Below are 56,461 nucleotides of genomic sequence, written 5' to 3'. Positions count from 1 at the left end.
CACGACCCAAGGCCAACTGCTCGGCAACATTACGGGCCGCACGGCTGCTGGCGCCCGCGTCGGCCAGAACGACCATCACATCCGTCAGACGCTGCAAACGGTCCTGTTCAGGGGGCAGCAACAGCAATTCATATGCTTGGCCGGCGCCGCCAGCGTCGGTCCTTGATTGCGCGGCCTGCACGGTCGCCCGCAATCCGGCGGCTGTCCTTGATTTCAATCCATCCGACATCCAGCGCCTCCATCACCACATCGGCCAATTCGCGCAACAACATGCCGTTCATCCTGCCGCCCCAGATGGCAAACTGGCGGATGGTGATCATGTCGTCGCCCCAGATAACGTCGCCGAAAATCTCGAAATCACCCTGGGGCGTTTCCGCCACAACCACCAACATGGTCGTGTCTGTGAGACGAAGGTCAAGATGAACCGCAAAACGTGCCGTCCGTATCAATGTATCATACGCTGGAAGCGTATATTTGTAAATCGGAGTCAAGCCAGACCCCCGAGGTAAATTTGGCGTTTGAGAGGATCAACCCAAATGTTTTCCACAGGCTCAATTGCCCAGCAGAATGTTGATTCGCAGTGTCGGGCTTATTCCAGCAATAAGATCCCTGGGAGATTAAATCTCGCTCACTTTGAATTCGGCGATCAGGAAATCGACCGTTTCTCGGTCTCGCAGCTTGCAGACAATATTCTGATTAGCGAAGGCGCCTTTGAACCATTTGGCTTCTGTTGGTTCGACAGTTTTGCGCCATTCTACACCCACGACATATTCCGCGCGGTCGGCTGGTTCTCCAATCCGCTTTATCCTGGGCTCGGCAAGAGGTTGCTCGAAGAGAGGACCGTTCGGTGTCATGAAATCTGAGGCAGGCTGCGCTTCAATTGTTACGATACCAAAACCAACATAGCCGTTGCCCTTGTCATAAACAAAAATCTTATCCCCAACGGCGAGTTGGTTTAGCCGCTTGGTGTAGAATTCACCGCCTCCCGCACTGATGAAACCGTAGCGCTTCATATCCGTCCATGAACGGTGATCACCGAGGCCTGCATTAACGAAATAGTAGCCGGACCACGGCATGCGAACTTTATGCTCGGATCTTTCGATTACTTCCTCTTGGTCGAGTAAAAAATCAGTTGTAAGCCATTGCTTGCCATCAGCTTCAAATACGTTGAAGAATATGGTGTTGATAGCAACACCATATTCTTCCGAGAGGTACTCTACGATCCGTCGAGATGCTGCATCCAGTTCACTTGCGACGATCAGCATCGAGTGGGTACCGTTCAGTTGTTCCGGAATCCTCTCGCCAAATTTTTCACGAAATGCTGTGGCCAAGTTAGTCTTGAGATATTTTTCAGCAAGACTGTAGATTTCCGGTGTTTCCAGCGTCCGTGCCCAAGAGGCATAGTCCAGCACCTGAGCAACGATCTCACGGCTTGTAAAATCCCTCTTTAATTCGACAATGATCAGAGAGCCTTCTGCGTTCATTGCCAAAAGATCGATAAATTTGCCGTGGTCTGTGCGCACCTGACGTCCGATGATCAGGGCGTCCAAGCCGAGAAGTGAAGGGTCGGAGGCAACCCAATCCTCGATTAGACTCTCCTTTACCAAGGTGCTGCGGGTCGCTGGCCCGAGTTTACCATTAGTGATCGAATAAAGTGACGTCATGTCGAACCTTTCATATCATAAAGAGGGTAATATCTGGGTAGTCTTTCGCGCAATAGTCACTTAGTTCAATCGCATTTAAAAGTCGCAGCGTATCTGAATAGGCAAGCCCTGTGAGGAGCGCAAATGTCGGTTGGAAATTGTTTGGAGGAAATGGTGGGCCCGGAGGGACTTGAACCCCCAACCAGACCGTTATGAGCGGCCGGCTCTAACCAATTGAGCTACAGGCCCGGATATCCTGAATGGCGGCTGCCAATCGGGCTATCAAGGATGGAGGCGCAATTTACGCGAGCGGCGGCTCTGCTTCAATGTTCGGCGCGGCCGCTTGTCATCGGGCTAATCGCGGCGCCAGGGCGGCCACAGCCGCTGCGGGTCCACACCAAACGGATAGCGCATCGCTAGCAGCAGGCCAAAGCCCAATGCCGGCCAGTAAAACCACAGCCGGGTCGGGCTGGTGATCAGATTGAGGATCAGCAGAAAGCCGGCCAGGATGCCGAAACGGCAGGCCATTTTGCGCCATTTGCGGATCTGCTCGGCTTCGTCGGGCGCGGCCTTGCCCTGCTGCGGTGCCGATGATGCGGTTGGCACCGGCTGCGCCTGCTGCGCCGTCGCACCATCCAGCAGGATGCGATAGGCCGGCACCGGCTCGGCGATATTCTTGATATCGCGCGGGCCGATAAAATCGAAGCCAAAATCCAGCTTCTTGCGCACCTGCTCGAATACCGTGCCGGAAATGCAGATGCCGCCCGGCTCGGCCAGGCTTTCCAGCCGCGCGGCGATATTCACGCCGTCGCCATAGAGGTCGCTGCCATCCACCATCACATCGCCGAGATTGATGCCGATGCGGAACAGCAGCGGCGGCGTGCCAGGTGTTTCGGCATGTTCGGCGGCATTGCGCGTGGCGCTGCGGCGCTGCGCCGCCACGGCGGCGAACACCGCTTCCACCGGCGAGGAGAATTCGGCCAGCAGGCCATCGCCCCAGGTATTCACCACGCGGCCATGATGCCGCTCGATCTCGGCGGTCATCTCGGCGCGATGGCGTTTCAGCCGCGTCACGGTGCCAACCTCGTCGGCCTCCACCAGCGTGGAATAGCCCTTCATGTCGGCGCAGAAGATAGTGGTGAGTTTACGCGGCAGGGCGGCGCCGGCGGCGGCTGGCTGGTCGGGGGAGGGGCCGGATGTGGTCATGAACAGCCTCTGATGCGGCGCTGGCAGCAGCCGAGTATAGCCCGATCCGCGCTTTTGCCAGCAGCCGGACAGGGCGACTTTCTGTGATGGTGGTACGGAAAATCGCCGATTTAGACAAAAAAAGGGGGCGAAACCGCCCCCTTTTCAACATTTCTGCTCAGGATTTCTGCTTTGGCAGGATCAGGTATCCAGGAACGAGCGCAGTTTGCGCGAGCGGCTGGGATGCTTCAGCTTGCGCAGCGCCTTGGCTTCGATCTGGCGGATACGCTCGCGGGTGACGTTGAACTGTTGGCCAACTTCCTCCAGCGTATGGTCGGTATTCATGCCGATGCCGAAGCGCATGCGCAGCACACGTTCCTCACGCGGGGTGAGGGTGGCAAGCACGCGGGTGGTGGTTTCGCGCAGGTTGGAATTGATCGCGGCATCGAGCGGCAGAACCGCGTTCTTGTCCTCGATGAAATCGCCGAGATGGCTGTCTTCCTCGTCGCCGATCGGGGTTTCGAGCGAGATCGGCTCCTTGGCGATTTTCAGCACCTTGCGCACCTTCTCCAGCGGCATGCCGAGCTTGGTGGCCAGTTCCTCCGGCGTCGGCTCGCGGCCGATTTCGTGCAGCATCTGGCGGCTGGTGCGCACCAGCTTGTTGATCGTCTCGATCATATGCACCGGGATGCGGATGGTGCGGGCCTGATCGGCGATCGAGCGCGTGATGGCCTGCCGGATCCACCAGGTGGCATAGGTGGAGAATTTGTAGCCGCGGCGATATTCGAATTTATCCACGGCTTTCATCAGGCCGATATTGCCTTCCTGGATCAGATCAAGGAATTGCAGGCCGCGATTGGTGTATTTCTTGGCGATGGAGATCACCAGGCGGAGATTGGCTTCCACCATCTCCTTCTTCGCCATGCTGGCTTCGCGCTCGCCCTCGCGCACCTGCTTGTAGATACGCTTGAACTCGGTCACCGGCAGGCCGACCTGGGTTGCCACGATGGCGATATCGTCGCGGATCGGCTTGATGCTGGTGCCGGCATTCTCGGCAAACTTGATCCAGCCCTTGTGGCTCTTGAGCTTGCCCACCTTGCCGAGCCATTGCGGGTCAAGCTCGTTATTCTCGTATTGCTTGAGGAATTCCTCACGCGGAATCTTGTAGCCCTCGGCCAGCCGCAGCAGGCGGCCTTCCAGCATCATCAGCTTCTTGTTGTGGCTATAGAGGCTTTCCACCAGGCTTTCGATGCGGTTGTTGTTGAGATGCACCGACTCCATCAGCCGCACCATCTCATGCTTCAGCTTGGCGTAGGACTTGTCTTTCTTGGCATCGGCATCGGCATGCACCAGGGCGGCTTGCAGGCGCTCTTCCTGGGTTTTTTGCAGCTTCTTGTAATGCTTGGCGATGGCGTCAAAGGCTTCCAGCACCTGCGGCTTGAGCTGCGCTTCCATGGCGGCGAGCGACAGGTTGGCCTCGTCGTCCTCGTCCATTTCCTCAGGCCCGGTGACCACGCCATCGGCCAGCACGGTGCCCGGCGCCACGGCCACGGCAGCCGGCTTGGTGCCGTCGCCCTTCACCATGACGCCCTTGACCGGGCCGCCCGGCTGGGCCGGCTCGCCCTTGGCCGGGGCCTTGAACTCGGCCTTCATCTCCGCCTTCACCGTGGCCGGCGCGGCGGCTTCCTCATCTTCTTCTTCCATTGCCGGATCGGGGCCAGCGCCGCCGCCCATGGTGGCTTCCAGATCCACCACATCGCGCAGCAGCAGGCGGCCTTCCACCAGTTCGTCGCGCCAATGCACAATCGCCTGGATGGTCAGCGGGCTTTCGCAGATCGCGCCGATCATTTTCTCGCGGCCGGCCTCAATGCGCTTGGCGATGGCGATTTCGCCTTCGCGCGACAGCAGCTCCACCGAACCCATTTCGCGCAGATACATGCGCACCGGATCGTCGGTGCGGTCGGCTTCGGCCTTCGGGCCGGCGGTTTCGCCGGCTTCGGCCTCGCCCTCGGCTTCGGCTTCTTCCTTTTCCGGCGCGGCGTCTTCCTGCTCTTCCGATTCAACGATGGTCACGCCCATCTCGGACAGCATGGCCATGGTGTCCTCGATCTGCTCGGAGGAAACCTGCTCGGGCGGCAGCACCGCGTTAATCTCGTCATAGGTGACGTAGCCGCGCTCCTTGGCGCGGGTCAGCATGCGCTTGATGGCCGCCACCGATGCGTCGATCAACGGCGTATCGGCCGTGTCTTCCTTTTCAGGAGCTTCGTTGGCATCCGGTGCCGCTGCTTGTTTCGCCATGCCGCTTCCTAACGCATCGCCCGGCTCGTGTGAGCGGGTCGTTCAAAAACACACAGAGCCGCCCCGCGAGGAACGGCTCCCATTTGATCACTCATTCCTCGTCCGAGGCCGATACCAGGCTTCGGGCGGCGCCCACTTCCGCCTGCAAGGCCGAAAAACGGCGCCAGGCATCCGGGCTCATATCATCGGCGAGTTCCGCCTGTGCGGCCGCCAGTTCCTTCTCCAGCTCGGTCAACCGATAACGCTGCACGGCCTGGAACCAGCCTCTCTCTACCTTGTCGCGCGGGGTCTCGGTGCGCGTGAACGGCTCAAAGACCCGGTATTCCTCACCGAATACGAGGTCGAGCTGGTCAGCGAGGCCCTGGCCCAACAAATGGGATGCCAGCCCCTCGCCGTCAAGACCAGGATGGCGGGACGCTTCTTCTAGAATCCGGGTCTTGAGGCTGTCAAGTACAGGATTCGGGAATGTCAACCGCGCCGCCGTCTCGGCATGGTCGTCAACCAGCCAGGGATGGCGCAACAGACCCAGCAGAATGGCTTTTTCCCGGCGATCCGGGGCTTCTGTGGGTGGGGCAGTCTCTCCGATCAGGCGGCCGAAACCGGGCCGGCCGCCGGTCCAGCGTTCTCCCGGCCGCCCGCCCCAGGCGCCGGGTTTGAACTGTCCGGGGCCAAATTGACCCAAGCCGGATGCCCGATTCGACCGCGCCGGAGCAAAAAGGCCCCGCAGCCGCTCGCGCAGGTGGTCGCGATAGTGGCTCTGCACGCCAGGGTGTTTAATGCGGAAGGCAGCTTCCTTGAGGCTGTTTTCCAGGGCAGCCCGGCGTTCCGGGGTATCAATCGGCTGGCCCTCGGTTTCCTTGCGCCACAGCATTTCCGCCAGCGGCAGCGCCTGGGCCAGCACAGCTTCCATTGCCGCCGCACCCTGGCCGCGGACCAGATCGTCCGGGTCCTGTCCGGCCGGCAGCAGGGCAAAACGCAGGGATTTGCCCGGCTCCAGCAGCGGCAAGGCGCGGTCCACGGCGCGCAGGGCGGCTTTCAGGCCGGCCTTGTCGCCGTCGAAACACAGGATCGGCTCGGCGGCCAGGCGCCAGAGCAGGCCGATCTGCTCCTCGGTCAGCGCCGTGCCCAGCGGCGCTACGGCATGATTGAAGCCAGCCTGGGCCAGCGCAATCACGTCCATGTAGCCTTCCACCACCAGCACCGTGCCGGCCTCGCGTGCCGCCTCGCGGGCGATGGCAATGTTGTACAGCGTGTGGCTCTTGTGGAAGAGGGGGGTCTCGGGCGAGTTGAGATACTTGGCCGGCGCATCCGGATCGAGCGCCCGGCCGCCAAAGGCGATGGTGCGGCCGCGCCGGTCGGCGATTGGAAACATCACCCGGTTGCGGAAACGGTCATAGCTCGGGCCGCCATCATCCGGCTTGATCAGCATGCCGGCTTCAACCAGCAAGGCTTCCGGGATATTACGCGCCAGCATGGCTTCCTTCAGCGCGGTGCGGCTGGACGGCGCATAACCCAGGCGGAACCGCTCGATGGTGGCCGCAGTCAGGCCGCGCCGCTCAATATAGGCTTTCGCCTCGCGGCCCACGGCGGCCTGGAATTGCGCCTGGAACCATTTGGCGCATTCCTCCAGCGCGCTCGACAGCGATGCCGCCTGCTGGTCGCGCTGGCGATCCTCGGGCCTTTGCTGCGGCACTGCCAGCCCAGCCTCGCCGGCCAGTTGCTCAATCGCCTCGGGAAAGGACAGCCCGCTTTTGGCCTTGAGAAATTCGATGGCATCGCCATGCGCGCCACAGCCGAAGCAATGGTAATGGTCGTCATAGACGTGAAACGATGGCGTCTTTTCATTATGGAACGGGCAGAGGCCCAGATAATCGCGGCCGCGCTTGGTCAGCCGCACATGGCGGCCGATCAGCGCCGGCAGCGAGAGCCGGTTGCGCAGTTCTTCAAGAAACGACTCGGGGAATTGGGCCATGGCCTGCCCATTCTACACCCTTATGAGAGCAGGCCCTTGAGCACGGCCGAGGCTTTGCCAAAATCCATCTGGCCAACATATTTGGCCTTCAGCACACCCATGGCTTTGCCCATATCCTTGATGCCGGTGGCGCCCACTTCGGCGATGGCGGCGCGGGCGGCGGCCTCGATCTCTTCCGGCTCCATCTGCTTGGGCAGGAACGATTCGATGATGGCGATTTCCTGTTTTTCCTGGTCCACCAGGTCCGGGCGGCCACCCTGCTCATAGGCGGTGATCGATTCGCGCCGCTGCCGCACCATGGTTTGCAGCATCGCCAGAATGTCCTGTTCAGGGATGCCGGTGCGGTCGGCGCCATCGGTGCGGGCGTTGATATCGCGGTCCTTCAGCGCGGCCAGGATCAGCCGCAAGGTGCTGGTGCGGCGGGCATCTTTGGCTTTCATCGCTTCTTTCAGCGCAGAGTTCAGCGCATCGCGCAGCATGGTACGTCCCCCGGGAATCCGTAATCGTGAAAGGGGCGAGCATACTCGAAGCGTCGATTTGACGCAAAAACAATAAGCTGTTGATAAGTCTAATTGTTTCGATACAAGTTGCGACTTGACGGAATGGCCGGATTTGCTATGGTCCGGCCCCGGTCGGCGGGGCTGGTGCCAGTCCGCAGCCGCTCATCCACAACACGGGCCCGAAACTCCCGGAGGCGCGGTACTGATTACCCGCTCCGGCAGCTTCCTGCGGCCCAAAAGTCATGCTCGCCGGCATGGCGCAGCACCAGATGGAGTACCGGACATGTCGCCCCAGCCGAACGATCCGTCGATGCCGCAACCAGGGCTGACGGGAATCGTCGTTCTGGCCGATGGCAGTGTTTTCCACGGCCATGGCCTCGGCGCCGAAGGCGTGGCCGAAGGTGAAATCTGCTTCAACACTTCTATGACCGGCTATCAGGAAATCCTTACCGATCCTTCCTATGCCGGCCAGATCATCACTTTCACCTTTCCGCATATCGGCAATACCGGCACCAATCCGGAAGATATCGAAACCCAGGGCATCGCCGCACGCGGCCTGATCCTGCGCGCGCCGATCACCGGGCCGTCGAATTTTCGCAGCGACCACCATCTCGACACCTGGCTCAAGGCGCGCAACCTGGTGGGTATTTCCGGCATTGACACGCGGGCGATGACGCGGCGCATCCGCGACCTTGGCGCGCCCAATGGCGTGATTGCCTTCCGTCGCGACGGCAAGTTCGATATCGCCGCCCTGACCGCGCAGGCCAAGGCCTGGCCGGGCCTGGAGGGCATGGACCTGGCCAAGGAAGTGAGCTGCCGCCAGACCTATGGCTGGGATGAAACGCTGTGGACGCTGGGCAAGGGCTACGGCAAGCTGGAAAATCCGAAATTCCACGTTGTCGCGCTGGATTTCGGCATCAAGCGTAACATCCTGCGTAATCTGGCCAATCTGGGCTGCCGCGTCACCGTGCTGCCGGGCGATGCCACGGCCGATGACGTGTTGCGGCACCAGCCCGATGGCGTGTTCCTGTCCAACGGCCCGGGCGATCCGGCCGCCACCGGCGAATATGCCGTGCCGACGATCCGCAAGCTGGTGGAGAGCGGCAAGCCGGTTTTCGGCATCTGCCTCGGCCACCAGATGCTGGCGCTGGCGCTAGGCGGCCGCACCGCCAAGATGGAGCGGGGCCATCGCGGCGCCAACCATCCGGTGAAGGACCTGGAAACCGGCAAGGTGGAAATCACTAGCCAGAATCACGGTTTCTGCGTGGTGGAGGAAAGCCTGCCGGCGAATGTGGTGCGCACCCATGTGTCGCTGTTCGACGGCTCGAATGAAGGCATCAAGCTGACCGACAAGCCGGTCTTTTCGGTGCAATACCATCCCGAAGCCTCGCCCGGCCCGGAAGACAGCCACTACCTGTTCCAGCGCTTCGTTAACCTGATGGAGCTGGCAAAGTGAAGCGCAGCGCAGTCTCAGAGATTGCGCAGCAGCCGGTCGTATTCGGCATGACTGCCGATCCAAAACCAGTAAATGGTGTCGTCCCGGGCCAGCCCCAGGGCGCGGTAATGGACATCAATGCGAACCGACCAGACTGGGCGGTTTCGACCGACGCGCTTGAAATGCAGGCTGGGGTGCTCGGGGTTCGTTTGCCAAAGCCGGTAGGCCTTGATGGCGCGGCCCTGCACATCGGCGGGCAGGGCGTCAAAAGTCGCAATGAAGCCGGGCAGGCGGCGGCTTTGCATCAGCGCGGGCCGGATTTTGGCGTGGCTTCCTGGTTGGAGTTTTCGATGTCAAAAGCTTCGTCCAGCCCGGCCTCGATTTGTGCCAGCGCACGATCCGCCAGCTTGTCGAGCGCATCCTGGCTGGCGGCGAAGGTGGCATCCCAGCGCGCTTCGTCGTGGATTTCTTCCAGCAGCCATGAAGCCAGCCGGTCCTGGTCGGGCTGGGGCAGCTTCGCGGCCTCGGCGAAGGCTTTTTGCAGCAAGATGGTCATGGCAGTGAGCATAGCGCGCCACGCCGATGGCGCCAATACGCTAATTCAGCAGGTTTCCCATGCCTAAACGCACTGATATCAAAAGCATCCTCATCATCGGCGCCGGGCCGATTGTGATCGGCCAGGCCTGCGAATTCGACTATTCCGGCACCCAGGCCTGCAAGGCTTTGCGCGAGGAAGGCTACCGGGTCATCCTGATCAATTCCAACCCGGCCACGATTATGACCGATCCGGGCCTGGCTGATGCCACCTATGTCGAGCCGATCACGCCCGAGATTGTGGCCAAGATCATCGAGAAGGAGCGGCCCGACGCGCTGCTGCCGACCATGGGTGGCCAGACCGCGCTGAACACGGCGATGAAGCTGGCCGAGGAAGGCGTGCTGGAGAAATTCGGCGTCAAGCTGATCGGCGCCAGCCGCGAGGCCATCGCCATGGCCGAGGATCGTGAGCTGTTCCGCCAGGCGATGAACCGCATCGGCCTCGACATGCCGAAATCGGCCACTGCGCATACCTTGGACGAAGCCCGCGCCGTGCTGGCCGAAACCGGCCTGCCATCGGTGATCCGGCCCAGCTTCACACTCGCCGGCACCGGCGGCGGCATTGCCTATACGCGCGATGAATTTGACGAGATCGTGCTGCGCGGCCTGGATGCCTCGCCCACCACCGAAGTGCTGATTGATGAATCAGTGCTGGGCTGGAAAGAATACGAGATGGAGGTTGTCCGCGACCGCAAGGACAATTGCATCATCGTCTGCTCGATCGAGAATATAGACCCGATGGGCGTGCATACCGGCGACAGCGTGACCGTGGCCCCGGCACTGACCCTGACCGACAAGGAATACCAGATCATGCGCAACGCCTCGATGGCGGTTTTGCGCGAGATCGGGGTGGAGACCGGCGGCTCGAATGTGCAATTCGCGGTCAATCCGGCGGATGGCCGCATGGTGGTGATCGAGATGAATCCGCGCGTCTCGCGGTCCTCGGCGCTGGCTTCCAAGGCCACCGGATTCCCGATTGCCAAAGTGGCGGCCAAGCTGGCCATCGGCTACACGCTCGACGAGTTGATGAACGACATCACCGGGGTGACGCCGGCCTCGTTCGAGCCGACGATTGATTACATCGTCACCAAGATGCCGCGCTTCACCTTCGAGAAATTCCCCGGCACCGACAAGCTGCTCAACACTTCGATGAAGTCGGTGGGCGAGGCGATGTCGATGGGGCGCTGCTTCCAGGAAAGCCTGCAAAAAGCCCTGCGCTCGATGGAGACCGGTTTGACCGGCCTCAACGAAGTGGCGATCCCGAATTACGAGGAAGGCGACAAGGATATCATCAAGGCGGCTTTGGCGCGGCCGACCCCGGATCGCCTGCTGGTGATTGCGCAGGCTTTCCGCCATGGCCTGAGCGCCGAGGAAATCCACGCCGCCTGCAAATACGATCCCTGGTTCCTGGCCCAGATCGAGGAAATCGTGCGCGCCGAGCAGGGCGTGCGCAAGGCTGGCTTGCCGCAGGATGCCGAGGCTTTGCGCAAGCTGAAGCAGATGGGCTTTTCCGATGCGCGCCTGGCTGAGCTGGCCGGCCTGAAGGAAGCCGAGGTTTCCGCCACCCGGCGCGCCGCCAAGGTGCTGCCGGTGTTCAAGCGCGTGGATACCTGCGCCGCCGAGTTCGAGAGCCGCACGCCCTATATGTATTCGACCTACGAATTCGGCGCCGCAGCCGAATGCGAGGCGCAGCCGACCGACCGCAAGAAGGCGATCATCCTCGGCGGTGGCCCGAACCGCATCGGCCAGGGTATCGAATTCGACTATTGCTGTGTCCATGCCGCCTATGCGCTGAAAGAGGCCGGCTATGAGACCATCATGGTCAATTGCAATCCGGAAACCGTTTCGACCGACTACGACACTTCCGACCGGCTGTATTTTGAGCCGCTGACGGTGGAGGATGTGCTGGAGATCGTGCGGGTCGAGCAGTCCAATGGCACATTGCATGGTGTGATCGTGCAGTTGGGCGGCCAGACCCCGCTCAAGCTTGCTGCCGGCCTGGAAGCCGCCAATGTGCCGATCCTCGGCACTTCGCCGGATGCCATCGATCTGGCCGAAGACCGCGAGCGTTTCCAGCAATTGTTGCAGCAGCTTGGCCTGCGCCAGCCGACCAATGGCATCGCCCGCTCTGAAGCCGAGGCACGCGAGGTGGTGGCGCGCATCGGCTATCCGGTGGTGATCCGGCCGAGCTATGTGCTGGGTGGCCGCGCCATGGAGATCGTGCGCTCCAACGCCCAGCTCGAACGCTACATGACCGAGGCGGTGCGGGTTTCCGGCACCTCGCCGGTGCTGATCGACAGCTACCTGTCGGATGCAATCGAAGTGGATGTGGATTGCCTGGCCGATGGCGAGACGCAGTTTGTTGCCGGCGTGATGGAGCATATCGAGGAAGCCGGCATTCATTCCGGCGATAGCGCCTGTGCGCTGCCGCCCTACAGCCTGGCACCGGCGATCATCGACGAGATCGAGGCGCAGACCAAGGCGCTGGCCCGCGCGCTCAAGGTGGTGGGCCTGATGAATGTGCAATACGCGGTCAAGGACGGCGTGGTGTATATCCTGGAAGTCAATCCACGCGCCTCGCGCACGGTGCCGTTTGTCGCCAAGGCGATCGGCGAGCCTCTGGCCAAGATTGCCGCCCGCGTCATGGCCGGCGAGAAGCTGGCCAGCTTTGGCCTGGTGGCCAAGCGGCATGACCATATCGCGGTGAAGGAAGCGGTATTCCCGTTTGCCCGATTCCCCGGGGTGGACATCATTCTGGGGCCGGAAATGAAATCGACCGGCGAAGTGATGGGCATCGACCGCGATTTCGGCATGGCCTTTGCCAAGGCGCAGCTTGCCGCCGGCACCATCCTGCCGCGTGAGGGCAGCGTATTCATCTCGGTGCGTGATGGCGACAAGCCGGCCCTGGTGGAAGCAGCGCGCAGCCTGGTGGCGATGGGCTTGCAGATCGTTGCCACCACCGGCACCGCCAAATTTTTCCAGGAGCATGGCATTGCCGTGCGGGTGGTGAAGAAGGTGATGGAAGGCCGGCCGCACATTGTCGATTCGATGAAGAACGGCGAAATCCAGCTGGTTTTCAACACGTCGGAAGGTGCCGCTTCGATCCGCGACAGCTTTGACCTGCGCCGTACTGCGCTGATGAACAAGATCCCGTATTTCACCACCGTGGCCGGCGCCAAGGCGGCAGTACGGGCGATTGAGGCGTTGCGCGCCGGAAGCCTTGCCGTATCCCCGTTGCAGGCTTATTTTTAGGGTTTGCGAGGATAGAGCCATGCAACGCATTCCCATGACCGCATCCGGTTTCAATCGCCTGGAAGCGGAGTTGAAGCACCTGAAAAGCGTCGAGCGGCCGGAAGTGATCCGGGCGATCTCGGAGGCGCGCGAGCATGGTGATTTGTCGGAAAACGCCGAATATCATGCCGCCAAGGAAAAGCAGGGCTGGATCGAAACCCGCGTGATGGAGCTTGAGGACAAGCTGGCCCGCGCCGAGGTGATCGATGTGTCCAAGCTGTCGGGCGACAAGGTGAAATTCGGCGCCACCGTGGTGCTGGCCGACGAGGATACCGACGAAAAGACCACCTATCAGATCGTTGGTGCCGACGAATCCGACATCAAGTCGGGCCTACTGTCGATCACCGCACCGCTGGCCCGCGCCCTGGTGGGCAAGAGCGCCGGCGATAGCGTGGAAGTTTCCGCGCCGGGCGGCGCCAAGGGCTACGAGATCGTCTCGGTCGACTATAAATAAGCACTATCTTCTGGTGTGAAATGCAGCCCGGGCGCAGAAAACCGCCCGGGACAGCATAGTGACGACCATCACAGAGCCAAAACCACATACTTTCGGTATACTGTTTGCCTGCGGGTAATGGCAGCGCCCTTTGGCGTGGCCGGGAATTGCCCTGCTGCAAGGAGCGCCGAGCGCATGAGTGGTCCGAAGCGTGTTCTGTTGGTGGATGATGATCGCACCCTGCAATCGCTGTTGGCGGAGCAGTTGGAGGCGACCAGGGAATTCGCCACCCATTGCGTCAATGACGGCGCCGCCGCCATTGATGTGGCGCAGCGTGAATTGTTTGACCTGATCCTGCTGGATGTTGGCCTGCCCGATCTGGATGGCCGCGAGGTCTGCCGCGAAATGCGTCGCCTGGGTGTGCGCACGCCGGTGATCATGCTCACTGCCGCCGATAGCGACAGCGATACCATCCATGGCCTGGAAGCCGGCGCCAACGATTACGTATCAAAACCGTTCAAGATGGGCGTGCTGATTGCCCGCGCCCGCGCCCAGCTGCGCCAGTTCGAACAGAGCGAGGATGCGGTTTTTTCCATCGGCCCCTACAGTTTCCGGCCCGCCAACAAACTTTTGCTGGATAACGAGAAGGCCGGCAAGAAGGTGCGGCTGACCGAGAAGGAAACTGCGATCCTGAAATACCTGCTGCGTGCCGGCCAGAAGCCAGTGCCGCGGGATATCCTGCTCACCGAGGTGTGGGGCTACAATGCCGGCGTATCTACTCACACGCTGGAAACCCATGTCTATCGGCTGCGCCAGAAGATCGAGCGCAATCCTGCCGAGGCGCGGCTGCTGCTGACCGAACCCGGCGGCTACCGCTTGCAGCCATGAGCCGCGTTGCTGCCGTCTTGCGCCAGGGTGTTGCCTACCTGCCGGAAAAAAGCGGCGGCCGCTTCTCCGCCATGGCGCGGCGGCCTTCCTGGAAATCCTGCGTCTTGAAGCTGGCCGCGGCGCGGTCGCGGGCGGCGCGTTCGTCCAGCCGGCCATTGGCAATCTCGTTCAGGCTTTGCTTCATGCCGCGCAAGGCCAGCGGCGCCAGGCCGCTCAGCGTGCCGGCCAGGGCTTCGGCGCGGGCCGGCAACTCGGCCGCCGGCACCAGCCAGTCGAGGAAATGGCAGCGCAGCATCTCGGCGGCATCAAAGGTTTCGGTGGCCAGGAACAGCCTTTTGGCCGGCCCCAGCCCAAGCCGCGCCACCGCCCGGCGCAGGCCATGGGCGTGGTATTGGATGCCCAGCTTGGCCGGCGGGATGAAGCAGCGGATGCCTTCAGCGCCGAGCCTGAAATCGCAGGCCAGCGCAATATCGGTGCCGCCGCCATACACGCCACCCTGCAACACACAAAGTGTTGGGCAGGGGAAGGCTTCCAGCCGGTCGCTGACCCGTTCCAGCGGATTGTCGCGCCAGTCATGCCCGGCCACATCGCCAAGATCAACGCCGGCGCAAAAGCTCTTGCCCACCGCACGCAGCACCAGCAGGCGCAGCTTGGGCTGCTTGGCCAGATCCAGCAGGATGGCATCCAGCGCTTCCAGATCGGCCACTTCGAGCGCGTTATGCTTTTCCGGCCGATTCAGGGTCAGGGTTGCGCGCTCGGCTTCGGTCTCTACAATGAAAGCGTCAGACATGGTTTTTCGCGGCTCGCTGGGGGAGAGGATGCCGGTATTTCCGCATAGCCCGGCTTTGGCCGCAAGGCTTGCGTCATGAACGCCGAAGCCCGCATCAGCACGGATTTTTATGTGCGTTTCTGGGGCGTGCGCGGCTCCATCGCGGTCGGTTCGGCCGAGGTGATGCGCTATGGCGGCAACACATCCTGCCTGGAAATCCGCTGCGGCGATCATGTGCTGATCTTTGATAGCGGCACCGGCATTCGGGCGCTGGGCAACCTGCTGCAACGCACGGCGCCGCTGGATGCCGATCTTTTCCTTACTCATACCCATTACGACCATGTTTGCGGCCTGCCGCATTTCTGCCCGTTCTTCGATCCGCGCAACCGTTTCCGTGTCCATGCCGGCCATGTCACTGATGGCCCGGGCATCAAGGGCGTGCTGAAGCAGATGATGACTTCACCGCTCTTTCCGGTGCCGCTGGAGATTTTCCAGGCGCAATTGAGCTTCGAGGATTTCCAGCAAGGCGCCGTGCTGGAGCCGGCGCCGGGCATCCGCGTGCTGACCGCGCCGTTGAGCCATCCCGATCTGGCCACCGGCTATCGGGTTGAATTCCAGGGCAAGTCGATCTGCTATCTCACCGATACCGAACATCCCGCCGAAGGTATCTGCCAGCAATTGGTGGAATTTGTGCGCGGCGCCGATATCGTGATCTATGATTCCATGTATACGCCGGCGCAATACAAGACCCGCAAGGGCTGGGGCCATTCCACCTGGGAAGCCGGCGTGGCCTTGTGCAATGCCGGCGCGGTGAAAACCTATGTGGTGTTTCATCACGAGCCAGAGCATGACGATGCCGCCATGGATGCCATCGCCGTCGATGTGGATCAGGCGCGGCCCGGCTCTATAGTGGCGCGCGAAGGCATGCTACTCAGGCCCTGATGGATTCCAGACTCTACTGGCGCCGGCTCCGCATGGGGCTGCAAACCCTGCTTGGGATCAAGCGGCAGGGTTTTTTCATTCCCTATCGTTATGCCGATGGCATCGCTGAAACGCAGCCGCTTTATGCCGAGATGGCGGCGCTGATGCAGGCGCAGGAAGCGGCATTCCGCAGCCTGCTGGCGGTGATTCATGGCCATGCCGCTGATTTTGCCGCCTTTGGCCAGGGCAGGCAGGCCGGCAGCCCGCGTTTTGACCAGGATTGGTTTCCAACCCTGGATGCGGCGGCGGCTTATGCCCTGGTACGGCAATGGCGTCCGGCGCGTATTGTTGAAGTTGGTTCCGGCCATTCCACCCGCTTTCTGGCTCGCGCCGTGCTGGATGGCGGTTTTGCCTGCCGGATCACCGCGATTGATCCGGCGCCGCGCGCCAGCCTGCGCGGCCTGAATGTGGATTTCCGCCCCGGCATTGCCCAGAGCGCCGATCCGGCTGTATTTGCCGCGTTGCAGCCGGGCGATCTGCTGTTCATCGATTCAAGCCATATCCTGATGCCGGGCAGCGATGTGGACTGGCTGTTCAACCGCGTGCTGCCGCGCCTGCCGGTCGGCATCCGGCTGCATATCCACGATATCTTCCTGCCCGATGATTATCCGGCCGGCTGGGCCTGGCGCGGCTATAACGAACAGCAGGCAATCCCGGCGCTGCTGGCTGGCGGTGGCTGGAGGCTGGATTTCGCCAGCCATTATGCCGCCACACGGCTTGGTGCCGAGGTGGATGCGGCCTTGGCCGGCCTGCCGCGCGCCGCCAGTGGCCTGCCGGCCAGCCTGTGGCTGACCAAGCAGGCGTAAGTCTCAGCCGCGCAAAACCGCCGTCACCTTGGCTTCAAGCTGGCCTAGTACCACCGGCTTGATCAGGAAGGCATTCACGCCGGCATCGCGGGCCTGCAACACATAGTCGCGTTCGCCATGGCCGGTGATCATGATAACCGGCGTATCGCTCGGTGTGGCCCAGGGCAACGAACCAGAACGCAGCTTTTTCACCAGATCAGCACCGGTATTGCCGGTCATGCTGTAATCGGTCAGCAGCAGATGAAACGCCTGCTGGTTCAGCAGCCCTTCGGCTTCGCGGGCGCTGAAGGCGGTTTTGATATCGGCAAAGCCGATGCGGCGCAGCATGCGGGTCAGCAGGTCGATCATCTCTTCCTGGTCATCTACCACCAGCACACGATAGGCGGCGAAGGATTGGCGTGAGGCGCTCATGGTTGGCTCGGGCTTGGCAGCAGGGCATTGATCTTGGCCAGCAGGCGATCCAGGTCCACCGGCTTTGTGTCGTAATCGGCGCAGCCGGCGGCGATACATTTTTCGCGGTCGGTGGCCAGGGCATGGGCGGTGAGGGCGATCACCGGAATTGCCGCAGTACGCGGATCGGCTTTCAGCCGGCGTGTGGTTTCCAGCCCGTCGATGCCTTCACCCAGGCCGATATCCATCAGCACCAGATCGGGCATTTCGCGCGGCGCCACCTCCAGGCCCAATTCGCCGGTTTCGGCATAGCAGAGCACAAAGCCGCGTTTGCTCAAGCGCCGGCCCAGCATGTCGCGGTTCATCTCGTTGTCTTCCACGATCAGGATTTTCTGGCTCATTCGATAATCTCGCCGGCATATTTTGCGGGCATGGTGAAAACAAAGCTGGAGCCTTGGCCCGGCACGGAACTGACCGTGATATCGCCGCCAAGCAGGCGGGCGATCTTGCGGCTCAGCGCCAGGCCCAGGCCGGTGCCGCCAAAATGTCGCGCCGTGTTGCTGTCGCCGCGATTGAATTCGTCGAAGATGCTATCCAGCTTGTCGGGCGGAATGCCGATGCCGGTATCGCTGATGGTGAAGCGCAGCCATTCGGCGCCATCCTGCTCATAGGAGGCCACTTGCAGCACCACCTTGCCGCCGCGGGTGAATTTGGCCGCATTGGATAGCAGGTTGATCACCGTCTGGCGTGCCTTGGTCACATCGGTCCAGAGCGTGCCGCTGCTGGCGCTATTGTCGATGGTGAACGCGTTTTCGTTTTTCTCCATCAGGCGGCGGATCACCACCACCACATCGCCGATCAGATCGTTCAGCGCAATATGCTCCGGCGTGATTTCCATCTTGCCGGCTTCGATCTTGGTGATGTCAAGAATATCGTTGATCAGCGCCAGGATATGGCGGCCGGAAATGCGGATGCGGCGCAGGTCCTTGGCATAAACCTCCTGGCCGTCCTCCTCGGCTTCTTCCAGCAGGATTTCGGAATAGCCGATGATGGCGTTCAGCGGCGTGCGTAATTCATGGCTCATCGAGGCCAGGAAGTCGGTTTTGGCATAGCTGGCACGTTCTGCCTTTTCACGCGCCACCACCACTTCCTGCTCGGCCTTCTTGCGCTCATCAATCGGCAGGATGGCATTCATCCAGGCGCGCTGGCCGCCATAGGGCAGCGGGCGGCAGGAGATCAGCGCCCAGAACAGCCTGCCCTTGCCGTCGATCATGCGGGCTTCATAACCCTCCACCGGCTCGCCCTGCTGCTGCAATTCCGCCAGGCGCAGGAAATCCGCCTCCTGCTCGAAGAATTTGCGGGTTGAGAGCGTGCCGTTTTTCAGCGCCTGCGGCGTGAAGCCAAATACCTCGCTGGCATTCGGGCTGGCGAAAAGCGGCTTTTCGCCCAGGGTCAGCACCAGCGGGAACGGCACCGCCTCAATCAACTGGCGCTGCGCCCCGGCCGCCAGTTCCTGCGCCGTCAACTGATCCTGCAACTTGCGCCGGCCGGAATCGGCGCGCACATGCTCCACAAAGGACAGCCAGTTGAAGCGCAACACCAGCGAATAGGCCAGCAATGCCATCAGCACGCCCACGCTGACCACATGATTCTGCGTGCGGTCCATGGCAAAGCCGCAGACCAGTAGCACAATGCCCAGCGGCAGGCCGAAGCCAACGCCGCTCATTGGCAGGCGTGAGATCGCCGAAGCGGCGCCCACCATCATCACGCCGATCACGCCGACATAGAGCGACTGCTCCTGCGCATTGAGATGCGGAAAGGTCATGGCGCAGGCCATTGCCCAGGCCAAGCCAACCAGGATGGCATGCTGGCTGGCGCGGCGGATGCGCAGTGGACTGATCTTGTCGGGCCACGGCGCGTTGCGGAAGCGGCGCCAACTCAGCAGCATTGGCACTGTCAGCAGCATGATTATGGTGTAAGGCACATAGACATAATGCTCGCGCACCACGTCCGGCGTGTTGAGCACCGAGGCTAGAATGGCCAGCGCGTTGCCCGAAATCAGGAACGGTACCATCTGCACCAGATGCACCGCCTGATGCACCCGGATTTCGTCGGCGTATTCCTTGCGCGCAGGAAAGGTCAGCCTAGCCAATCAGTGGTTCCCCAGTTTGCGGTGACAAGCGGCATCATGATGCCTGCTGCACCGCAAAACGCCAAGGGAAAACAACCTCTGAGGGAGGCTTACCGGTAGGGATCGGCTGCGTCGCGCAAACCGTCGCCGAAGAAATTGAATGCCAGCACTACAACGATAACCGGGATTGCCGGCGCCATCAGCCAGGGGTAGAGCGCCACCACGTTGATATTCTGCGCTTCGTTGAGCAACACACCCCAGGAAGTGATCGGGGGCCGCAGGCCAAGGCCGAGGAATGACAGCGCGGTTTCGCCCAGGATCATCGACGGGATCGAGAGCGTGGCCGAGGCGATCAGATGGCTCATGAAGCTGGGCATCAGATGGCGCCCGATGATGCGGCTGGGGCTGGCGCCCATAAGCTGGGCGGCGGTGCAGAAATCCTCTTCGCGCAGACTGAGCAGCTTGGACCGCACGGCGCGGGCCAGGCCGGGCCAGTCGAGCAGGCCCAGGATGATGGTGATGCCGAAATAGACCAGGATCGGCGACCAGGTGACCGGCAGGGCGGCAGATAGCGCCATCCATAGCGGCAATTCCGGCAAACTTCGGATCAGTTCGATCAGCCGCTGGATCATGCTGTCGATCCAGCCGCCGTAATAACCCGAGATGCCGCCCAGCACGATGCCGATGATGAAACTGATGGCGATGCCGATCAGGCCCACGGTGAGCGAGATGCGCGTGCCATAGACAACGCGGGAAAAGATGTCGCGCCCCAATCGATCTGTGCCGAACAGGTAGAAATGGCCTTCCTCAGCCGGGCAGACGAAGTGGAACTTCATCGGCACCATGCCCCAGAAATGATAGCTGTCGCCCTGGCAGAAGAAACGCAGCGGCAGCACGCGCCTTGTATCCTCGCTGTATTCACGTTTCAGCGTATCGACATTCAGCTTGAAGCGCAGGCCATAGACAAACGGGCCAACAAATTCGCCCTCGTGGAACAGATGAATCTCGCTTGGCGGCGCATAGATGGCGCGCGCATTGCGGGTCTGCACATTATAGGGCGCGACAAATTCCGAGATCAGCGTGGAGGCATAGATCAGCAGCAGGATCACACCGCTCCACACGCCGAGGCGATGGCGCTTGAACTTCCACCACATCATCTGCCATTGCGACGCCTGGAAATAGCGCTCCTGCTCCGGCGACAGCTTTTCCACCGAATAGGGATCAAACGGTTCCTTGGAAACCCAGTGCTGCAAATTGTTGGATTGCAGGCGCGTGTCGTTGCTGGTGTCGGTCATGTCACTTCGCCTTGCCGCCGGTGAGCCGGATGCGCGGATCAAGCAAAGCCAGCAGGATATCGGAAACCAGCATGCCCAGCACGGTGAGCAGCGCCAGGAACATCAGGAACGAACCAGCCAGATACTGATCCAGCGATTGCAGTGCGCCGAGCAGCATCGGCCCGGCAGTGGGCAGGCTCATCACCACCGAAACGATCACCGAGCCAGACACCATCTGCGGCAGCAGGTTGCCGATATCGGCGATGAACGGATTGAGCGCCATGCGGATCGGGTATTTCACCAGCAGCTTCATCGGCGGCACACCCTTGGCCCGTGCCGTGGTGACATACTGTTTCTGCAATTCATCCAGCAGATTGGCGCGCAGGCGGCGGATCATCGCGGCGGTGCCCGATGTGCCGATCACGATCACCGGCACGATCATATGCGCCATCAGCGATTTGATCTTCTCCCAGTTCCACGGCGCATCGATCAGGTGTTCATCCACCAGGCCGCCGATGCTCATGCCGAACCACAGATTGAAGTAATACAGCATCACCAGCGCCAGCAGGAAATTTGGCGTGGCGAGGCCGAGATAACCAAACAGCGTGAAGCCGTAATCACCCCAGCTATATTGCCGCGTGGCGGAATAGACACCGATCGGGAATGACACGATATAAACAAACAGCACGGTGAAGAAATTGATCACCGCCGTCATCAGCAGGCGGTCGCCGATCAATTCGCCCACCGGCCGGTTATATTCAAATGACCAGCCCCAATCGCCTTGCAACAGGCCGGCAAAGCCGTTCGGCCCCGGGATGAAACCCATCCAGATGGCATATTGTTCAAGCAGGCTGCGGTCGAGCGCATATTGCTGGCGCAGGAATTCGGCGCGTTCCAGCGCCGAGGTTTCGCCCTGGGCGCGCAATTCGGCAATCTGGTTGGTCAGGAAGTCGCCGGGCGGCAGCTTGATGATGACAAAAACCAGCAGGCTGATCACCAGCAGGGTGGGGATCATCAGCAGGATGCGGCGGGCCAGATACATCAGCATGGGGCGTGGCTCACGGCTTGAGCCAGAAGGTTTCAGGCCGGTACATGCCGATCAGCGCGCCCGGGTCCCAGTTGTAGATGCCCTCGGCCGGCACATTGGTCAGGCGGCGGTTGATCACGATGGGCTGAAACACGCCGGTGATGACGCCCAAAGTATACATCTGCTCCATGTGAATAGTGAGCATGCGGTGCCAGATGCGCTCGCGGGTGTTGAGGTCGCCGGCATCATTCCATTGCTCGTTCAGTTGCAGCAATTCCCGCGCCTCGGGCATGTCGGGCGCTTCGCCGCTCTTGTTCTTGGTCTCGAAATACTGGCCCCATTTGGGCCATTGCAACTGGAATTGCGAGGTCGGCGCCAGTTCCCACGGGCTGGCGGCGGCATTGGGCACGCCATTCTCCAAGCCCGACCATACCGACATCAGCGCTTCGCCGGCAAAGATGCGATTACGCAGCACATCGCGCTGGCTCGGCTTGGGAAACATCTTGATGCCCAGCTTGGCCCAGCTTTCGGCAATCAGTTCCAGCACGTCGATCTGTTCCGAAACCTCGCCGGCGGTTTCGATGATGATTTCCATCGGCCGGCCATCGGGCAGCAGGCGGATGCCGTCGCTGCCGCGCTTGGTCAGGCCCAGTTCGTCGAGCAGCGCGTTGGCCTTGGCAAGGTCAAATTCGGTGTCGCGGCTTTGATAGGCCGGGCGGAATAGTGGGCTTTCCGGCAGGACCGTGTTGTTGGCTTCCTGCGCCAGACCATAGAACAGTGACTGGTTCACCGCCTCGCGGTCGATGCCATGCGACAAGGCGCGACGGAAACGCACATCGCGCAGCAATTCGCGCCAAACCTTGTCGTTGGCATTCAGGTTTGGATAGAGCGTGAAATGCGAACCCTTGGCGGTCTTCCACAGCAGGGTCTTGTAGCCGGCGCGCTTCTCGTTTTCCTTCAGGAAGGTGAAATTCGAGAAAGCGATGGTGCGGAACTGGATATCGGCCTCGCCGGCGCCGGCCTTGGCCGGGATCAGCTTGGGATCGGCCTGCGCCATCACCACGCGGTCAATGTAGGGCAATTGCACGCCATTGGCATCAACGCGGTGGTAATACGGATTGCGCACGGCAACAAAGCGGATTGCCGGCGGCCGCGTCTGCATCATCCAGGCATCCAGGGTGGGCAGATCGGGATTGTCGTTCTCCACCATGTTGTCGATCTTGTTATGCAGCGCGGCCCAGTTGGCGCGCTTCTCCGCCGCCGCCAGCCGCGCCAGATTCGACGGATCGGCATATTTTGCGTGGAACTGCTTCAGGTAATGCGACGGGCGATACAGGTAGAAGGCGCTGGTGCCGGCGATGCGCGGCAGGAATTTCGGATTACGCTGCTTCCAGCTATAGCGCACGGTTTGCGCATCGGGAAATTCCACCACCGGCTTCTCGCCGTCCACCAGCAAATCGACCGGCGGGCCGGAGGGGCTGATTTCCGGATTATTGGCCAGGTCTTCCCAGAAATAGCGGAAATCCTCGGTCGTGAACGGCGTGCCATCCGACCATTTATGGCCCTTGCGCAGCCGGAAGGTGAAGACGCGCTCATCCTCCACCTCGAAGCTTTCGGCCAAGTCGGGCACAAATTCGTATTTCTCGTTATACACCACCAGCCGGTTGTAGCTGATGGTGTTGAGCAGCCGCACTTCGCGGGCGCGGCCGATCAGGGTGCGCATCTCGCCGCCCTGCTGGCCGGCCTTGTTGGCGCCGCTGAATTTCACCACCAGCGGATTTTCCGGCAGCCTGTGCTCAATCTTGGGTAATTTGCCTGCCGCCACATCGGCGGCCAGCGACAGGGTTTCCTTGTAGGCGGCCTGCACATTGCCCAGGGGCAGGGCAGCGGCGAGCAGGGCAGCAGCAAATAGCGAACGGATCATGCCACAAGCTCCCGGGCATCGGCCGAAGCCGCAGCCCGAACAAAATGCCCGTCGCCAAGATCAATCAGCGCAGGGCGGGTGGTGCCATCGATGGTGAAGGGAGCGGGCCACAGCGCCGGGTTCGACGCCTTGCCTTCCATCAGCAGCTTAAGATCGAGGCGCGCATTCGGGTCCGGCTTCGGCACGGCGGAAAGCAGCGCCTTGGTGTAGGGATGCACCGGCTGCTTGAACAGCGCTTCGCGCGGCGCCAGTTCCACCAGCCGGCCGGCGCACATCACGGCAATGCGGTCGGCGATGTAATCCACCACCGCCAGGTTATGCGAGATGAACAGGTAGGTCAGGTTCAGTTCCTGCTTCAAATCCTTCAGCAGGTTCAGCACCTGGGCCTGGATCGACACATCAAGCGCCGAAACCGGCTCGTCGCAGATCAGCAGGTCGGGTTGCAGCGCCAGGGCGCGGGCGATGCCGATACGCTGGCGCTGGCCGCCGGAGAAGCTGTGCGGATAGCGCCGCAGATGGCGCACATCCAGCCCCACCAGGGTCATCAATTCCTTCACCCGCTGGAAACGCTCGGCCTCGTCGCCGATATTGTGGATCACCAGCGGTTCGGAAACGATGTCAAACACCGTCATGCGCGGATTGAGCGACGAGAACGGGTCCTGGAAAATGAACTGCACCTTGCGGCGATAATCAAACAAAGCCTGGCCATCCAGCTTCAGCACATCCACCGCCTCGCCGCCATCATGGAAGCGGATATCGCCTTCGTCGGGCGACACGGCGCGCATGATCATTTTGCTGGTGGTGGTTTTGCCGCAGCCGCTTTCGCCCACCAGGCCCAGGCATTCGCCGCGTTGCACGGTGAAGCTGACATCATCCACTGCCAGCGCCGAAGCCGTGGCCCTGGGCGAGAAGAAGCCGCTTTTGCGGATCGTGAAACGCTTGGTGAGATGGCTCACTTCCAGCAGGGTTTCGCCGCATTCGGTCTGCATGGCGGCGCGGCGCTTGAGCAGGCCGCCCACTTCGGCCTTGATCTCGCGGATCGGCACCAGCCGCTCGCCCGGCTTCATGTCAAAACGCGGCACGGCGTTGAGCAATGCCTTGAGATAGGGATGCTCGGGCTTGCGGAAAATATCATCCAGCGAGCCGCGCTCCATCACCTTGCCGTGGTACATCACCACGATCTCGTCGGCCATGTTGGCCACCACGCCGAGGTCATGCGTGATCATCAGCACGGCCATGCCCAGCTCGGCCTGCAGATCCTTGATCAGTTTCAGAATCTGCGCCTGGATAGTCACGTCCAGCGCCGTGGTCGGCTCGTCGGCGATCAGCAGGGCCGGGCGGCAGACCAGCGCCATGGCAATCATGGCGCGCTGGCGCAGGCCGCCGGAAAGCTCGAAGGCATAGGTGTTCATCGCCCGCGCCGGATCGGGAAAGCCCACCAGGCGCAGCATGTCGGTGGAAAGTTCGTCGGCCTCGGCCTGGCTGGATTTGCGATGCAGACGCAGCGCCTCGGTGATCTGGTTGCCGATGGTGTGGAGCGGACTGAGCGAGGTCATCGGCTCCTGGAAGATGATCGAGATGCGGCCGCCCTGAAGCTGGCGCATTTCCGGCCCGCCGCGTGGCAGCTTGGCGATATCGGTGATCTTGCCGCCATTGGCGGCATCATGGAAAAGGACTTCGCCGCCGGCGATATGCGCGGCGCGCGGCAGGATGCCCATGATGGCCTGGCTCACCACCGATTTGCCCGAGCCGGATTCGCCCACCAGCGACACGGTCTTGCCCTGTGGCACGCGGAAGCTGACGCCATCCACCGCGCGGATCAGACCTTCGGCAACCTTGAAATGCACTTTCAGGTCGCGGACATCAATGACATTCGCGTTCATGCTGACGGCAGTATCACTCATAGCAGGCCATTCCGGTTCAAGCCCTGCTGCAACAGGCGCGCATTTATTTCCGTGGCGGGATCCAGGGTCAGGCCCTGGCGCATCGCCTCGTTCAACGCCCGCAATACGAGCGGCTCAAAACCTTCTAGATCACTATCGGCGCGCACTTTTCCCCCGTGGCCCCTGATCGTCACTGTCATCCAGCCGGCACTGCCATCGCGCCGGGTGGAAAAATAGCGCAGCTTCACACTGCGTAGTTCCCCCCAGGCGATGCGTTTCGGCTTCGCCCAGCCCCAGCGGCTGATCTGCTGCACAGCATCGCCATCCAGGGCGAATTCGGTCTGCTGGCGCCACAAGGTGTGAACGCACAGCCAAGCCAGCAGCAGGCTTACACCGGCAAGGACAAAAAAGATGACAGATACCGGTGCGTTAAACAACATCAGAGCGACGCAAAAGACCAAGCCAAGCCCGGCACGCAGATGATCGGGCCACAACCGGGAGAGCGGGTAATACAGCCGGGTCATGACCGCTTCATGACGATGCGCGCGGGCTGGTTGCCGATTGCGGCGGCCCGGCGCCGAAAGCAGCATCCACATCCACCCACAGGGTGCCAGAATGGCCCGCCACATGATGCAGGAAACGGGCGATGAAAGCCCAGGTCGCACCATCATGGCGGGCATGATGGGTCAGCAGGCCCAAGGCTTCCGGTTCCGCCACATCGCGCATCAGCCGCAGATGCGTAATGGCAGCCGCCAGGCAGGCGGTTTCGCCAATAAAGGCGGCATCCCGGCGCCAATCGGCCGGGTCGAGATGGGTGTTCACCTGCATCAGCCCGGGCGCGGCCCAGGCATCATCGCGGCTTTTGAAGCCTGAAACTCCATGCAACCCGAGGCGCGGCAGATGGGGCAGCAAGCCTGCCGCAATGCGGTTCCAGGGCGGCACCAGGACCGGGCGCAGGCGCCGGCCAAACAGCGCCTGCATGCGGCTGCGGCCCTGGCGCAGATCGGCCAGGCTGTCCGTCACCGGCCGGCTGGCGGGGAATTCGCTTTTTTTCTCGCCTGCCGGGGCATGATTGGCATGGGCATGGCCATGTTGCAGCACAGCAATCGCGGCCAGGTCTTCCAGCCGCCGCGCCAATGCCGGCTCGGCGGCAGCCGGAATCACCGCCAGGGCCAGCGGTGCATTGCTTGCGGCCTGCAAGGTCAGCAGGCGTTCCAGGGCCGGGCTGGGCGCCGTGGCGTCATCATCGCGCCACCAGAACAAAGCCCGGCGGCCGGCCTGGCTCCAGGCATCCAGTTCAGCATCCAGTTCCTGCCAGCTGCTCATGATAGGAGGTTGCTCATGGCAGCAGACGGCGCAGCAAGGCGGCGGTATTGGCGGCGCCATTCAGGTCCAGCACCGGCTTTTCCGGCAGCGGCAGCGCCAGGGCGCGGTCCACCGCCTGGGCCAGATTGGCCGGGCTGAGATCGCTCTCGCGCAAAGCCTGCACCGCGCCGCGCTGTGCCAGCAAATCGGCGCGCAGCGCCTGCTCGGTTTCGTCGCCGCCGGAAAACGGCACCACCACGGCGCGGGCGCGGGCTGCCAGGGTTTCCATCACGGTGTTGTAGCCGGCCTTGCTGATCGAGAGCCGGCATTGCCGCAGCATGCCGGGGAAATCCGGCCGTGCCCAATCCACGATCACCCCCGGCTGACCGGCAGCCTCCGCCCGCAGCGCGGCCACATCGGCATCACTTTCGTTGCGGCTAACCAGCAGGCGCCAGGTCAGCCCGGCAGCCTGGCTCAGCGGCCGGGCGGCGATGGCGGCATTGAATAACGGCATGCCCACGGCGCCGCCGCCGGCCGAGACCAGCACTTCGTCGCGCCCGGCGCTGGTTGGCAGCAAATCCTCGTGCTCGACAATATAGCCGGTGTAATGCAGTGGCGTGCTGATACGATGCGCCAGCGGAAAGGTTTGCTCAAACGGGATGAAAGCCGGATCGCCATGCACCAGCGTGCCGTCGTAATAGCTGTCCAGCCAGTTCAGCACATCCAGGTCGCGCTCCGGCTTGGTGCGGTCCACCAGGATGTCGCGCACCGAACTCAGCACCAGCGGGCGCGGCTGGCTTGAACGGATATGCGCCAGCCAGGGCAGCAATTCATGCCGCATCGGCCGCCGCGCATAGGGAAACAGTTCAGTGATCACGATGGCCGGGCGCCAATCGTCAAACAGGCTGAACAGCGCGGCGCGGCGTTTGTCCCACCAGGCTTCATCCACTTGCTGGCCGGCTTCATCCAGCACGATGCGGAAACTGGCATCGGCGGCGCGGGCCGGCGGCAGTTGCGCAAAGCGGATACCGTCCAGCCGCCCCAGGGTGGGATCGGGATAGCCGCCGGAAACCAGCAGCACGGCAAAATCCTGCTTGGCCAGGGCGCGGGCGATGGCGGCGATGCGGTGCAGGTGGCCCACGCCCAGCAGATGCTGCACATAAATAAGAATGCGGGGCAGCGGGCTGTTGGGCTTCGTCATGCGGCTTCCAGCGCAATGTTGATCTGGCCGGGGCGTGGCCGGCCATCGGCCTCGATATGAAAAACCTGCAAGGCCGACCAGTCCAGCTTCGCCGGCGGCTTGCCCAGCATCGGCCAGTCATAGGCCCAGGCCAGCACGGCGCGCATCACGCCCTTGTGGCACACGGCGCCGCAATCCTGGCCGCTGGCGGCCAGCCGCGCCAGCAGCGGCGCCAGGCGTTGCTGCACCATGCGCGGGCTTTCGCCGCCGGGCGGCTGGAAATCCAGGCCCAGAGCCTCGTTGGCGCGGAAGGCCGGGTCGGTTTCCAGCTCGCGCAGCAGCCTGCCTTCATAGCCGCCCCAATCGGTCTCGATCAGCGCCGGCTCGGGGCTGGCCTGGATGCCCAAGGCGGCGGCGGTCTGCCCGGCGCGCAGCAACGGACTGGCCAGCCAGGGCCAGGCAGCATAGGGCAGCGGCAGGCGGCGCTGGCGCAAGGTCGCCAAAGCATCTTCCAGCACCGGGATGTCGGCGCGGCCCTGTAGGCGGCCTTCCAGATTCCAGGCGGTGCGGCCATGGCGCAGCAGGGCGAGGCGGATCATGCCGGCAGCCCCAATTCTGCAAACAGCCTGGCAAAGCGGCGCTGCGTGGCGGCTAGGTCATGTTCGGCAGCCACATTGGCCAAAGCCGCCTCGCTCATGTATTCCAGCCGGCCGGGCGCTTGCAGCAGATCGGCCAAAGCCGCCGCCATCGCGGCCCAGTCGCCCAGCGGCGTCAGCCAGCCGGTTTCGCCATGGCGCACAATATCCGGCACGCCGCGCGTATCGGCCGCCAGCACCGGCAGGCCGCAGGCCTGGGCTTCCAGCAGCGCCATGCCATAGGCCTCGTTCACCGAAGGCCAGATATAGAGATCACTCACCGCATAGGCGCCGGCAATTTCCTCGGCATTCATCAGGCCGGCAAAGCTGGCGCGCGAACCCAGCGGCGCCAGGGCCGCCTCCACCTCGGCGCGGGCCGGGCCATCGCCCACCACCAGCAGGCGCCAGGGCTTGTCGAGCGCGCGGCCCAGCACGTCGCCCAGGGCGCGGAACGAGGCCAGCTTGTCGCCTGTGCGCATCATGCCGACACTGAGCAGCCAGGGTTCATCCGGCGGTAGGCGGAAACGCTGCGCCCAGCTTGGCCGCAAGGCGGCGCGATGCGCCCGTACACGGGCATAGGGCGCCGCATCCAGGAAAGGCGGCAGGGCATGCACCTTGTCAGCCCCGGCCAGGGCTTCCACACAGGCGCGGTCCAGATTGGTCAGGCAGAACAGCGCGTCGGCGGCGCGAATCGCATTGGCCGCCTGCACATAGCCCTTGGCCCAGGCCGAAGCAGCGCGTTTCGGCGCCACAGACGGCTCGGCGATCACATAGGGTTTCTGGAAACGCTGCTTCAGCACGGGACCAAGGTAATCGGCAGCCTTGTGGTAGACATGATAGGTGAAGAACAGATCTGGCACCGCCACCGGCGGGCCGGCGAAAAGCCGCGTCAACCGCGTCACTTCCGCACTGGAAGCCGCCGCAATGGAAGCCTCGCGGGCGGCATCGCCGTCGCTGTTATAGGCGCGCAGGTCAGACAGTACCTGCACCTCGTGGCCCATGCCCTGCAAGGCGGCGATCAGCAGTCGCGCCATGCGGCGGTCGCCCGATGGCGCCGGATGGTCGGGTGGTTTCAGCGGGGCATAGAAGCCGATCAGCATGGTGCCGCACCCGGATCAGGCAGGCCGAAGCGGCGCGCCAGTTCGGCGATGCCGGCCTGCATGCTGAACTGGCTGCGCACCCGCTCGGCACCGGCCGCGCCCAAAGCCTGGCGCAAGGCCGGCTGCTCGATCAGGCGGCGCAGGGCAGCGGCCAGGGCGGCGGGGTCTTCCGGCGGCACCAGCAGGCCGGTGCGTTCCGGCTCGATCAATTCCGGGATGGCGGAGATATGGGTGGCCAGGCAGGCCAGGCCCTGGCTCTGGGCTTCCATCAGCACATTCGGCAGGCCATCCATATCGCCATCCTGGTCCTGCCGGCTGGCCAGCACAAACAGGTCGGCGGCGCGATAGGCCGCAATCACCGCATCCTGAGCCTGGGCGCCGCGCCAGGTGATCCGTTCGGCGAGGCCCAGTTTCTCGGCTTGCTGCCTGAGTTGCGGCAGCAAAGGCCCGCCGCCGATATGCTCCAGCCGCCAATGCAGCCCGGGCGGCAGCAAGGCCAGCGCATCCAGCAGCGTGTCGTAGCCCTTCTTGGCCACGGCGCGGCCCACCGATACCAGATGCAGCGGCGTTTCGGCCCGGCTGCCGTCATTATTGGCCTGTTCAATCCGCTCAGGCGGCGGTGGAAAGCGGCTGGTGTCGATGCCGTGATACACCAGGCTGACCTTGGCGGCGGCATGGATGCTGCGCAGATGCGTGATGTTATGCGCGTTGCAGGTTACCGCCCATTGGCAATCGGCGAACTTCTCCTGCTTCTCCCAGGCCGGCGTGGTCCACAGGTCGCGGGCATGGGCCGAGGCGGTCCAGGGCAGCCCAAGCAGATGTGCTGCATAGCGCGCCACCGAACCCGGCGTATGCACAAAATGCGCGTGGATATGGCGATAGCGTGGCGGCAATTCAGCGGCCAGCACCAGCGCCTGGCCGAGCCGGCGGCCGCGATTGGGCGAGGGATCACGCAGCAGGTCGCGCCACCACAGCCGCAGCGTCGCGCCATAGCCGGGCAGGCGCCGGGCATGCCACCAGCCGCGCAACACGCGCAAAGGTTCCTGGTAGAGATATTCCGGCAGATAGAGCAGCGGCGCCTTGATCCGGTCGTTCAGCGCATGGCGCTTCTTGTCGGTGGGATGGCGCAGCGAAACGATCAGGATATCCAGCCCCAGCGCTTCCAGTGCGGCAATTTCCTGGGCGATGAAGGTCTCTGAAAGGCGCGGATAGCCCTTCAGCACAAAAGCCACGGGCACAGCGGTCACGCGCGGAACTCAACCACCCGATTGGCATCGTCCTGGCCGGCCTCGGCATCGCGCGGCACCGGGCGCAGCCATGGCTGCACCAGGCGGTTGACATTCTCCAAGCCCTCCAGCAGGCCGGGGATCACCACTTCCGAAGGCAGGCGCTGGCGCGGCAGGGCGCGCAGGGCAGCCGCCATGACGGCGGCATCATAACTTTCGTCGTCTTCCAGCATGCGCACCAAGCCCAGCTCCTGCGCCCGGGCGGCGCGGATATACTGTTCCATGCGCGGCTTCTTGCGCGGCACGATGATGGCGCGTTTGTTCAGCGACAGGATTTCGCAGAAGGTGTTGTAGCCGCCCATGGCCACCACGCCCACGGCATTCTGCACCAGATGCTCCATATGGGCATCGAAGGTGATGGCCTCTATGCGCGGCAGCTTGGCGACGCGAGCGAGGAATTCGCTGCGCCGTTCGCGCTGCATGAACGGCCCCAGCACCAGCAAAGCCGGATAGGGCACGATCTCGCTGCTTTCATAGGCGCGCAACACCCATTCGATCAGGCCTTCGCCATCGCCGCCGCCGCCGGGTGTGACCAGCAGGAAGGGGCGCTGGGTGATTTCCGGCAATTGATGCTCGCTGGGCGGTTCCGATGAACTGCGCGGCAGATAGCCGGTATAAACGATCTTGCGCGCCACCTTGTCAGGCAGGTCGATGCCTTCCAGCGGATCGCAGAATTGCGGCAGGCCATAAACCCAGATCTGGTCGTAGAGATTACGCAAGGCCGGCATCACATTCTTGCGGCGCCATTCCGGCTCCAGCGCCTTCGGCTCGTCCATCACATCGCGCAGGCCGAGCACCAGCTTGGTGCCGCGCGCCTTCAACATACGCAGCGTATCGGCCACTTCGCCGCGCAGGCCAAGCGGCTCCTTGTCGACAATGAAGATATCCGGATCAAAAATCCGCGCGGTATGCTGGATGATCTCCGCGCGCAGCTTCAACGTCTCTTCGATATGGATCGGCAGGTTGAGTGAATTATACTGGCCGTCACGCAACTTGATGACGCCAGGAATGCGCACAAAATCCACCCGTGAGCGGAAGTCGAAACTGCCGATGATCGGTGAACCGGAGAGAATCAACACCGACATGTCCGGGTTGCTCTCCACCAGGGCATGCGCAATCGTGCGGCAACGGCGCAAATGGCCGAGGCCGAACGTGTCGTGGCTGTAGATCAGCACACGCGTACCGTCGCTGCGCGACACCATGCTGGAACCCCCCAGGGTGTGACTTGCCTTGCCGACTATTGCATGCCGGCCCGGCTCGGGCCAAGGGGTAGAGCGGCGCTACCGCTCTATACATTAATATAGGGTAACGGCGGTTATCTGCCCTTGACGGAGCGGTTGGCGGCTGCTTACGGCCTAGTATAAGCTGCGCCCGGGCCGCAGGGGGCATGGCGTGGAAAAGAACCTCTACAAATTCATTATCAGGCATAGCCTGAAGCAGCAGGTCATCATCACCCTGCTCTCGATTGCCTCATTCATCCCGTATTATTATTACCTGTCGATGCCCAAGACGATTATCAACGAGGGCATTGCCGGCAAGGGCGTGCAGTATCCGCTTGATCTGTTCGGCCTCGGCTGGCTGCAGCTTGATGCGGTGCAATATCTGCTGGTGCTGTGCTTCGGTTTCCTGGTGCTGGTGGTGATCCAGCAGGGCTTCAAATACGTTATCAACGTATTTCAGGGCATTGCCGGCGAGCGTATGCTGCGCCGCCTGCGCTATGATTTATACGCGCAGGTGCTGCGCTTTCCGCTGCCCACCTTCCGCAAGACCAGCCAGGGCGAAATCATCCCGATGATCATCGCCGAAGTGGAGCCGGTGGGCGGCTTCATCGGCGAAAGTTTTGCGCTGCCGATTTTCCAGGGCGGCATGCTGCTGGTGATTTTCGGATTCTTGATGATCCAGAATCCGGTGATGGCGCTGGCCGCCGTGGCGCTGTATCCGATCCAGTTCTACATCGTGCCGAAATTGCAGCGCCATGTGCGCGCGCTGGGCAAGGAGCGGATCAAGAACCAGCGCAAACTGTCAGATCGCATCGGCGAGACCGTGACCGGCGTGCTGGAAGTGCATACGCATGACAATTCCAACCGCATGCTGGCCGATTTCGCCAAGCGGCTGGGGGTGAGCTACTGGATACGGGTGGAGATTTTTCAGCGTAAATTTGTCATTAAATTCGTCAATAATTTCATCCAGCAGCTCGGGCCGTTCTTCTTCTATGCCATCGGCGGCTATTTCGTCATCAAGGGCCAGATGGATGTAGGCACCGTGATTGCGGCGGTGAACGCGCATAAGGAAATGGCGGCGCCGTGGAAGGAATTGCTCAACCATTACCAGACCCGCGAGGATGTGAAGCAGAAATACGAGCAGGTGGTGACGCAGTTCGAGCCGCCCGGCATGCGGCCGATTGACGATCTGCTGAGCGAGCCGGCCGAGCCGGTGGCCCTGACCGGGCCAATAACGCTCAACGCCGTGTCGATGCAGGACGATCAGGGTGTTGCGGTGCTGGACGGTATCAGCCTGACGCTGCCCTGGCCGGCCCGCGTGGCGGTGCTGGGCGGCGCCGGGCGCGAAGACTTGCTGCAAGTGCTGGCGCGTTTGCAGGAGCCGAGCCGCGGCAAGATCACGATCAACGGCCATGTTCTGGCCGACCTGCCGGAAACCGTCACCGGGCGGCAATTGGCCTATGTTGGCGCCGCATCGCACATCTTCAATGCCACTTTGGGCGACAATCTGCTGCTGGGCCTGCGCCAGCGGCCGGTGCGGCCGAAGCAGCGCGACGAGCGCCACAAGCGCCAATATGAGCGCGAGATGGTGGAATTGCGCGCCTCGGGCAATATCCTGCACGATATTGATGCCGACTGGACCAATTTCAGCCGTGCCGGTGCTGCCAGTCCGGAGGAATTGACCAAGCAGGCCATTGCCGCCTTGCATGTCGCCGCCTTCGATGAGGATGTGTATCAATATGGCATGCGCGGCACGATTGATCCAAAGCGCCAGGCCGCGCTGGCCGAGCAGGTGCTGGAAGCACGCAGGGCCTTCCGCTCGCGGCTGGCCGATGGCGATATCGCCGATCTGGTCGAAGGCTGGGACCCGGAACGCTACAACAGCAATGCCACGGTGGCGGAAAACCTGATCTTCGGCACCGCCCGCGACGGCGCCTACAATGTCGACACCATGGCGCGCGATCCGCATATGATGCAGGTGCTGGATGCCGTTGGCCTGCGCGAGCGCTTCTTGCAGATCGGCCATGAAGTGGCCTCCACCATGGTGGAATTGTTCGCCGACCTGCCGCCGGATCATGAATTCTTCCAGCAATTCAGTTTCATCTCGTCGGATGACCTGCCGGAATACAAGGAACTGATCGCCCGCGTGCGGCCCGACATGCTGAACCAGGTGGCCGAGGCCGACAGGGCGCGGCTGATGGCGCTGCCGTTCAAGCTGATCCTGGCGCGGCATCGCCTGGGGCATTTCGACGAAGCCGAGCGCGCCGCCATTCTGCGCGCCCGCAAGATTTTTGCCGATACCCTGCCGGCCGAGCGCCGCGCTGCCATCGCCTTCTTTGATCCCGAGCAATTCACCGCCTCGGCCAGCATCGTCGACAACATCCTGTTTGGCCGCGTGGCCTATGGTCAGGCCCAGGCGCAGGAGAAGATCGGCCGCGTGATGGCCGATGTGATCGCACAATGCGGCCTGCGCGAGCCGATCATCGAAGTGGGTTTCCTGTTCGAAGTTGGCATTGCCGGCGCCCGGCTCGGCGCTGCGCAGCGCCAGAAACTGGCGATAGCCCGCGCCTTGCTCAAGAATCCGGATTGGATCATGCTCTCTGAAAGCACCGCTTCGCTCGATCCACGCAGCCATGCTGCGGTGCTGCGCGCCATGCTGGAGCGGCGCGCCGGAGCCGGCCTGGTCTGGTCTTTGCAACGCGCCGCCGATGCCGAAGGCTTTGATCTGGTGCTGGTGCTGGAAGAGGGCCGGCTGGTGGCGCAGGGCCGTTTTGCCGAACTGGCCGAACATAATACGGGCTTCAAGCAGATGCTGGCCGGTTGAGCCGCAGCTTGAAACGAGGGGGCTGAGTGTCATGAGTCTGAACGAGGAAGTTGAAGCGCTGCGGCGTATTCCGCTCTTTGCCAAGATCGAGCCGGCGAAGCTGAAGCTGCTGGCCTTCACCAGCCAGCGCATCATCTACAAGCCGGGCGATGTGCTGTTTCACCAGGGCGACCCGGGCGATGCCGCCTATGTCATCTTCGGCGGCGAGGCCGATGTCACCGTCAACACACCGGGCGGGCCGCTCAGTGTGGCGCGATTGAAGCAGCATGATTTTGTTGGCGAGATCGCCATCCTGTGCGATGTGCCGCGCACCGCCACCGTCACCGCCGTGAGCGAATTGATCACCCTGCGCATCGCCAAGGATTTGTTTTTCCGCCTGATCAACGATTTTCCGCAGATTGCCATCGAGATCATGCGCGTGCTGGCGCAGCGCCTGGAGCGCACCACTGCCGATCTGCGCGCCGCGCGGGCGAAATAGGCTGGCAGCATGAGCCGTCTTGATAGTTTTATTCGCCGCGTGACGGCGCAGCGCGCTGTGCTCGATTGGGCCGCTGGCGCCATCGCCGCCATACCCGGCCCGGTGCTGGAAGTGGGCCTGGGCAATGGCCGCACTTTTGATCATTTGCGCGAAAAACTGCCCGGCCGCGAGATTTATGCCTTTGATCGGGCCGATAACGCGCATCCGTTATCCAAGCCGGCGGCGCCTTTCCTGGTGCTGGGCGAATTCGCCGCCACCCTGCCGGCCTTTGCTGCCAGCCAGGGCGCGGTGGCGGCGCTGATCCATTGCGATACCGGCTCGGGCGATGCGGCGGCCAATGCACGCCAGGCCGCCTGGCTTTCAGACCTGCTGCCCGGCCTGGGCCGGCCCGGCGGCATTGTGCTGTCAGACCAGCGTCTGGCGCATGCCCGGTTGCAGCCCTTGCAGGCACCTGTCGATATTCCGCCGGATCGCTACTTCCTTTATGCGATAACTTGAAATGATGCTCGGCTTATAGTGGAGTGTTGTTCTGACATTCCAGGGGGAGCCGGCATCATGACAAAGCAGAAAATTGTTATTCTGGGCGGCGGCGTGGCCGCGCTCACCAGCGCGTTTTATCTCGCCAGTCGGCCCGGCGCGTCCGAGCGTTACGACATCACCGTGTATCAGCATGGCTGGCGCCTGGGTGGTAAATGCGCCACCGGCCGCAACATGGATTACGCCTATCGCATCGAGGAGCATGGCATCCATGGTTTCCTCGGTTCGTATTACAACACGCTGGGCATGATGACGGCCTGCTATGACCAGCTTGGCCGCCAGCCCGGCATTGATCCGATGGCTACATTTGAAGAGGCGTTTTATCCGGTCAACAGCGTGATGTGCTGGGAATTCCGCGACTACCGCTGGGTCAACTGGCCGATCACGGTGCCGAGCAACGATCTCAAGCCCTGGGAAGCCGAGGCTTTGCCCAGCCTGCGCTACTGGATCAAGGCGGTGGTGGATTTCCTCGCCAAGCTGTTTTCGCACCATGCCGACAAGAGCGGGATCGGCATCATCCAGGGCGAGATTGCCGGGCGGCTGTTCAAGCGCATGGCCGATCTGGTGGAGCGCGATGCCGGCGGTCTGCTGGCGGCGATTGAGGAATTCTGGAAATGGTTCAAACATGCAGTGGAAACGCTGATCGTCAATAACGATACATTGCGGCATCTCTACATCACGCTGGATTATTTCCTCACCATGATCCGCGGCGTCATCAAGGATGACGTGCTGACCAAGGGTTTCGACCAGCTCGACAATGAGGATTTCGCCGCCTGGTTTGCCCGCCATGGCGCCTCGCCGCTGACAATTTCCTCGCCGCTCAGCCTGAACACGCCGAACCTGTCGTATCAATACCCGATGGGCGACACATCGCGGCCGGCCACGATGGCGGCGGGTGCCTATCTGCACTGGACCCTGCGCGAATTCGCCTATCTCGGCTCGTTCGGCTGGCTGTTCCGCGCCGGCACCGGCGATACCGTGGTGGCGCCGCTGTATCAGTTGCTGCGCGACAAATACGGCGTGAAATTCGAGCTGTTCCACAAGGTGCGCGAATTGACGCTTGGCGCGGATGGCAAATCGGTCGGCGAAGTGGTGATCGATGTGCAGGCGACGCCGAAGGATGCCGCCAAGGGCTACGATCCGCTGCTCTATCTCAAGCTGCCGGATTTCGCCGAACTGCCCGGCACCTTGCCCTGCTGGCCGGATCGGCCGCTTTATGACCAGTTGGAGCAGGGCGAGGCTTTGCGCCACAATATGGATACCACCGGGGTGGATATCGAAAGCTACTGGTCGAGCTGGTTGCCGGTGGCTGAGAAGCGGCTCAAGGCCGGCACTGATTATGATATTGTGATTTCGGCGCTCTCGATCGGTGCCATTCCGTATCTGATGCCGCAATTACTGGCGGCCGATCCGCGCTGGCCGGCGATGGTGGATGCGATCAAGACGGTGCAGACCCAGACGCTGCAAATCTGGCTCAAGCCGACCATGCAGCAGATGGGCTATCCGATCACCTATAAGAATACGGACATCCTGATCGGCGCCACCTTTGTCAATCCCACCGATGGCGTGGCCGATTTCACTGATCTGATCGGCAAGGAATTGTGGCCGGTGGATAATCTGCCACAGACCTTGCTGTATTTCTCCGGCTGCACGCCGCAATATCAGCCGCAGCCGCCATTCAGCGATCATACCTATCCGTTGCGCGAGAAGGCGCGGGTGCAATATCAGTCGCAGCAGTTTTTGCAGGCCGCCACCGGCGTGCTGCTGCCCAAGGCCACGGTGAACAGCAACAACCCGCCGGGCGATCCGATCAGCCTGGATTTTTCATTGCTCACCTGCATCAAGGATGATGCCGGCAGCATCGGCATCTCGCGTTTTGCACAGCAATTCTGGAAAGCCAATATTGATCCCACCGAGCGCTATGTCACCTCGCCGCCGGGCAGCACGCAATATCGCCTCAAGGCCTGGGATAGTGGTTTCAGCAATCTGGTGATTGCCGGCGACTGGATCTATACCGGCCTCAATGTCGGCTCTTTCGAAGGCGCCTGCATGGGCGGCAAGCTGGCGGTGCATGCCATCGACCCGGAAGCCATGCCGCTGGTCAAGGTATATGGCTATCCGCTGGCACAGGGGCCGAAGGCGGCCAATATGTAACGCCCGCCTACAAACAATCTCATGCTTGCCCAAGGCTGGCCTGATACGCCGGCCTTGGTTAGCATCGCCTCCTTCGCAGATGCGGGAGGACATGACATGGGCGGCGCCCCCGGGCGGCTCAATCTGCTCAGCGATGTGCCGGGAATCCGTGTGGGCCAGGCGCATGATGCGGTGGTGCGCAGCGGTGTGACCGTGATCCTGCCGGATGCCCGCGTGGCGGCAAGCGTGGATGTGCGCGGCGGCGGGCCGGGCACACGCGAGACTGATCTGTTGCAGCCGCAGGCCATGGTGCAGCAGATCGATGCCATTGCATTGGCTGGCGGCTCGGTATTCGGCCTGGATGCGGCGTCCGGTGTCACCCACTGGCTGGCGCGGCAGGGCCGCGGCTTTCCGGTGCATGGCATGGTGGCGCCGATTGTACCGGCGGCGATCCTGTTTGATCTCGGCAATGGCGGCAACAAGGATTGGCCGGACGAGCCGCCCTATCGCCGGCTCGGCTTCGCTGCCTGCGAGGCGGCGACAGAGGATTTTGCGCTTGGCAATGCCGGCGCCGGCTATGGCGCGGCGGCCGGCCGGCTCAAGGGCGGCATCGGTTCGGCTTCATGGCAAGCGGCGGATGGCCTGATCGTTGCCGCGCTGGTGGCGGCCAATCCGGTCGGCAGTGTGCTCGGCCCGGGCAACAAAGCCTTCTGGGCCGCGCCCTGGGAATGCGGCGCCGAATTCGGCGGCCTGGGCTGTGTGCCTGCCGGGGCTGGCGCCGATCACGAATTGCCGCCCGAAAGCCGCATCGGCGGCCATACCTGCATCGGCGTGGTGGCCACCAATGCGCGGCTCGACAAGACCGCCTTGCGCCACATTGCCACCATGGCGCAGGATGGCCTGGCCCGCGCCATCCGCCCGGTGCATACACCGTTTGATGGCGATACATTATTTGCGCTGGCGCTGCCTTCCTGGGCCGGGCAGCCGGGCGATGAGGCTGGCGCCGCCCGTCTGGTGGCGCGGATCGGCAGCATTGCCGCCGATTGTGTCGCCCGTGCCGTGGCGCGCGGGGTTTGGGAAGCCGAGCCGCTGGGCGCGCTGCCGGCGGCGAAACAGATTTTGCATCCGCTGGGTTGATCAAGGAGACGCTTCATGCTGCGACGGACAATTCTTAAGGCCACCCTGGCTATTGCCTCGGTCAGTCTGGCAATCACCTGTGTTTTGCCGCAGGCCATGGCCCAGGCGCGCAAGGATAGTGTGGTGCTGGGCATGGTGCTGGAGCCGCCGGGGCTTGATCCCACCGTGGCGCCGGCTGCCGCCATCGGCGAGATCGTGCATTTCAACATCTTCGAGGGCCTGACCCGCATCCAGGAGAATGGCCGCGTGGCGCCTTTGCTGGCGGAAAGCTGGAGCGTCAGCACCGACATGAAGGAATTTGTGTTCAAGCTGAAACCGGGGGTGAAATTCAGCGATGGCACGCCGCTCAGCGCCGCCGAGGTGAAATCCTCGTTTGAGCTGTATGGCGCCAAGGACAGCCTGAACAAGCGCAAGGCAGTGTTTGCCAATATCGACAGTATCACGGCGCCGGATGCCACAACGGTGGCGATCAAGCTTAAGGAAACCGATCCGAATTTCTTGTTCTCGCTGGGTGAGAATACCGCCGTGATCACCGCGCCGGGCAGCCGCGCCGGCAATGCCACCAATCCGGTCGGCACCGGGCCTTACAAGCTGGAAAAATGGGTCAAGGGCGACAATGTGGTGTTGAGCGCCAATGCTGCCTATCGCGATGCGGCGGCCTTGCGCATCAAGACCGTCACTTTCCGCTTCATCGCCGATCCCGCCGCCCAGGTGGCGGCTTTGCTGGCCGGCGATCTTGATGGTTTCCCCATCGGCATGGGTGGCGAGAGCGTGGCGCAGTTTGAGAAGGACAAGCGTTTCCGCGTTGTCATCGGCACCACCGAAGGCGAAACCATGCTGGCGATCAACAACAAGCGCAAGCCGCTGGACGATCTGCGCGTGCGCCGCGCCATCACCCACGCCATCGACCGCAAGGGCATGGTGGAAGCGATCAACTTCGGCTATGGCACGCCGATTGGCAGCCATTACCCGCCGCATGATCCGGCTTATGTCGATCTCACCGGCCAGTATCCATATGACCCGGCCAAGGCGCGCGCGCTGCTCAAGGAAGCCGGCGTGGAGAAGCTGGAACTGACGCTGCGCCTGCCGCCGCCGGGTTATGCGCGGCGCGGCGGCGAAGTGGTGGCGGCGATGCTGGCCGATGTGGGCATCACCGCCAAGATCGAGAATATGGAATGGGCGCAGTGGCTGGATGTGGTGTTCAAGAATTTCAATTACGACCTCACCATCATCAACCATGTCGAACCCAACGACATCGTGAAATATGCCGAGCCGAATTATTACTGGCAGTATGACAGCCCGGAATTCCGCACCCTGCTGGCGCAGGCCAATGCCACGCTGGATGCCGGCGAGCGCGGCCAGATCATGCAGCGGGCGCAGCGTGTGCTGGCGCGCGATGCGGTTAATGCCTGGCTCTACAACGCCGCCCGTATCGGCATCTACCAGGCCGGCCTGAAGGGCTTCTGGGCCAATGCGCCGATCTTCGCCAACGATATAGCGGCGGTGCATTGGGAATAGGGCAATCTTCTCATACCCTCGTCATCGCCGGGCTTGACCCGGCGATCCTCTCTCAACCGCAGAACTATCTGTAAAACAGGTGAAAAGAGAGATGCCCGGGTCAAGCCCGGGCATGACGATGGAGATGTGGTTGGCGGTGCCGCCCAAGATGTAAAAACCGGAAGGCTGCGTCATGTTGCGACGAGACCGCCGCCAACCTCAGCCGCCGGGTGGGCCGAGGAAACTTTCCACCAAAGCGGCGCAGACCAGGTTCCAGCCATCCACCAGCACAAAGAAGATCAGCTTGAACGGCAGCGAGATGACGACCGGCGGCAGCATCATCATGCCCATCGACATCAGGATCGAGGCCACCACCATATCCACCACGATGAACGGGATGAACAGCAGGAAGCCGATCTCGAAGGCACGCTTCAATTCGCTGATCATATAGGCCGGCACCAGCACGCGCAGCGGGATGGCGGCCGGGTTGGCGGGCGGTTCCAGCTTGGCGAAGCCGGCAAACAGCGCCAGATCCTTCTCGCGCACATGGGCGCGCATGAATTCATGGAACGGCGCCACCGAGCGGTCAAAGGCGGTCTGCTGGTCGATACGTTCCTCGATCAGCGGCTGGATGCCATCATTATAGGCGCGTTCCAGGGTGGGCTGCATGATGAAGAAGGTGAGAAACAGCGCCAGGCTGATCAGCACCGTGTTGGGCGGCGTGGATTGTGTGCCCATGGCGCTGCGCAGGATGGAGAATACCACCACGATACGCACAAAGCTGGTGACCACAATCAGGATCGACGGCGCCAGGGTGAGCACCGTGGTGAGCGCCAAAAGCTGGATCACCCGGCCGGTAAGCGTGCCGCCCTCGCCAAGCTCGATATTGATCGATTGCGCCAGCGCCGGGCCGAAGAAGGCGAGCGCGGTATAGGCCAGGGCGCCGGCCGTGACCAGGATCAGCATATTGGCCGGATGCATGGAACGCAGATTGGCCAGCAGGGATTTCATTTCAGGCGCCATCCTTGCCGCTGGTATCCTTGCCGGGCATACGCAGCGAGGGCAGGGATGGCCAGGTGCCGCCAGCGGCCGGGCCCTTGCCGGCTTCCGGCTCGGCGGGCTTGGCCAGCGGGATGCCGCTTTCCACCACCAGGTCGCCATCATCGCCGAGCAGCAGCAGATGTTCCACATTGTCGCGCCGCACCAGCACCAGGCGGCGGGTGCCATCCACCGGCGCCATATCCACCACACCGATGCGCTGGCCGCTGCGCCATTTGCCAACACGCATATTGCCGGCGAAATGCTTCATCGCCCAGTAGAAGGCACCGAGCAGGATGAGAATAACGCCGAGGCCAAGCCCGAGGCGGGTATAGTCAATGCTTTCCATCACGGCGCACTCTGGTTGCCGGGGCCGAGTCGGGTCAAGCTGGTTTAGCTGCCGGGCTTGGCCTCGCCGGGCGTCTTGCCCTGGGTGCGGTAGATATAGCTGAGGATTTCCGCCACGGCGGCAAAGGCTTCCAGCGGGATCAGGGTGTCGATATCCAGTTTGCCGAGGATTTCCACCAGATCCGAATCCTGTCGGATGGTGACGCCGTGATCCATGGCGATGCGGATCACCTGCTCGGCCATATGGCCCTGGGCATTGGCCACCACACGCGGCGCGTCTTCCCGTGCGGCATCGTAGCGCAAGGCCACGGCTTTCAGGGTTTTTGGCGGTTTTGCAGGCGGTTGTGCCATGCGGCCCAGTATATCATGGAAACCCGTTAACGAATTATGGCGCCAAATTAACGAATGATTCACGGGTTCGGGGGATGGTGGCAGCCGAGGCAGAGGATTCCCATGGATCTCGACAGCATCAAGATTGTGAAAGCCATCGCCCGGCGCCTGGAATGGACCGGCGAGCGGCAGCGCGTGCTGGCCGAGAATATCGCCAATGCCGATACACCCGGTTACAAGCCGCGCGATGTCAAGGAAGTCAGCTTCTCCGAATTGGTGCGGGGCCCGGACCAGCGTAATGCGCTGGCCGTGACCGCGCCCGGCCATATCGCGCATTCCTCGGCCAGCGGGGCGGAGAAATGGCGCAGCGGCCGCAGCAAGGGCGAATTTGAAGTGGCGCCGAATGGCAATGCGGTGAATCTGGAGCAGCAATCGATGTTGCTTGCGCAAAACCAGGGTGAGCATAATTTGATGACCAATCTGTATCGCAAACAGGTTGGCCTGCTGCGCCGCGCCCTCGGGCCGCGGCAGCAGTAATAAGAGCAGGAGCCGCACATGGAACTGAAAAATGCCATGAAGATTGCCGCCTCGGGCATGAAGGCCCAGGGCGAGCGTTTGAAGGTGATCGCGGAAAACCTGGCCAATGCCGATTCGCTCGGCAAGACGCCCGGCGCCGATCCCTATCGCCGCAAGGTGGTCAGCTTCAAGTCGGAACTCGACCGCACCACCGGCGCCAATCTGGTCAAGGCGCAAAAGCCGACCCGCGACCGCTCGGATTTTGAACTGAAATTTGATCCGGGCCATCCGGCGGCCAATGCCGATGGTTATGTCAAGCTGCCCAATGTGCGTTCGGTGATTGAAATGGCCGACATGCGCGAGGCGCAGCGCACTTATGAAGCCAATCTCAACGTGGTTGAGGGCGCCAAGCTGATGTCCAGCCGCACCGTCGATTTGTTGCGCAATTGATGGAGGCCTGAATCATGGTGGATATGCGGATTGGCGGTCTGCTCGACGGCCTGACCAGCGTCGGCCCGAAAAACCTGGCCACTGGCGGGGCGATCCCGGCCGGCGGCACCGGCTTTGGCGATCTGGTGCGCGAGGCCATGCAGAGCACGGTGGATGCCGCGCAGAAGGCCGAAGCGATCTCTGCCCAGGCGGCAGTGGGCAAGGCCGATGTGACCGATATCGTCACTGCCGTGACCAATGCCGAAATGGCATTGGATACCGTGGTGGCGGTGCGCGACAAGGTGATCAACGCCTATCAGGAAATCATGCGCATGCCCATTTGAGGGGCTTTTATCGGCGGTTTCGGGTATATAGTGCGGTCAGGAGCGATTCGATGACCGCAGCCGAAGTAACCGATGTAATGCGCGATGCGATCTGGGTGCTCATCAAGGTATCCGGCCCGGCAATGGCTGTCAGCCTGGTGATCGGCCTGATCATCTCGCTGATCCAGGCCCTGACCCAGTTGCAGGAGCCGACGCTTACCTTCGTTCCTAAAATCCTGGCAATCTTTGGCGTGCTGATCATCTCCATGCCGTTCATGATCGGCACCATGGTGACCTTCATGGAACAATTGGCGCAGCGTATCGCCGGATTGAATTAGCGGCCGGCCGCGATGTTGCAGCAGATCGTCGCCGGCAACGTCTTTGTTTTCCTGCTGATCCTGTGCCGGGTCGGCTCGGCGATGATGTCACTGCCCGGCATTGGCGAGGCCTCGATTCCGCCGCGTGTGCGGCTCAGCATCGCGCTGCTGATGTCGGCGATTTTGGTGCCGATCCTCGGCCCCGGCCTGCCGCCGCTGCCGGCACAGCCGATCCACCTGGCTTTCCTGCTGATCAGCGAGATCGGCTTCGGCCTGGCCTTTGGCCTGCTGATCCGCATGTTGTTCACGGCGCTGCATGTTGCCGGCACGGTGATCGCCATGCAGGCCGGCCTCTCGGCAGCCACTTTCTTTGATCCCAATATGGGCGGCCAGAATGCCATCCTGTCCGGTGCGCTGGTGTTTCTCGGCACGGCCCTGATGTTTGCCACCGACATGCACCTGATGCTGATCCAGGCGGTGCATGACAGCTACACATTGTTTCCGCCGCTCTACGCCCCGGCCTTTGGTGATTTCGCCAAGGTGGCCACCCAGATGCTGGCGGATGGCTTTTCCCTTGGTTTGCGCATGGCAGCGCCGTTTCTGGTTTATGGCACCGTGTTCAACGTGGCGCTTGGCCTGCTCAACCGGCTGATGCCCACCTTGCAGATTTTCTTTATCATGCAGGCGCCGCAGATTGCCTTGTCTTTCCTGCTGTTTGGCTTCACGCTCACCGCCATCGGCATCGCATTCACCGCCTATTTCGAGCAGACTGCGGCGCAGTTCCTGGCGCCGCTGGCTGCGCCACGCTAGCGCTTTAGGGAGGCCGCCGTATGTCGGAAGATGCCGACCCCGAATCTAAAACCGAAGACCCAACAGAAAAGCGGCTGCGCGATGCCGAAGAGAAAGGCAATATCGCGCGGTCGCAGGAAATCGGACACTGGTTCACCTTCCTGGCCGCCATCATCGGCTTGTGGATGCTGAGCGATCCGGTGACGCGCCAGTTGGTGGCCAGCAATCTGGTATTCTTCGAGGCGCCGCACCGTATCGACATGAACGCGCCGAACCTGACCCGGGTGGCGATGGACATGGCGGTGAGCATCAGCGCCGTGCTGCTGCCGCTGCTTGGGCTGTTTGCGCTTTTCGGCCTGATCGGCAATGTAGTGCAGAATCCGCCGCAGATCAGCGCCGAGCGGCTGATGCCGAAATTCGACAAGATCAACCCGTTCAGTGGTTTCAAGCGCATTTTCTCGGCCGCCTCTGTGGTCGAGTTCATCAAGAACATCGTCAAGATTTGCGTTATTGGCGCGCTGCTCACCTATCTGATCCTGCCCGAGCTGGATTCGCTGGAGACGCTGGTGGCGCTCGATGTATCGATGATGCTGTCCTACACCATGCGGATCGTGTTCAAGCTGGTGGGCGCCATGCTGGCGATCATGTTTGTGGTGTCGGTGGGCGATTATCTCTACCAGCGCTACAATTACATCAAAAAGCTGCGCATGACTAAGCAGGAGCTGAAGGACGAATACAAGGAGAGTGAAGGCGACCCGCATATCAAGGCGCGGCTGCGCCAATTGCGCATGCAGCGCGTGCGCCAGCGCATGATGACGGCCGTGCCTGAGGCCAGCGTGGTGGTGACCAACCCGACCCATTATGCCGTGGCGCTGAAATATGAACTGGGCAAGATGGATGCGCCCACGGTGACCGCCAAGGGCGCCGACCTGATTGCCAAGCGTATCCGCGAAATCGCCACCGAGCATGAAGTGCCGATTGTGGAGAATGTGACCCTGGCGCGCGCCTTGTTTCTGGTGGAGATCGACGATCCGATCCCGGTGGAGCATTACAAGGCGGTGGCCGAAGTGATCAGCTATGTGATGAAGCTGAAGAATGGCGGCAATGGCTGAAGGCTGGTTCAATCGCCTGCTCGGCGGGCAGCAAGCGGATGCTGGGCGCGCCCGTCTGGCCCAGGCGATTGCCGATGCCTCGCCGTATCCCCGCATCCTCACCCGCACCACCGCCGATGGCAAACTGGCCGCGGTTTGCGCCAATGCCGCTTATGGCCGGCTGGCGCAAAAGCTGGGTATGCCAGATCCGGAACATGGGCCTGGGCCGGGCCATGTCGTGCCGCCCGATCTGGCGCCGGATGCGGCTGGTGCTGCGGCGCGGCGCGTGCTGGAGCGGCTGGCGCGGCGGGTGCCGCCCAGCGGCGCGGTGACCGATGAAGTGGCGATCAGCTTATCCGTCATGGCAACGCCCTCAGGCGATGACGAGGCCTGGCTGCGGGTCAGCGTGATGGCGCGGCCTGATGAGCCGGCTGAACTGATCTGGGACCTGGCCGATATCACCCATGAGCATCATGCGCTGATGGACATGGCGGTGCAGCGCGATGCCCTGGCCAGCTTTCTCGATAATGCGCCGGTAGGGCTTTATTCGGTGGCCCCCGATGGCCGTTTCCTGTTTGCCAACCAGACCTTTGCCGCCTGGCTCGGCCTCAGTACCGAGGCGTTGACCGGCGGCGGCCTGCATCTTGGCGATGTGTTGCAGCATGGCGACCAGGAAGGCCGTGGCGAGGCTGGGGCGCGGCCGATTGCGCCAACCTGGGAGGGCGGCGAAGCCAAGCTCTGCCCGCCGGCGATTGCCGCCAATTCCGCCGCCGAGCCGTTGCGTCTGGTTGGTGTGAGTCAGACCCCGGTGCTGGACCCGGAAGGCAAGCCGACCCGCTACAGCGCCGTGGTGCATGATCTGAGCCGCGAATTGCGCCTGCGCGGCACCATGCGACCGGTGGAAGCCGAATTCCGCCGCTTCTTCGATCAGGCGCCGATCGGCATCCTGGTGCTGGATGCTGCCGGCGGCATCATCGAGGCCAACGCGGCTTTTGGTGTGCTGTGTGGCCGGCCGGACTGGCCCGGCCAGCGCCTGGCCGCTTTGGTGCGCGAGGAGGATGGCGCCGACCTGAATCGCCATCTCATGGCGGTGCGCCGCAGCGAGGCGGTGACGCGGCCCATTGAAGTGCGCTTTCCGGGCCAGGCCGGTGGTGCAAATCCCGGGCGCGAGCGGGTGGCGGAATTATTCGCTGCGTCGCTGGATGCCGGCGCCGACAGCCAGGCGGCGCAGCTGGTCTATCTGGTGGATACCACCGAGCAGCGCAGCTTGCAGGCGCAGTTCAATCAAAGCCAGAAGATGCAGGCGGTGGGCCAGCTGGCCGGCGGCATCGCACATGATTTCAACAATCTGCTCACCGCGATGATCGGCTTTTGCGACCTGCTGCTGCAACGGCATCAGCCCGGCGACCAATCCTTCGCCGATATCATGCAGGTGAAGCAGAATGCCAACCGCGCCGCCAACCTGGTGCGCCAGTTGCTGGCTTTCTCGCGCCAGCAGACCCTGGTGCCGAAAGTGCTGGATGTTACCGATGTGCTGGCCGACCTGCGCAACCTGATCGGCCGCCTGATCGGCGAGACGATCCAGCTCAAGCTGGTGCATGGCCGCGATCTCGGCCTGGTGCGGGTGGATCAGGGCCAGTTGGAACAGGTGATCATCAATCTGGCGGTGAATGCCCGCGATGCCATGCTGCAAGGCAGCCATGCCGGTGTGGGCGGCGGCGAATTGCATATCCGCACCGCCGATTGGCGGCCCGACAAGCCAAGCATCACGCTGGGCGGCGAGATGATGCCGCCGGGCGATTACGTGCTGATCGAGGTGAGCGATACCGGCCATGGCATTGCGCCCGAGCATATGGCGAAGATTTTTGATCCGTTCTTCACCACCAAGGCAGTGGGGGCGGGCACCGGCCTGGGGCTTTCCACGGTCTATGGCATCATCAAGCAGACTGGCGGCTTCATCCAGGTGGAAAGCCCGCCGGGCCAGGGCGCCAGCTTTCGCATCTTCCTGCCGCGCCACCAGCCCACGGCGGCCGAATTGAGCGTGGCACGCGGCGAGGAACGCGGCAGCAGCCCTGATCTCACCGGCCAGGGCCTGGTGCTGCTGGTGGAAGACGAGGATGCGGTGCGCGCCTTTGCCACCCGGGCGTTGCGCAACAAGGGCTACACTGTGATCGAGGCCAGTTCGGGCGAGCAGGCGCTGGCTTTGCCGCGCGAGCAGCTGGATCGTGTTGAGGTGCTGGTATCCGATGTGGTGATGCCGAACATGGATGGCCCCACTTTGGCCGAGCATCTGCGCCAGCGTCGGCCTGATCTGAAAATCCTGTTCATCTCCGGCTATGCCGAGGATGCGTTGCGCAAAAGCCTGGCGCGGGCCGATAACGTGTCCTTCCTGCCGAAGCCGTTTTCGCTCAGCCAGCTCGCCGGCAAGTTGAAGGATGTAATGGGCTGAAACAGCCCTTATGGGAATGTTCCGGCAGAATCGCCGGGGCGGCCCGGAAAACCGGAACAAGCCGGAATAGGCCTTGGCCCATATCTGGAACAAAGCAAAAAAATGAGTGAAACCAGCACTTTATAAATTCTGCTGGACAGAGCATACAAAATCGGAACATATACAGGCCTAACCGAGCCTCATTGCAATTCTGCGGGGGCCGTGAAAGGATAGAGGTCCGCTATGGCAGCTTCTGCCGCATCTTCCGCCAGCCTCCGTTTAGTGGACAAGGAGAACATGGATAAGGGTAAAGCGCTTGAAGCCGCGCTCAGTCAGATTGAGCGCACCTTCGGCAAAGGCTCGGTCATGCGCCTGGGCCAGCGGCAGAGCATGGAAGTGGAAGCAATCTCCACCGGCTCGCTCGGGCTCGACATCGCGCTCGGCATCGGCGGCCTGCCCAAGGGCCGCATCATTGAAGTTTACGGGCCGGAATCCTCGGGCAAGACCACTGTGGCTTTGCATGTGGTGGCCGAAGCGCAAAAGCGCGGCGGCACCTGCGCCTTTGTGGATGCCGAGCATGCGCTCGATCCGGCCTATGCGCGCAAGCTGGGGGTGAATATCGCCGACCTGCTTATCTCGCAGCCCGATACTGGCGAACAGGCGCTTGAGATTGCCGATACCCTGGTGCGTTCCGGCGCCATCGAGGTGCTGGTGATTGACTCGGTGGCCGCGCTGGTGCCGCAGGCCGAACTGGAAGGCGAGATGGGCGACACCCATGTCGGCTTGCAGGCGCGTCTGATGAGCCAGGCTTTGCGCAAGCTCACCGCGTCGATCTCCAAGTCGAATTGCATGGTGATCTTCATCAACCAGATCCGCATGAAGATCGGCGTGATGTTTGGCAACCCGGAAACCACCACGGGCGGCAATGCGCTGAAATTCTATGCTTCCGTGCGCCTGGATATCCGCCGCATCGGCGCCATCAAGAACAAGGACGATGTGGTCGGCAACCAGACCCGGGTCAAGGTGGTGAAGAACAAGGTGTCGCCGCCGTTCAAGGTGGTGGAATTCGACATCATGTATGGCGAAGGCATTTCCAAGACCGGCGAATTGGTTGATCTCGGCGTCAAGGCCAATGTGGTCGAGAAGTCGGGCGCCTGGTTCTCGTTTGACAGCCAGCGTATCGGCCAGGGCCGCGAGCAGGCCAAGAATTTCCTGCGTGAACATCCGGAAGTCGCCGCCAAGATCGAAGCCGCCGTGCGCGCCAATGCCGGTGTGGTGGCTGCTGCCATCGATGCCGGGCCGGGCGAAGATGGCGACGGTGACTCTGAGTAGGTTTTACAGTTTTCCCAGCGTGGGCGGCTGGTAATCCACGGCTTGCCCCACGATTTTTCTCCTCCATGGGACCCCCGGCGCCGGAACTCGGCGCCGGGGTTTTTTTTGCCCGCCGCACTGCTCAGGGCCAGTCGCCGCGCAAGCTGCTCACCACGGCGCGCAGGGCTTCCGGGCTGGCCTGCTGCGGCGGCTGGGCATCGCCGGCCACCACACGCAGCCTGGCCCAGAGCCGGCGCGGCCATTTCCGCATCGCTTCGCCGCCGGCATGGGAGAAGAAGCTGCCCCATAGGCCATTCAGCGCCAGCGGCACCACCGGCACCGGGGTTTCTTCCAGGATACGCAGCAGGCCGGGTTTGAATTCGTTGATCGTGCCATCCGCCGTCAGGCGGCCTTCAGGAAAGATCAACACCAGTTCGTCGTCGCGCAGATAGGCGGCAATGCGGGCGAAGGCGGCCTCATAGGCTTCCGGCGCTTCGCGGCGCGGCGCAATCGGGATCGCACCAGCCACGCGGCAGATGAAGTTGATTAGCGGCAGGCGGTAGATCGCCGCTTCCATCACAAAGCGGATCGGGCGGCGGCACGAGCCGGCGATGATCAGCGCATCCACAAAGCTGACATGGTTGCTCACCAGCAGGGCGGCGCCGCTGGCCGGGATTTTGTCCAAATCCTGCCGCTCGATGCGGTAGCACAGGCTGGTCAGCAGCCAGACCAGGAAACGCATGAGGAATTCCGGCAGCAGGGTGAAGATGTATAGCGCCACCGGAATGTTCAGCACGGCAAACAGCAGGAAAACCTGCGGCACGGTCCAGTCGAGCAGGCTGAGCAGCAGGATGCCCAGGCCGGCAGCCAGCACCATGCAGCCGGCATTGAGGATGTTGTTGGCCGCCACCACGCGGGCGCGGGTTTCCGGAGCAGTACGGGCCTGCATCATGGCAAACAGCGGCACCACATAGAAACCGCCGAACACGCCGATGCCGAACAGGTCGGCGATCACCCGCCACACCATCGGATCGGCCAGCACGGTCTGCACATCGCGCAACGCGCCGCTCCACGGCTCTGGTGCAGCGAAATACAGATCAAAGCCGAAGATCAGCAGGCCGATGGCGCCGAACGGCACCAGGCCCAGTTCGATGCTGCGGCCCGACAGCCGCTCGCACAGCAGCGAGCCGGTGCCGACGCCGATGGAGAAGGTGGCCAGCAGCAAGGTGATGGTGCCGGCCTGGCCGCCGAGCACGGAGGTGACGTAAAGCGGCAACTGGGTCAGATAGGTGGCGCCCAGCATGAAGAACCAGCTGATGCCCAGGATGGAGAGGAAAACCGAGCGCGTGCCGCGTGCCAGCCGCATGCAGCTTGCCGTGGCACGGAAGATGTTCCAGTCGATTTTCAGCTCGGGCGCGGTGGCCGGCGCGGCGGGGATGCTGCGGCTGGCCCAATAGCCCAGCCCGGCGGCAATCAGGATGCCGATGGCGATGTAGCGCGGCCCGTCTTCCAGCCCGATGGCAACACCGCCCAGGATGGTGCCGATCAGGATGGCGATGAAGGTGCCCATATCGATCAGGCCGTTGCCGCCGATCAATTCCTCGCTGCTCAGATGCTGCGGCAGGATGGCGTATTTGATCGGGCCGAAAAAGGTGGAATGCACCCCCATCAGAAACAACGCCAGCACCAGCAGCCAGATTGTGTTGCTGAGGAAGCCGATGGCGCCCAGCGCCATGATGCCGATTTCCGCCTGTTTGATGATGCGGGTCATGCCGGCCTTGTCGAGTTTTTCCGCCAGTTGCCCGGCCGTGGCGGAGAACAGGAAAAACGGCAGGATGAACAGGCCGGCGCAGAGATTGACCAGCAGGCTGCCATTGGCGGCGGTGAGGGTGAGAAACACCATCAGCGCATTCTTGAACAGGTTGTCGTTGAAGGCATTGGCGAACTGGGTCAGGAACAGCGGCAGGAAGCGGCGCGTGCGCAGCAGATCGAATTGATTGGCGTGGCTCATGGCTGTGGCTTTCGGTTCAGGAAAACAAAACGCGCTGCATCGCCTCGGCAAAGGCGTCGGCGCGGTCGGCGAAGCGGAAATCCAGGCGGCCATAAATTTTCAGCACCGCCGGTTGCAGGATCACGCCCATTGCCATGGCGGCACGGAATTCGGCCTCGCTTTCGGGTAATTCGCCGCGCCGGATGGCATCGCGGGCAATACCCACAATCACCTCCACCGGGTTGGGCTGGTCGTCGGGCAGTTGTGGCAGAAACATGTGCATATTCAGGTGATAATAGGCGAATCCGGGCCAGTCGCTATCGCCAAAGTGGCAGTAGCAATCCACTGCGGCGCGTATCCGGGCGGTCAGGTCGCCAGCCGCCGTCACCACGGCCAGCGCTTGGGCCAGCGCCACATGGCGCTGCAAAAACAGCCCCAGGGCCAGGGCGTCCTTGCTCGGAAAATGCCGATAGATGGTGCCTTCCGCGATGCCGGCGGCCATGGCGATCTGCCGCGTGGTGGTCTGGGCCACGCCATTGGCCACAAACAGCATCAAGGCCGTGTTGGCGATATGGCCTTTGGTGTCGCCGTCGCGGCGTTCAGGCTCGGTATTACGCATCCTGTTTCCCCAATTAGAGTGAGCGGTCACTCGCTTTCGCGAATATCTATAGTGAGCGTTCACTCGCAGCGCAAGGGATTTTTTTCTCTCACGTTTCCCTGGCTTTGCCGATTTTTGCCGGGTGTCAGCCGATGCAGCCGGCGGCTGAACCCTGATATATTCCGATGAACAATCAGGAGAGGAAACCGGGCCATGGCCGCCGAAGCACAACCGCTCGATCCGCAGAGCATCGAAATCCTCAAGGGTATTTCCACCGCCACGCTCACCACCGTGCTGCTCAAGAAGGGCCTGCGCAATGTGTGGCTGCGCGGCACCAAGCCGATCCGCCCGGGCCAGCCGCGCCTGGTGGGCCGCGCCTTCACGCTACGTTTTGTGCCGGCGCGCGAGGATTTGGCCACGCCGGAATCCTGGGCCTCGCCGAAATCCACCCGTGGCGCCATCGAGGCGATGCCGGAAGGCTGCATCGCCGTGGTGGATGCCATGGGCATCACCGATGCCGGCATTTTTGGCGATATCCTCTGCGCCCGCATGCAGAAGCGCGGCGTGGCGGCGCTGATCACCGATGGCGTGGTGCGCGATCTGGCCGGCGTGCTCGGCACCGGCCTGCCGGTCTGGTGCCAGGGCGCCGCTGCACCGCCCTCGGTGGCCGGTCTCACCTTTGTTGACTGGCAGGAGCCGATTGCCTGCGGCGGCGTGGCGGTGTTCCCCAATGATGTGATCGTGGTGGATGATGACGGCGCCGTGCTGATCCCGCAGGCTTTGCTTGAAACCATCCTGCCGATTGCGGTGGAGCAGGAGCGCCAGGAAGCCTGGATCATGGGCGAGATCGAAGCCGGCGTGCCGCTGCCCGGCCTGTATCCGCCCAACGAAGCCACCAAGGCGCGTTACGAAGCCTCGAAGCAGAAGTGAGCGCCGCAGCATGAGCCAGGGCCCCATCACCAAAGGCTTGCGCAAGGGCCTGACCAGTTATGGCGACAAGGATTTTTCGCTGTTTCTGCGCAAGGTGTTCATCAAGGCGGCGGGTTATTCCGACGACGCGCTGGACCGGCCCATTGTAGGCATCACCAACACCTACAGCGACTTCAATCCCTGCCATGGTAACGTGCCGGACCTGATCGAAGCGGTGAAGCGCGGCGTGATGCTGGCCGGCGGCCTGCCGATGGTGTTTCCCACCATCTCAATCCATGAAAGCTTCGCGCATCCCACCTCGATGTTCCTGCGCAATCTGATGGCGATGGATACCGAGGAAATGCTGCGCGCCCAGCCGATGGATTCCATCGTGCTGATTGGCGGCTGCGACAAGACCGTGCCGGCGCAGCTGATGGGCGCCATCAGTGTGGACCTGCCCACTATCTTCCTGCCGGTTGGGCCGATGGTGGTGGGGCATCATCAGGGCGAAGTGCTGGGCGCCTGCACCGATTGCCGCCGGCTGTGGGGCAGCTATCGCGGCGGGCAGATCGATGCGGCCGAGATCGAGGCGGTGTCGAACCGCCTGGCGCCATCGGTGGGCACCTGCATGGTGATGGGCACTGCCAGCACCATGGCCTGCATTTCCGAGGCGCTGGGTTTCACCCTGCCGCTGGGCGCCACGATTCCGGCGCCGCATGCAGAACGCCGTCGCATTGCCGAAGCCAGCGGCAAGCGTGCCGCCGAGATGGCGGTGAGTGGCGGGCCGCGCCCGAGCGAGCTGATGACGCCCGCTTCGCTGCGCAATGCCCAGGTGGTATTGCAGGCCATCGGCGGCAGCACCAACGGCATTGTGCATCTGGCCGCCATGGCCGGCCGCGCCGGGCTGGAGCTTAATCTGGATGATTTCAACCAGATCGGCCGTAACACCCCGGTGCTGATCGACCTGAAGCCCTCGGGCGACGATTACATGGAGCATTTCCATCATGCCGGCGGCTTGCCGCGCCTGATGCGTGAACTCACCGACCTGCTCGACCTGTCGGCGCCCACTGTGGCCGGCGGCACGCTGGCCGACGTGGTGGGCGGCGCCGAGGAGGTGCGTGGCCAGACCGCAATCCGGCCGCGCAGCAATCCGCTCAAGGCGGAAGGCGGCATGGCGGTGCTGCATGGCAATCTGGCGCCACGCGGCGCCGTGATCAAGCAGGCGGCGGCCTCGGTCAAGCTGATGCAGCATGAAGGCCGCGCCGTGGTGTTTGAATCGGTGGAGGACATGACCAACCGGGTCGACGATCCCGATCTGGATGTGACCGCCGATGATGTGCTGGTGCTGCGCAATGCCGGGCCGAAAGGTGCGCCGGGCATGCCGGAAGCCGGCTATCTGCCGATCCCGAAAAAGCTGGCACGCCTGGGCGTGAAGGACATGGTGCGGATTTCCGATGCGCGTATGAGCGGCACCGCGTTTGGCACCATCGTGCTGCATATCACGCCGGAATCGGCCGATGGCGGGCCGCTGGCGCTGGTGCGCAATGGCGACCGTATTCGCCTGGATGTGCCCGCCCGCAGCATCGACATGCTGGTGGATGAAGCGGAACTGCAACGCCGCCGCGAAGCTGCCCCGCCACCGCCTGCCATCCCGGCACGCGGCTATGCCAAATTATACATGGAAACCGTGTTGCAGGCTGATGGCGGCTGCGATTTTGACTTCCTGGTGCCGCCAAAACCACCCAATTCTGACTAAGCCGGAATAGCGGTTGAAACCGGCCGGGAACTAGCGTAATCGGGATTCATGCTCCCCGAATCATTTGTCTTTGGCAGCCAGCGCTTCTTCCCGAAAGACACCGATGTGGCGGTGACGCGCTGGTGTGCCACGCAGAACCGCACGCTGGAAGACCTGGCCCAGAAGCTTGGCCTGTCGCGCATGGCGCTAACCCTGGTCCTGCGCGGCATTGATCCGGTGACCCCGGCGCTGGAGCGCCGCCTGCGCGAGATGATGCAGACCGAGCAGAAACGCAGGGCTTAAAACCTCGTCGGCGTTTGCCCCGTCTTGTCATAGCCGCGCAAGCGGGTATCGCATTCTGTAGGTAAAACGCAAAAAGCCCGGCCCTTTTACTGGGCCGGGCTTTCCGCTGTGCTGAATGGCGCCTCAGCCGAAGGCGTCGGCGATGATGCCGGCATACCAGCCCTGGGTATATTCCGCCTCGCGCTTGCGGAAGGCCGCATCGGCCTGGCCGGGGCTGACGCCGCCGCTATTGGGCATTTCGGCCACGGTTTCGCCGGGGCGGTAGGTGCCGGTGACCGAGATGCCGTAATCCGGCGTCACCAGGCTGTAGCAGGTGTTGTGATACACGGCGGGCGGCGCCGCCTGGCCGCGCAGGCTGGCGACGATGCTGGCCGCCACCACCTTGGCCTGGCTATTGGCCGCCGAGCCGGATTTCGGCATGGCGCCGGCAATCGAGGCATCGCCCAGCACATACACATCCTGCGCCTTACGCGAGGCAAAGTTTTTCGGATCGACGGCGCACCAGCCATTGGCTTCTGCAAGGCCGGCATCGATGGCGATCTTGCCAGCACTTTGCGGCGGGATCAGGTTGATAACGGCGCCCTTTTCGTTGCCGAAGCCGGCCTTCACCGTCATGTTGGCCACGTCGATCTCTTCCACCTTGCCGCCATCCTTGCCGGCCAGCCAGGTGATCATGCCGGGATATTGCGATTCCCAGGCACTGATGAACAGGCCCTGCTTGGAGAAGGCATCCTTGGCATCCAGGATCAGGATCTTGGATTTCGGCTTCTTGTTCTTGAGATACCAGGCGATCATGCTCACCCGCTCATACGGCCCGGGCGGGCAGCGGAACGGATTGCCCGGCGGCGCAACGATCACGGTGCCGCCATCGGGCATCGCCTCAAGCTGGCGCCGCAGCAGGGCGGTCTGAGCCCCGGCCTTCCAGGCATGCGGCACACGCTCGGCAGCCTTTTCACTATAGCCCGGCACGCCGTCATATTTCAGCTCGATACCCGGCGCCACCACCAGGCGGTCATAGGGCAGTTGTGCGCCATCGGCCAGCCGCACGCGCTTGGCCGTCAGGTCCAGCGCCGTGGCATTGCCCTGCACCAGCCGCACGCCCCAGCGCTTGTTCAGCGGGTCGCGGCGATGCTGGATCGAGCCAAGGTCGCGGATGCCGCCCAGCACATAATTCGAGAACGGGCAGGTGGTGTAGACCGCATCGCGATCCACCAGGGTCACGTCCAGGCCGGGATCGAACAGCTTGAGAT

General features: G+C 62.5%; 53 protein-coding genes and 1 tRNA gene (1 of these 54 cut by a window edge). 23 read left to right on the top strand and 31 right to left on the bottom strand.

Annotated elements, in window-relative coordinates:
* The 8 genes from KBB36_RS06305 to KBB36_RS06270 form a co-directional block, all read right to left on the bottom strand.
* Positions 1-121, bottom strand: partial view of a helix-turn-helix domain-containing protein gene (locus tag KBB36_RS06305; protein ID WP_290978114.1) — the 5' portion only. 302 nt of this gene lie to the left of the window's left edge; 121 of the gene's 423 nt are visible here — the first part of the coding sequence; its start codon is at positions 119-121; the stop codon falls past the left edge of the window.
* Between the two features lie 7 nt (positions 122-128).
* On the bottom strand, positions 129-491 hold the full coding sequence (locus KBB36_RS06300; RefSeq protein ID WP_290978112.1) for a hypothetical protein: 363 nt from the start codon (positions 489-491) through the stop codon (positions 129-131).
* A gap of 126 nt (positions 492-617) precedes the next feature.
* Complete coding sequence (locus tag KBB36_RS06295; RefSeq protein ID WP_290978111.1) at positions 618-1,664, bottom strand: hypothetical protein; 1,047 nt, start codon at positions 1,662-1,664, stop codon at positions 618-620.
* Between the two features lie 151 nt (positions 1,665-1,815).
* Positions 1,816-1,892, bottom strand: a tRNA-Ile gene (locus KBB36_RS06290).
* Positions 1,893-1,997: 105 nt separating this feature from the next.
* On the bottom strand, positions 1,998-2,849 hold the full coding sequence (locus tag KBB36_RS06285) for an adenylate/guanylate cyclase domain-containing protein (RefSeq protein ID WP_290978109.1): 852 nt from the start codon (positions 2,847-2,849) through the stop codon (positions 1,998-2,000).
* Positions 2,850-3,029: 180 nt separating this feature from the next.
* On the bottom strand, positions 3,030-5,126 hold the full coding sequence (rpoD, locus tag KBB36_RS06280; protein ID WP_290978107.1) for an RNA polymerase sigma factor RpoD: 2,097 nt from the start codon (positions 5,124-5,126) through the stop codon (positions 3,030-3,032).
* Between the two features lie 91 nt (positions 5,127-5,217).
* The gene (gene dnaG, locus KBB36_RS06275; protein WP_290978105.1) at positions 5,218-7,098 is read right to left on the bottom strand and encodes a DNA primase; all 1,881 of its coding nucleotides are present in this window, start codon (positions 7,096-7,098) and stop codon (positions 5,218-5,220) included.
* Between the two features lie 20 nt (positions 7,099-7,118).
* Complete coding sequence (locus KBB36_RS06270; RefSeq protein WP_290978103.1) at positions 7,119-7,577, bottom strand: GatB/YqeY domain-containing protein; 459 nt, start codon at positions 7,575-7,577, stop codon at positions 7,119-7,121.
* 304 nt (positions 7,578-7,881) lie between these two features.
* Here KBB36_RS06270 and carA point away from each other — a divergent pair, with 304 nt between their 5' ends.
* The gene (gene carA, locus KBB36_RS06265) at positions 7,882-9,054 is read left to right on the top strand and encodes a glutamine-hydrolyzing carbamoyl-phosphate synthase small subunit (protein ID WP_290978101.1); all 1,173 of its coding nucleotides are present in this window, start codon (positions 7,882-7,884) and stop codon (positions 9,052-9,054) included.
* Positions 9,055-9,068: 14 nt separating this feature from the next.
* Here the strand turns inward: carA and KBB36_RS06260 are convergent, their stop codons facing one another.
* Entirely contained in the window at positions 9,069-9,338 is a 270-nt protein-coding gene (locus KBB36_RS06260) for a hypothetical protein (protein ID WP_290978099.1), read from the bottom strand.
* The gene (locus KBB36_RS06255) at positions 9,338-9,589 is read right to left on the bottom strand and encodes a hypothetical protein (RefSeq protein WP_290978097.1); all 252 of its coding nucleotides are present in this window, start codon (positions 9,587-9,589) and stop codon (positions 9,338-9,340) included. The genes KBB36_RS06260 and KBB36_RS06255 overlap by 1 nt, the downstream gene beginning before the upstream one ends.
* Positions 9,590-9,648: 59 nt before the next feature.
* Here KBB36_RS06255 and carB point away from each other — a divergent pair, with 59 nt between their 5' ends.
* The 3 genes from carB (at position 9,649) to KBB36_RS06240 (ending at position 14,239) form a co-directional block, all read left to right on the top strand.
* Positions 9,649-12,879, top strand: a complete 3,231-nt coding sequence (carB, locus tag KBB36_RS06250; protein ID WP_290978095.1) for a carbamoyl-phosphate synthase large subunit — start codon at positions 9,649-9,651, stop codon at positions 12,877-12,879.
* A 19-nt stretch (positions 12,880-12,898) separates the two neighbouring features.
* Positions 12,899-13,372, top strand: a complete 474-nt coding sequence (gene greA, locus KBB36_RS06245; RefSeq protein WP_290978093.1) for a transcription elongation factor GreA — start codon at positions 12,899-12,901, stop codon at positions 13,370-13,372.
* 174 nt (positions 13,373-13,546) lie between these two features.
* Complete coding sequence (locus KBB36_RS06240) at positions 13,547-14,239, top strand: response regulator transcription factor (RefSeq protein WP_290978091.1); 693 nt, start codon at positions 13,547-13,549, stop codon at positions 14,237-14,239.
* Positions 14,240-14,273: 34 nt separating this feature from the next.
* Here KBB36_RS06240 and KBB36_RS06235 read toward each other — a convergent pair whose 3' ends face one another.
* Complete coding sequence (locus tag KBB36_RS06235) at positions 14,274-15,029, bottom strand: enoyl-CoA hydratase-related protein (protein WP_290978089.1); 756 nt, start codon at positions 15,027-15,029, stop codon at positions 14,274-14,276.
* A 75-nt stretch (positions 15,030-15,104) separates the two neighbouring features.
* On the opposite strand from KBB36_RS06235, the gene KBB36_RS06230 reads away from it, so the two are divergent.
* Positions 15,105-15,950, top strand: coding sequence for an MBL fold metallo-hydrolase (locus KBB36_RS06230; protein ID WP_290978087.1), 846 nt, complete (start codon positions 15,105-15,107; stop codon positions 15,948-15,950).
* Positions 15,950-16,795 (top strand): class I SAM-dependent methyltransferase, encoded by an 846-nt coding sequence (locus KBB36_RS06225; RefSeq protein ID WP_290978085.1) that lies wholly within the window; start codon positions 15,950-15,952, stop codon positions 16,793-16,795. Before KBB36_RS06230 ends, KBB36_RS06225 begins: the two co-directional genes overlap by 1 nt.
* A gap of 3 nt (positions 16,796-16,798) precedes the next feature.
* Here KBB36_RS06225 and KBB36_RS06220 read toward each other — a convergent pair whose 3' ends face one another.
* The 14 genes from KBB36_RS06220 to KBB36_RS06155 form a co-directional block, all read right to left on the bottom strand.
* Positions 16,799-17,206, bottom strand: a complete 408-nt coding sequence (locus KBB36_RS06220; RefSeq protein ID WP_290978083.1) for a response regulator — start codon at positions 17,204-17,206, stop codon at positions 16,799-16,801.
* On the bottom strand, positions 17,203-17,586 hold the full coding sequence (locus KBB36_RS06215; protein WP_290978081.1) for a response regulator: 384 nt from the start codon (positions 17,584-17,586) through the stop codon (positions 17,203-17,205). The genes KBB36_RS06220 and KBB36_RS06215 overlap by 4 nt, the downstream gene beginning before the upstream one ends.
* Positions 17,583-19,337 carry an ATP-binding protein gene (locus tag KBB36_RS06210; RefSeq protein WP_290978079.1) on the bottom strand — a complete coding sequence of 585 codons (1,755 nt, stop codon included), beginning with the start codon at positions 19,335-19,337 and terminating at the stop codon, positions 17,583-17,585. The genes KBB36_RS06215 and KBB36_RS06210 overlap by 4 nt, the downstream gene beginning before the upstream one ends.
* An 89-nt stretch (positions 19,338-19,426) precedes the next feature.
* Positions 19,427-20,611 (bottom strand): ABC transporter permease, encoded by a 1,185-nt coding sequence (locus tag KBB36_RS06205; protein ID WP_290978077.1) that lies wholly within the window; start codon positions 20,609-20,611, stop codon positions 19,427-19,429.
* A 1-nt stretch (position 20,612) separates the two neighbouring features.
* Positions 20,613-21,638 carry an ABC transporter permease gene (locus tag KBB36_RS06200; protein WP_290978075.1) on the bottom strand — a complete coding sequence of 342 codons (1,026 nt, stop codon included), beginning with the start codon at positions 21,636-21,638 and terminating at the stop codon, positions 20,613-20,615.
* A gap of 10 nt (positions 21,639-21,648) precedes the next feature.
* A complete protein-coding gene (locus tag KBB36_RS06195; protein ID WP_290978073.1) occupies positions 21,649-23,541 on the bottom strand; it encodes an ABC transporter substrate-binding protein in 1,893 nt (630 codons plus the stop codon).
* The gene (locus KBB36_RS06190; protein ID WP_290978071.1) at positions 23,538-25,445 is read right to left on the bottom strand and encodes an ABC transporter ATP-binding protein; all 1,908 of its coding nucleotides are present in this window, start codon (positions 25,443-25,445) and stop codon (positions 23,538-23,540) included. The genes KBB36_RS06195 and KBB36_RS06190 overlap by 4 nt, the downstream gene beginning before the upstream one ends.
* Positions 25,442-25,948, bottom strand: coding sequence for a hypothetical protein (locus tag KBB36_RS06185; RefSeq protein ID WP_290978069.1), 507 nt, complete (start codon positions 25,946-25,948; stop codon positions 25,442-25,444). Before KBB36_RS06185 ends, KBB36_RS06190 begins: the two co-directional genes overlap by 4 nt.
* A gap of 7 nt (positions 25,949-25,955) precedes the next feature.
* On the bottom strand, positions 25,956-26,750 hold the full coding sequence (locus KBB36_RS06180) for a polysaccharide deacetylase family protein (protein WP_290978067.1): 795 nt from the start codon (positions 26,748-26,750) through the stop codon (positions 25,956-25,958).
* A gap of 13 nt (positions 26,751-26,763) precedes the next feature.
* Complete coding sequence (locus KBB36_RS06175; RefSeq protein ID WP_290978065.1) at positions 26,764-27,930, bottom strand: glycosyltransferase; 1,167 nt, start codon at positions 27,928-27,930, stop codon at positions 26,764-26,766.
* Positions 27,927-28,508: a histidine phosphatase family protein gene (locus KBB36_RS06170; RefSeq protein WP_290978063.1), complete on the bottom strand. Its 582-nt coding sequence runs from the start codon at positions 28,506-28,508 to the stop codon at positions 27,927-27,929. The genes KBB36_RS06175 and KBB36_RS06170 overlap by 4 nt, the downstream gene beginning before the upstream one ends.
* On the bottom strand, positions 28,505-29,644 hold the full coding sequence (locus KBB36_RS06165; RefSeq protein WP_290978061.1) for a glycosyltransferase family 4 protein: 1,140 nt from the start codon (positions 29,642-29,644) through the stop codon (positions 28,505-28,507). Before KBB36_RS06165 ends, KBB36_RS06170 begins: the two co-directional genes overlap by 4 nt.
* A complete protein-coding gene (locus KBB36_RS06160; RefSeq protein ID WP_290978059.1) occupies positions 29,638-30,891 on the bottom strand; it encodes a glycosyltransferase family 4 protein in 1,254 nt (417 codons plus the stop codon). The genes KBB36_RS06165 and KBB36_RS06160 overlap by 7 nt, the downstream gene beginning before the upstream one ends.
* Positions 30,888-32,132, bottom strand: coding sequence for a glycosyltransferase (locus KBB36_RS06155; protein ID WP_290978057.1), 1,245 nt, complete (start codon positions 32,130-32,132; stop codon positions 30,888-30,890). The genes KBB36_RS06160 and KBB36_RS06155 overlap by 4 nt, the downstream gene beginning before the upstream one ends.
* Before the next feature lie 190 nt (positions 32,133-32,322).
* Between KBB36_RS06155 and KBB36_RS06150 the strand changes: the two genes are divergently transcribed.
* From KBB36_RS06150 to KBB36_RS06125, 6 genes are all read left to right on the top strand, one after another.
* Positions 32,323-34,974 (top strand): ABC transporter ATP-binding protein, encoded by a 2,652-nt coding sequence (locus KBB36_RS06150; RefSeq protein WP_290978055.1) that lies wholly within the window; start codon positions 32,323-32,325, stop codon positions 34,972-34,974.
* Between the two features lie 31 nt (positions 34,975-35,005).
* Positions 35,006-35,452, top strand: coding sequence for a Crp/Fnr family transcriptional regulator (locus KBB36_RS06145; protein WP_290978053.1), 447 nt, complete (start codon positions 35,006-35,008; stop codon positions 35,450-35,452).
* Positions 35,453-35,461: 9 nt separating this feature from the next.
* Positions 35,462-35,950, top strand: coding sequence for a class I SAM-dependent methyltransferase (locus KBB36_RS06140; RefSeq protein ID WP_290978051.1), 489 nt, complete (start codon positions 35,462-35,464; stop codon positions 35,948-35,950).
* Between the two features lie 57 nt (positions 35,951-36,007).
* Complete coding sequence (locus KBB36_RS06135; RefSeq protein ID WP_290978049.1) at positions 36,008-38,143, top strand: NAD(P)-binding protein; 2,136 nt, start codon at positions 36,008-36,010, stop codon at positions 38,141-38,143.
* 96 nt (positions 38,144-38,239) lie between these two features.
* Positions 38,240-39,259 carry a P1 family peptidase gene (locus KBB36_RS06130; RefSeq protein WP_290978047.1) on the top strand — a complete coding sequence of 340 codons (1,020 nt, stop codon included), beginning with the start codon at positions 38,240-38,242 and terminating at the stop codon, positions 39,257-39,259.
* A gap of 15 nt (positions 39,260-39,274) precedes the next feature.
* Positions 39,275-40,777 carry an ABC transporter substrate-binding protein gene (locus KBB36_RS06125; protein WP_290978045.1) on the top strand — a complete coding sequence of 501 codons (1,503 nt, stop codon included), beginning with the start codon at positions 39,275-39,277 and terminating at the stop codon, positions 40,775-40,777.
* A gap of 198 nt (positions 40,778-40,975) precedes the next feature.
* Here KBB36_RS06125 and fliP read toward each other — a convergent pair whose 3' ends face one another.
* The 3 genes from fliP to KBB36_RS06110 are packed head-to-tail and all read right to left on the bottom strand — an operon-like array spanning position 40,976 to position 42,493.
* Positions 40,976-41,722 (bottom strand): flagellar type III secretion system pore protein FliP, encoded by a 747-nt coding sequence (gene fliP, locus KBB36_RS06120; protein ID WP_290978169.1) that lies wholly within the window; start codon positions 41,720-41,722, stop codon positions 40,976-40,978.
* A 46-nt stretch (positions 41,723-41,768) separates the two neighbouring features.
* Positions 41,769-42,143 (bottom strand): flagellar biosynthetic protein FliO, encoded by a 375-nt coding sequence (locus KBB36_RS06115; protein WP_290978043.1) that lies wholly within the window; start codon positions 42,141-42,143, stop codon positions 41,769-41,771.
* 44 nt (positions 42,144-42,187) lie between these two features.
* Positions 42,188-42,493: an EscU/YscU/HrcU family type III secretion system export apparatus switch protein gene (locus tag KBB36_RS06110; protein ID WP_290978041.1), complete on the bottom strand. Its 306-nt coding sequence runs from the start codon at positions 42,491-42,493 to the stop codon at positions 42,188-42,190.
* Between the two features lie 102 nt (positions 42,494-42,595).
* On the opposite strand from KBB36_RS06110, the gene KBB36_RS06105 reads away from it, so the two are divergent.
* The 8 genes from KBB36_RS06105 (at position 42,596) to recA (ending at position 49,697) form a co-directional block, all read left to right on the top strand.
* A complete protein-coding gene (locus KBB36_RS06105) occupies positions 42,596-43,009 on the top strand; it encodes a flagellar basal body protein (protein WP_290978039.1) in 414 nt (137 codons plus the stop codon).
* 18 nt (positions 43,010-43,027) lie between these two features.
* Positions 43,028-43,438, top strand: coding sequence for a flagellar basal body rod protein FlgC (gene flgC, locus KBB36_RS06100; RefSeq protein ID WP_290978037.1), 411 nt, complete (start codon positions 43,028-43,030; stop codon positions 43,436-43,438).
* A 14-nt stretch (positions 43,439-43,452) separates the two neighbouring features.
* On the top strand, positions 43,453-43,761 hold the full coding sequence (gene fliE / locus KBB36_RS06095; RefSeq protein ID WP_290978035.1) for a flagellar hook-basal body complex protein FliE: 309 nt from the start codon (positions 43,453-43,455) through the stop codon (positions 43,759-43,761).
* A 50-nt stretch (positions 43,762-43,811) separates the two neighbouring features.
* Complete coding sequence (gene fliQ / locus KBB36_RS06090; RefSeq protein ID WP_290978033.1) at positions 43,812-44,078, top strand: flagellar biosynthesis protein FliQ; 267 nt, start codon at positions 43,812-43,814, stop codon at positions 44,076-44,078.
* A gap of 12 nt (positions 44,079-44,090) precedes the next feature.
* The gene (gene fliR, locus KBB36_RS06085) at positions 44,091-44,867 is read left to right on the top strand and encodes a flagellar biosynthetic protein FliR (RefSeq protein WP_290978031.1); all 777 of its coding nucleotides are present in this window, start codon (positions 44,091-44,093) and stop codon (positions 44,865-44,867) included.
* Positions 44,868-44,887: 20 nt separating this feature from the next.
* The gene (gene flhB, locus KBB36_RS06080) at positions 44,888-45,958 is read left to right on the top strand and encodes a flagellar biosynthesis protein FlhB (protein ID WP_290978029.1); all 1,071 of its coding nucleotides are present in this window, start codon (positions 44,888-44,890) and stop codon (positions 45,956-45,958) included.
* Positions 45,942-48,386, top strand: a complete 2,445-nt coding sequence (locus KBB36_RS06075) for a response regulator (RefSeq protein WP_290978027.1) — start codon at positions 45,942-45,944, stop codon at positions 48,384-48,386. The genes flhB and KBB36_RS06075 overlap by 17 nt, the downstream gene beginning before the upstream one ends.
* A gap of 222 nt (positions 48,387-48,608) precedes the next feature.
* Positions 48,609-49,697, top strand: a complete 1,089-nt coding sequence (recA, locus tag KBB36_RS06070) for a recombinase RecA (RefSeq protein ID WP_290978025.1) — start codon at positions 48,609-48,611, stop codon at positions 49,695-49,697.
* 121 nt (positions 49,698-49,818) lie between these two features.
* Here the strand turns inward: recA and KBB36_RS06065 are convergent, their stop codons facing one another.
* Both KBB36_RS06065 and KBB36_RS06060 read right to left on the bottom strand, forming a co-directional pair.
* A complete protein-coding gene (locus KBB36_RS06065) occupies positions 49,819-51,687 on the bottom strand; it encodes an MFS transporter (RefSeq protein ID WP_290978023.1) in 1,869 nt (622 codons plus the stop codon).
* 16 nt (positions 51,688-51,703) lie between these two features.
* The gene (locus tag KBB36_RS06060) at positions 51,704-52,285 is read right to left on the bottom strand and encodes a TetR/AcrR family transcriptional regulator (RefSeq protein WP_290978021.1); all 582 of its coding nucleotides are present in this window, start codon (positions 52,283-52,285) and stop codon (positions 51,704-51,706) included.
* 192 nt (positions 52,286-52,477) lie between these two features.
* Here KBB36_RS06060 and KBB36_RS06055 point away from each other — a divergent pair, with 192 nt between their 5' ends.
* The 3 genes from KBB36_RS06055 to KBB36_RS06045 are packed head-to-tail and all read left to right on the top strand — an operon-like array spanning position 52,478 to position 55,211.
* Positions 52,478-53,194, top strand: coding sequence for a ribonuclease activity regulator RraA (locus KBB36_RS06055; RefSeq protein WP_290978019.1), 717 nt, complete (start codon positions 52,478-52,480; stop codon positions 53,192-53,194).
* A gap of 10 nt (positions 53,195-53,204) precedes the next feature.
* Positions 53,205-54,929 (top strand): IlvD/Edd family dehydratase, encoded by a 1,725-nt coding sequence (locus tag KBB36_RS06050; protein ID WP_290978017.1) that lies wholly within the window; start codon positions 53,205-53,207, stop codon positions 54,927-54,929.
* A 48-nt stretch (positions 54,930-54,977) separates the two neighbouring features.
* Positions 54,978-55,211 (top strand): hypothetical protein, encoded by a 234-nt coding sequence (locus KBB36_RS06045; protein WP_290978015.1) that lies wholly within the window; start codon positions 54,978-54,980, stop codon positions 55,209-55,211.
* 123 nt (positions 55,212-55,334) lie between these two features.
* On the opposite strand, the gene KBB36_RS06040 is transcribed toward KBB36_RS06045, so the two are convergent.
* On the bottom strand, positions 55,335-56,461 hold a 1,127-nt coding region (locus KBB36_RS06040), incomplete at its 5' end, for an NAD(P)/FAD-dependent oxidoreductase (protein WP_290978013.1).

This window comes from Ferrovibrio sp. (assembly GCF_017994015.1).
Lineage (GTDB): Bacteria > Pseudomonadota > Alphaproteobacteria > Ferrovibrionales > Ferrovibrionaceae > Ferrovibrio.
The sequence above is the reverse complement of the archived record's forward strand: the minus strand, read 5'-3'. Positions and strand labels throughout refer to the sequence as shown.

What these genes read in the sequence shown, in the direction of transcription:
- KBB36_RS06295 (WP_290978111.1), bottom strand. Translation starts at nt 1,664, where the DNA reads ATGACGTCACTTTATTCGATCACTAATGGTAAACTCGGGCCAGCGACC.
- KBB36_RS06285 (WP_290978109.1), bottom strand. Translation starts at nt 2,849, where the DNA reads ATGACCACATCCGGCCCCTCCCCCGACCAGCCAGCCGCCGCCGGCGCC.
- rpoD (WP_290978107.1), bottom strand. Translation starts at nt 5,126, where the DNA reads ATGGCGAAACAAGCAGCGGCACCGGATGCCAACGAAGCTCCTGAAAAG.
- dnaG (WP_290978105.1), bottom strand. Translation starts at nt 7,098, where the DNA reads ATGGCCCAATTCCCCGAGTCGTTTCTTGAAGAACTGCGCAACCGGCTC.
- KBB36_RS06270 (WP_290978103.1), bottom strand. Translation starts at nt 7,577, where the DNA reads ATGCTGCGCGATGCGCTGAACTCTGCGCTGAAAGAAGCGATGAAAGCC.
- carA (WP_290978101.1), top strand. Translation starts at nt 7,882, where the DNA reads ATGTCGCCCCAGCCGAACGATCCGTCGATGCCGCAACCAGGGCTGACG.
- KBB36_RS06260 (WP_290978099.1), bottom strand. Translation starts at nt 9,338, where the DNA reads ATGCAAAGCCGCCGCCTGCCCGGCTTCATTGCGACTTTTGACGCCCTG.
- KBB36_RS06255 (WP_290978097.1), bottom strand. Translation starts at nt 9,589, where the DNA reads ATGACCATCTTGCTGCAAAAAGCCTTCGCCGAGGCCGCGAAGCTGCCC.
- carB (WP_290978095.1), top strand. Translation starts at nt 9,649, where the DNA reads ATGCCTAAACGCACTGATATCAAAAGCATCCTCATCATCGGCGCCGGG.
- greA (WP_290978093.1), top strand. Translation starts at nt 12,899, where the DNA reads ATGCAACGCATTCCCATGACCGCATCCGGTTTCAATCGCCTGGAAGCG.
- KBB36_RS06240 (WP_290978091.1), top strand. Translation starts at nt 13,547, where the DNA reads ATGAGTGGTCCGAAGCGTGTTCTGTTGGTGGATGATGATCGCACCCTG.
- KBB36_RS06235 (WP_290978089.1), bottom strand. Translation starts at nt 15,029, where the DNA reads ATGTCTGACGCTTTCATTGTAGAGACCGAAGCCGAGCGCGCAACCCTG.
- KBB36_RS06230 (WP_290978087.1), top strand. Translation starts at nt 15,105, where the DNA reads ATGAACGCCGAAGCCCGCATCAGCACGGATTTTTATGTGCGTTTCTGG.
- KBB36_RS06225 (WP_290978085.1), top strand. Translation starts at nt 15,950, where the DNA reads ATGGATTCCAGACTCTACTGGCGCCGGCTCCGCATGGGGCTGCAAACC.
- KBB36_RS06220 (WP_290978083.1), bottom strand. Translation starts at nt 17,206, where the DNA reads ATGAGCGCCTCACGCCAATCCTTCGCCGCCTATCGTGTGCTGGTGGTA.
- KBB36_RS06215 (WP_290978081.1), bottom strand. Translation starts at nt 17,586, where the DNA reads ATGAGCCAGAAAATCCTGATCGTGGAAGACAACGAGATGAACCGCGAC.
- KBB36_RS06205 (WP_290978077.1), bottom strand. Translation starts at nt 20,611, where the DNA reads ATGACCGACACCAGCAACGACACGCGCCTGCAATCCAACAATTTGCAG.
- KBB36_RS06200 (WP_290978075.1), bottom strand. Translation starts at nt 21,638, where the DNA reads ATGCTGATGTATCTGGCCCGCCGCATCCTGCTGATGATCCCCACCCTG.
- KBB36_RS06195 (WP_290978073.1), bottom strand. Translation starts at nt 23,541, where the DNA reads ATGATCCGTTCGCTATTTGCTGCTGCCCTGCTCGCCGCTGCCCTGCCC.
- KBB36_RS06190 (WP_290978071.1), bottom strand. Translation starts at nt 25,445, where the DNA reads ATGAGTGATACTGCCGTCAGCATGAACGCGAATGTCATTGATGTCCGC.
- KBB36_RS06185 (WP_290978069.1), bottom strand. Translation starts at nt 25,948, where the DNA reads ATGACCCGGCTGTATTACCCGCTCTCCCGGTTGTGGCCCGATCATCTG.
- KBB36_RS06180 (WP_290978067.1), bottom strand. Translation starts at nt 26,750, where the DNA reads ATGAGCAGCTGGCAGGAACTGGATGCTGAACTGGATGCCTGGAGCCAG.
- KBB36_RS06175 (WP_290978065.1), bottom strand. Translation starts at nt 27,930, where the DNA reads ATGACGAAGCCCAACAGCCCGCTGCCCCGCATTCTTATTTATGTGCAG.
- KBB36_RS06170 (WP_290978063.1), bottom strand. Translation starts at nt 28,508, where the DNA reads ATGATCCGCCTCGCCCTGCTGCGCCATGGCCGCACCGCCTGGAATCTG.
- KBB36_RS06165 (WP_290978061.1), bottom strand. Translation starts at nt 29,644, where the DNA reads ATGCTGATCGGCTTCTATGCCCCGCTGAAACCACCCGACCATCCGGCG.
- KBB36_RS06155 (WP_290978057.1), bottom strand. Translation starts at nt 32,132, where the DNA reads ATGGTGTCGCGCAGCGACGGTACGCGTGTGCTGATCTACAGCCACGAC.
- KBB36_RS06145 (WP_290978053.1), top strand. Translation starts at nt 35,006, where the DNA reads ATGAGTCTGAACGAGGAAGTTGAAGCGCTGCGGCGTATTCCGCTCTTT.
- KBB36_RS06140 (WP_290978051.1), top strand. Translation starts at nt 35,462, where the DNA reads ATGAGCCGTCTTGATAGTTTTATTCGCCGCGTGACGGCGCAGCGCGCT.
- KBB36_RS06135 (WP_290978049.1), top strand. Translation starts at nt 36,008, where the DNA reads ATGACAAAGCAGAAAATTGTTATTCTGGGCGGCGGCGTGGCCGCGCTC.
- KBB36_RS06130 (WP_290978047.1), top strand. Translation starts at nt 38,240, where the DNA reads ATGGGCGGCGCCCCCGGGCGGCTCAATCTGCTCAGCGATGTGCCGGGA.
- KBB36_RS06125 (WP_290978045.1), top strand. Translation starts at nt 39,275, where the DNA reads ATGCTGCGACGGACAATTCTTAAGGCCACCCTGGCTATTGCCTCGGTC.
- fliP (WP_290978169.1), bottom strand. Translation starts at nt 41,722, where the DNA reads ATGCTGATCCTGGTCACGGCCGGCGCCCTGGCCTATACCGCGCTCGCC.
- KBB36_RS06115 (WP_290978043.1), bottom strand. Translation starts at nt 42,143, where the DNA reads ATGGAAAGCATTGACTATACCCGCCTCGGGCTTGGCCTCGGCGTTATT.
- KBB36_RS06110 (WP_290978041.1), bottom strand. Translation starts at nt 42,493, where the DNA reads ATGGCACAACCGCCTGCAAAACCGCCAAAAACCCTGAAAGCCGTGGCC.
- KBB36_RS06105 (WP_290978039.1), top strand. Translation starts at nt 42,596, where the DNA reads ATGGATCTCGACAGCATCAAGATTGTGAAAGCCATCGCCCGGCGCCTG.
- flgC (WP_290978037.1), top strand. Translation starts at nt 43,028, where the DNA reads ATGGAACTGAAAAATGCCATGAAGATTGCCGCCTCGGGCATGAAGGCC.
- fliE (WP_290978035.1), top strand. Translation starts at nt 43,453, where the DNA reads ATGGTGGATATGCGGATTGGCGGTCTGCTCGACGGCCTGACCAGCGTC.
- fliQ (WP_290978033.1), top strand. Translation starts at nt 43,812, where the DNA reads ATGACCGCAGCCGAAGTAACCGATGTAATGCGCGATGCGATCTGGGTG.
- fliR (WP_290978031.1), top strand. Translation starts at nt 44,091, where the DNA reads ATGTTGCAGCAGATCGTCGCCGGCAACGTCTTTGTTTTCCTGCTGATC.
- flhB (WP_290978029.1), top strand. Translation starts at nt 44,888, where the DNA reads ATGTCGGAAGATGCCGACCCCGAATCTAAAACCGAAGACCCAACAGAA.
- KBB36_RS06075 (WP_290978027.1), top strand. Translation starts at nt 45,942, where the DNA reads ATGGCGGCAATGGCTGAAGGCTGGTTCAATCGCCTGCTCGGCGGGCAG.
- recA (WP_290978025.1), top strand. Translation starts at nt 48,609, where the DNA reads ATGGCAGCTTCTGCCGCATCTTCCGCCAGCCTCCGTTTAGTGGACAAG.
- KBB36_RS06065 (WP_290978023.1), bottom strand. Translation starts at nt 51,687, where the DNA reads ATGAGCCACGCCAATCAATTCGATCTGCTGCGCACGCGCCGCTTCCTG.
- KBB36_RS06060 (WP_290978021.1), bottom strand. Translation starts at nt 52,285, where the DNA reads ATGCGTAATACCGAGCCTGAACGCCGCGACGGCGACACCAAAGGCCAT.
- KBB36_RS06055 (WP_290978019.1), top strand. Translation starts at nt 52,478, where the DNA reads ATGGCCGCCGAAGCACAACCGCTCGATCCGCAGAGCATCGAAATCCTC.
- KBB36_RS06050 (WP_290978017.1), top strand. Translation starts at nt 53,205, where the DNA reads ATGAGCCAGGGCCCCATCACCAAAGGCTTGCGCAAGGGCCTGACCAGT.
- KBB36_RS06045 (WP_290978015.1), top strand. Translation starts at nt 54,978, where the DNA reads ATGCTCCCCGAATCATTTGTCTTTGGCAGCCAGCGCTTCTTCCCGAAA.